The 54699-nt window shown below is 64.8% G+C and carries 62 protein-coding genes and 1 other RNA gene (1 of these 63 only partly in view); 34 read left to right on the plus strand and 29 right to left on the minus strand.

Annotation, left to right across the window (positions count from 1 at the left end; genetic code table 11):
• A protein-coding gene (locus ACIA8C_RS36085; RefSeq protein ID WP_397142690.1) for a diguanylate cyclase domain-containing protein crosses the window boundary here: on the minus strand, positions 1 to 930 show its 5' portion. The gene continues 633 nt to the left of window position 1, outside the view; only the first 930 of its 1563 coding nucleotides appear in the window; it begins with the start codon at positions 928 to 930; its stop codon lies beyond the left edge, outside the window.
• Between the two features lie 8 nt (positions 931 to 938).
• The gene (locus tag ACIA8C_RS36090) at positions 939 to 1496 is read right to left on the minus strand and encodes a hypothetical protein (RefSeq protein ID WP_397142692.1); all 558 of its coding nucleotides are present in this window, start codon (positions 1494 to 1496) and stop codon (positions 939 to 941) included.
• Positions 1497 to 1970: 474 nt separating this feature from the next.
• On the opposite strand from ACIA8C_RS36090, the gene ACIA8C_RS36095 reads away from it, so the two are divergent.
• The gene (locus ACIA8C_RS36095) at positions 1971 to 2654 is read left to right on the plus strand and encodes a hypothetical protein (RefSeq protein ID WP_397142694.1); all 684 of its coding nucleotides are present in this window, start codon (positions 1971 to 1973) and stop codon (positions 2652 to 2654) included.
• A 67-nt stretch (positions 2655 to 2721) separates the two neighbouring features.
• On the opposite strand, the gene ACIA8C_RS36100 is transcribed toward ACIA8C_RS36095, so the two are convergent.
• The gene (locus ACIA8C_RS36100; RefSeq protein WP_397142696.1) at positions 2722 to 3090 is read right to left on the minus strand and encodes a helix-turn-helix domain-containing protein; all 369 of its coding nucleotides are present in this window, start codon (positions 3088 to 3090) and stop codon (positions 2722 to 2724) included.
• 497 nt (positions 3091 to 3587) lie between these two features.
• On the opposite strand from ACIA8C_RS36100, the gene galK reads away from it, so the two are divergent.
• From galK to ACIA8C_RS36115, 3 genes are all read left to right on the plus strand, one after another.
• Positions 3588 to 4715, plus strand: coding sequence for a galactokinase (galK, locus tag ACIA8C_RS36105; protein WP_397142933.1), 1128 nt, complete (start codon positions 3588 to 3590; stop codon positions 4713 to 4715).
• Between the two features lie 228 nt (positions 4716 to 4943).
• Complete coding sequence (locus ACIA8C_RS36110; RefSeq protein ID WP_397142935.1) at positions 4944 to 6674, plus strand: sodium:solute symporter family protein; 1731 nt, start codon at positions 4944 to 4946, stop codon at positions 6672 to 6674.
• Positions 6675 to 6683: 9 nt separating this feature from the next.
• Entirely contained in the window at positions 6684 to 6938 is a 255-nt protein-coding gene (locus tag ACIA8C_RS36115; RefSeq protein ID WP_397142698.1) for a hypothetical protein, read from the plus strand.
• A 95-nt stretch (positions 6939 to 7033) separates the two neighbouring features.
• On the opposite strand, the gene ACIA8C_RS36120 is transcribed toward ACIA8C_RS36115, so the two are convergent.
• Positions 7034 to 7192 (minus strand): hypothetical protein, encoded by a 159-nt coding sequence (locus tag ACIA8C_RS36120; protein WP_397142947.1) that lies wholly within the window; start codon positions 7190 to 7192, stop codon positions 7034 to 7036.
• On the opposite strand from ACIA8C_RS36120, the gene ACIA8C_RS36125 reads away from it, so the two are divergent.
• The gene (locus tag ACIA8C_RS36125; RefSeq protein WP_397142700.1) at positions 7152 to 7643 is read left to right on the plus strand and encodes an FBP domain-containing protein; all 492 of its coding nucleotides are present in this window, start codon (positions 7152 to 7154) and stop codon (positions 7641 to 7643) included. The two genes, ACIA8C_RS36120 and ACIA8C_RS36125, sit on opposite strands and share 41 nt — an antisense overlap.
• A 234-nt stretch (positions 7644 to 7877) precedes the next feature.
• Here ACIA8C_RS36125 and ACIA8C_RS36130 read toward each other — a convergent pair whose 3' ends face one another.
• The 6 genes from ACIA8C_RS36130 to ACIA8C_RS36155 all read right to left on the minus strand — a co-directional run bounded on the left by ACIA8C_RS36130 (position 7878) and on the right by ACIA8C_RS36155 (position 15396).
• On the minus strand, positions 7878 to 9359 hold the full coding sequence (locus ACIA8C_RS36130) for a PepSY-associated TM helix domain-containing protein (protein ID WP_397142702.1): 1482 nt from the start codon (positions 9357 to 9359) through the stop codon (positions 7878 to 7880).
• 247 nt (positions 9360 to 9606) lie between these two features.
• Positions 9607 to 10170, minus strand: coding sequence for a hypothetical protein (locus ACIA8C_RS36135; protein WP_397142704.1), 564 nt, complete (start codon positions 10168 to 10170; stop codon positions 9607 to 9609).
• A 180-nt stretch (positions 10171 to 10350) separates the two neighbouring features.
• Positions 10351 to 12009 (minus strand): acyl-CoA synthetase, encoded by a 1659-nt coding sequence (locus tag ACIA8C_RS36140; protein ID WP_397142706.1) that lies wholly within the window; start codon positions 12007 to 12009, stop codon positions 10351 to 10353.
• 169 nt (positions 12010 to 12178) lie between these two features.
• Complete coding sequence (locus ACIA8C_RS36145) at positions 12179 to 13804, minus strand: acyl-CoA synthetase (protein WP_397142937.1); 1626 nt, start codon at positions 13802 to 13804, stop codon at positions 12179 to 12181.
• Positions 13805 to 14159: 355 nt separating this feature from the next.
• Entirely contained in the window at positions 14160 to 14663 is a 504-nt protein-coding gene (locus tag ACIA8C_RS36150; protein ID WP_397142708.1) for an ArsR/SmtB family transcription factor, read from the minus strand.
• A gap of 100 nt (positions 14664 to 14763) precedes the next feature.
• Positions 14764 to 15396 (minus strand): hypothetical protein, encoded by a 633-nt coding sequence (locus ACIA8C_RS36155; protein WP_397142710.1) that lies wholly within the window; start codon positions 15394 to 15396, stop codon positions 14764 to 14766.
• A 629-nt stretch (positions 15397 to 16025) separates the two neighbouring features.
• Between ACIA8C_RS36155 and ACIA8C_RS36160 the strand changes: the two genes are divergently transcribed.
• Genes ACIA8C_RS36160 through ACIA8C_RS36170 form a run of 3 tightly spaced genes read left to right on the plus strand, consistent with a single transcriptional unit; the run spans position 16026 to position 17406 of the window.
• Positions 16026 to 16205 carry a CopG family transcriptional regulator gene (locus ACIA8C_RS36160; RefSeq protein WP_397142712.1) on the plus strand — a complete coding sequence of 60 codons (180 nt, stop codon included), beginning with the start codon at positions 16026 to 16028 and terminating at the stop codon, positions 16203 to 16205.
• Complete coding sequence (locus tag ACIA8C_RS36165) at positions 16205 to 16543, plus strand: VOC family protein (RefSeq protein ID WP_397142714.1); 339 nt, start codon at positions 16205 to 16207, stop codon at positions 16541 to 16543. Before ACIA8C_RS36160 ends, ACIA8C_RS36165 begins: the two co-directional genes overlap by 1 nt.
• 17 nt (positions 16544 to 16560) lie before the next feature.
• The gene (locus ACIA8C_RS36170; RefSeq protein WP_397142716.1) at positions 16561 to 17406 is read left to right on the plus strand and encodes a class I SAM-dependent methyltransferase; all 846 of its coding nucleotides are present in this window, start codon (positions 16561 to 16563) and stop codon (positions 17404 to 17406) included.
• Positions 17407 to 18203: 797 nt separating this feature from the next.
• On the opposite strand, the gene ACIA8C_RS36175 is transcribed toward ACIA8C_RS36170, so the two are convergent.
• The 3 genes from ACIA8C_RS36175 to ACIA8C_RS36185 all read right to left on the minus strand — a co-directional run bounded on the left by ACIA8C_RS36175 (position 18204) and on the right by ACIA8C_RS36185 (position 20920).
• Positions 18204 to 18377 (minus strand): hypothetical protein, encoded by a 174-nt coding sequence (locus ACIA8C_RS36175; protein ID WP_397142718.1) that lies wholly within the window; start codon positions 18375 to 18377, stop codon positions 18204 to 18206.
• Between the two features lie 931 nt (positions 18378 to 19308).
• Positions 19309 to 20121: a glycosyltransferase family 2 protein gene (locus tag ACIA8C_RS36180; RefSeq protein ID WP_397142720.1), complete on the minus strand. Its 813-nt coding sequence runs from the start codon at positions 20119 to 20121 to the stop codon at positions 19309 to 19311.
• Between the two features lies 1 nt (position 20122).
• Positions 20123 to 20920, minus strand: a complete 798-nt coding sequence (locus ACIA8C_RS36185; protein WP_397142722.1) for a GntR family transcriptional regulator — start codon at positions 20918 to 20920, stop codon at positions 20123 to 20125.
• A 130-nt stretch (positions 20921 to 21050) separates the two neighbouring features.
• Here ACIA8C_RS36185 and ACIA8C_RS36190 point away from each other — a divergent pair, with 130 nt between their 5' ends.
• From ACIA8C_RS36190 to ACIA8C_RS36260, 15 genes are read left to right on the plus strand one after another with little or no spacing between them, the layout of a single operon-like run.
• A complete protein-coding gene (locus ACIA8C_RS36190; RefSeq protein WP_397142724.1) occupies positions 21051 to 21506 on the plus strand; it encodes a hypothetical protein in 456 nt (151 codons plus the stop codon).
• On the plus strand, positions 21506 to 22297 hold the full coding sequence (locus ACIA8C_RS36195) for a DUF2637 domain-containing protein (RefSeq protein WP_397142726.1): 792 nt from the start codon (positions 21506 to 21508) through the stop codon (positions 22295 to 22297). The genes ACIA8C_RS36190 and ACIA8C_RS36195 overlap by 1 nt, the downstream gene beginning before the upstream one ends.
• 10 nt (positions 22298 to 22307) lie before the next feature.
• On the plus strand, positions 22308 to 22619 hold the full coding sequence (locus ACIA8C_RS36200; RefSeq protein ID WP_397142728.1) for a hypothetical protein: 312 nt from the start codon (positions 22308 to 22310) through the stop codon (positions 22617 to 22619).
• Positions 22619 to 22906 carry a hypothetical protein gene (locus tag ACIA8C_RS36205; protein ID WP_397142730.1) on the plus strand — a complete coding sequence of 96 codons (288 nt, stop codon included), beginning with the start codon at positions 22619 to 22621 and terminating at the stop codon, positions 22904 to 22906. Before ACIA8C_RS36200 ends, ACIA8C_RS36205 begins: the two co-directional genes overlap by 1 nt.
• Positions 22906 to 23124: a hypothetical protein gene (locus ACIA8C_RS36210; protein ID WP_397142732.1), complete on the plus strand. Its 219-nt coding sequence runs from the start codon at positions 22906 to 22908 to the stop codon at positions 23122 to 23124. Before ACIA8C_RS36205 ends, ACIA8C_RS36210 begins: the two co-directional genes overlap by 1 nt.
• Entirely contained in the window at positions 23124 to 23537 is a 414-nt protein-coding gene (locus ACIA8C_RS36215; RefSeq protein WP_397142734.1) for a hypothetical protein, read from the plus strand. The genes ACIA8C_RS36210 and ACIA8C_RS36215 overlap by 1 nt, the downstream gene beginning before the upstream one ends.
• Entirely contained in the window at positions 23537 to 24841 is a 1305-nt protein-coding gene (locus tag ACIA8C_RS36220; RefSeq protein WP_397142939.1) for an FtsK/SpoIIIE domain-containing protein, read from the plus strand. Before ACIA8C_RS36215 ends, ACIA8C_RS36220 begins: the two co-directional genes overlap by 1 nt.
• On the plus strand, positions 24838 to 25071 hold the full coding sequence (locus ACIA8C_RS36225) for a hypothetical protein (protein WP_397142736.1): 234 nt from the start codon (positions 24838 to 24840) through the stop codon (positions 25069 to 25071). Before ACIA8C_RS36220 ends, ACIA8C_RS36225 begins: the two co-directional genes overlap by 4 nt.
• A gap of 21 nt (positions 25072 to 25092) precedes the next feature.
• Positions 25093 to 25404 (plus strand): hypothetical protein, encoded by a 312-nt coding sequence (locus tag ACIA8C_RS36230; RefSeq protein WP_397142738.1) that lies wholly within the window; start codon positions 25093 to 25095, stop codon positions 25402 to 25404.
• Positions 25401 to 25556 carry a hypothetical protein gene (locus ACIA8C_RS36235; RefSeq protein WP_397142740.1) on the plus strand — a complete coding sequence of 52 codons (156 nt, stop codon included), beginning with the start codon at positions 25401 to 25403 and terminating at the stop codon, positions 25554 to 25556. The genes ACIA8C_RS36230 and ACIA8C_RS36235 overlap by 4 nt, the downstream gene beginning before the upstream one ends.
• On the plus strand, positions 25553 to 25792 hold the full coding sequence (locus ACIA8C_RS36240) for a hypothetical protein (RefSeq protein WP_397142742.1): 240 nt from the start codon (positions 25553 to 25555) through the stop codon (positions 25790 to 25792). Before ACIA8C_RS36235 ends, ACIA8C_RS36240 begins: the two co-directional genes overlap by 4 nt.
• Positions 25792 to 26418 carry a hypothetical protein gene (locus tag ACIA8C_RS36245; protein WP_397142744.1) on the plus strand — a complete coding sequence of 209 codons (627 nt, stop codon included), beginning with the start codon at positions 25792 to 25794 and terminating at the stop codon, positions 26416 to 26418. The genes ACIA8C_RS36240 and ACIA8C_RS36245 overlap by 1 nt, the downstream gene beginning before the upstream one ends.
• Positions 26418 to 28109: a replication initiator gene (locus ACIA8C_RS36250; RefSeq protein ID WP_397142746.1), complete on the plus strand. Its 1692-nt coding sequence runs from the start codon at positions 26418 to 26420 to the stop codon at positions 28107 to 28109. Before ACIA8C_RS36245 ends, ACIA8C_RS36250 begins: the two co-directional genes overlap by 1 nt.
• Before the next feature lie 14 nt (positions 28110 to 28123).
• Entirely contained in the window at positions 28124 to 28309 is a 186-nt protein-coding gene (locus ACIA8C_RS36255; protein WP_397142748.1) for a helix-turn-helix transcriptional regulator, read from the plus strand.
• Positions 28309 to 29574 (plus strand): tyrosine-type recombinase/integrase, encoded by a 1266-nt coding sequence (locus tag ACIA8C_RS36260; RefSeq protein ID WP_397142941.1) that lies wholly within the window; start codon positions 28309 to 28311, stop codon positions 29572 to 29574. The genes ACIA8C_RS36255 and ACIA8C_RS36260 overlap by 1 nt, the downstream gene beginning before the upstream one ends.
• Before the next feature lie 93 nt (positions 29575 to 29667).
• On the opposite strand, the gene ACIA8C_RS36265 is transcribed toward ACIA8C_RS36260, so the two are convergent.
• A complete protein-coding gene (locus tag ACIA8C_RS36265; RefSeq protein ID WP_397142750.1) occupies positions 29668 to 30897 on the minus strand; it encodes an acyl-CoA dehydrogenase family protein in 1230 nt (409 codons plus the stop codon).
• Between the two features lie 33 nt (positions 30898 to 30930).
• The gene (locus tag ACIA8C_RS36270) at positions 30931 to 32325 is read right to left on the minus strand and encodes an acyl-CoA dehydrogenase family protein (protein ID WP_397142752.1); all 1395 of its coding nucleotides are present in this window, start codon (positions 32323 to 32325) and stop codon (positions 30931 to 30933) included.
• A 130-nt stretch (positions 32326 to 32455) separates the two neighbouring features.
• Here ACIA8C_RS36270 and ACIA8C_RS36275 point away from each other — a divergent pair, with 130 nt between their 5' ends.
• On the plus strand, positions 32456 to 33949 hold the full coding sequence (locus ACIA8C_RS36275; RefSeq protein WP_397142754.1) for a hypothetical protein: 1494 nt from the start codon (positions 32456 to 32458) through the stop codon (positions 33947 to 33949).
• 89 nt (positions 33950 to 34038) lie between these two features.
• On the opposite strand, the gene ACIA8C_RS36280 is transcribed toward ACIA8C_RS36275, so the two are convergent.
• Positions 34039 to 34800 (minus strand): alpha/beta fold hydrolase, encoded by a 762-nt coding sequence (locus ACIA8C_RS36280; protein WP_397142756.1) that lies wholly within the window; start codon positions 34798 to 34800, stop codon positions 34039 to 34041.
• Between the two features lie 59 nt (positions 34801 to 34859).
• Here ACIA8C_RS36280 and ACIA8C_RS36285 point away from each other — a divergent pair, with 59 nt between their 5' ends.
• A complete protein-coding gene (locus ACIA8C_RS36285; RefSeq protein ID WP_397142758.1) occupies positions 34860 to 35228 on the plus strand; it encodes a MerR family transcriptional regulator in 369 nt (122 codons plus the stop codon).
• 132 nt (positions 35229 to 35360) lie between these two features.
• Here the strand turns inward: ACIA8C_RS36285 and ftsX are convergent, their stop codons facing one another.
• The 10 genes from ftsX to ACIA8C_RS36335 all read right to left on the minus strand — a co-directional run bounded on the left by ftsX (position 35361) and on the right by ACIA8C_RS36335 (position 43210).
• Positions 35361 to 36266, minus strand: coding sequence for a permease-like cell division protein FtsX (gene ftsX, locus ACIA8C_RS36290; RefSeq protein WP_396992791.1), 906 nt, complete (start codon positions 36264 to 36266; stop codon positions 35361 to 35363).
• On the minus strand, positions 36266 to 36955 hold the full coding sequence (ftsE, locus tag ACIA8C_RS36295; protein ID WP_396992792.1) for a cell division ATP-binding protein FtsE: 690 nt from the start codon (positions 36953 to 36955) through the stop codon (positions 36266 to 36268). The genes ftsX and ftsE overlap by 1 nt, the downstream gene beginning before the upstream one ends.
• A gap of 285 nt (positions 36956 to 37240) precedes the next feature.
• Entirely contained in the window at positions 37241 to 37738 is a 498-nt protein-coding gene (locus ACIA8C_RS36300) for a DUF2247 family protein (RefSeq protein ID WP_397142760.1), read from the minus strand.
• Positions 37735 to 39069, minus strand: a complete 1335-nt coding sequence (locus ACIA8C_RS36305) for a hypothetical protein (protein ID WP_397142762.1) — start codon at positions 39067 to 39069, stop codon at positions 37735 to 37737. Before ACIA8C_RS36305 ends, ACIA8C_RS36300 begins: the two co-directional genes overlap by 4 nt.
• 14 nt (positions 39070 to 39083) lie before the next feature.
• Positions 39084 to 39383 carry a WXG100 family type VII secretion target gene (locus ACIA8C_RS36310; RefSeq protein WP_397142764.1) on the minus strand — a complete coding sequence of 100 codons (300 nt, stop codon included), beginning with the start codon at positions 39381 to 39383 and terminating at the stop codon, positions 39084 to 39086.
• A complete protein-coding gene (locus ACIA8C_RS36315) occupies positions 39380 to 39703 on the minus strand; it encodes a WXG100 family type VII secretion target (RefSeq protein WP_397142766.1) in 324 nt (107 codons plus the stop codon). The genes ACIA8C_RS36310 and ACIA8C_RS36315 overlap by 4 nt, the downstream gene beginning before the upstream one ends.
• Before the next feature lie 295 nt (positions 39704 to 39998).
• Positions 39999 to 40196 (minus strand): hypothetical protein, encoded by a 198-nt coding sequence (locus ACIA8C_RS36320; protein WP_397142768.1) that lies wholly within the window; start codon positions 40194 to 40196, stop codon positions 39999 to 40001.
• 13 nt (positions 40197 to 40209) lie between these two features.
• Positions 40210 to 41055: a mechanosensitive ion channel family protein gene (locus ACIA8C_RS36325; protein WP_396992906.1), complete on the minus strand. Its 846-nt coding sequence runs from the start codon at positions 41053 to 41055 to the stop codon at positions 40210 to 40212.
• A gap of 116 nt (positions 41056 to 41171) precedes the next feature.
• On the minus strand, positions 41172 to 42284 hold the full coding sequence (prfB, locus tag ACIA8C_RS36330; protein ID WP_396992907.1) for a peptide chain release factor 2: 1113 nt from the start codon (positions 42282 to 42284) through the stop codon (positions 41172 to 41174).
• 77 nt (positions 42285 to 42361) lie between these two features.
• Entirely contained in the window at positions 42362 to 43210 is an 849-nt protein-coding gene (locus tag ACIA8C_RS36335; protein WP_397142770.1) for a helix-turn-helix domain-containing protein, read from the minus strand.
• Positions 43211 to 43351: 141 nt separating this feature from the next.
• Here ACIA8C_RS36335 and ACIA8C_RS36340 point away from each other — a divergent pair, with 141 nt between their 5' ends.
• Positions 43352 to 43942 (plus strand): NADPH-dependent FMN reductase, encoded by a 591-nt coding sequence (locus ACIA8C_RS36340; protein WP_397142772.1) that lies wholly within the window; start codon positions 43352 to 43354, stop codon positions 43940 to 43942.
• Between the two features lie 193 nt (positions 43943 to 44135).
• Positions 44136 to 44921, plus strand: coding sequence for a histidinol-phosphatase (gene hisN, locus ACIA8C_RS36345; RefSeq protein WP_397142774.1), 786 nt, complete (start codon positions 44136 to 44138; stop codon positions 44919 to 44921).
• Positions 44922 to 45026: 105 nt separating this feature from the next.
• Here the strand turns inward: hisN and ACIA8C_RS36350 are convergent, their stop codons facing one another.
• From ACIA8C_RS36350 to ACIA8C_RS36360, 3 genes are all read right to left on the minus strand, one after another.
• On the minus strand, positions 45027 to 45650 hold the full coding sequence (locus ACIA8C_RS36350; RefSeq protein WP_397142776.1) for a histidine phosphatase family protein: 624 nt from the start codon (positions 45648 to 45650) through the stop codon (positions 45027 to 45029).
• On the minus strand, positions 45650 to 46168 hold the full coding sequence (locus ACIA8C_RS36355; RefSeq protein WP_397142778.1) for a GNAT family N-acetyltransferase: 519 nt from the start codon (positions 46166 to 46168) through the stop codon (positions 45650 to 45652). Before ACIA8C_RS36355 ends, ACIA8C_RS36350 begins: the two co-directional genes overlap by 1 nt.
• A gap of 64 nt (positions 46169 to 46232) precedes the next feature.
• Positions 46233 to 47204: an SMP-30/gluconolactonase/LRE family protein gene (locus tag ACIA8C_RS36360; RefSeq protein ID WP_397142780.1), complete on the minus strand. Its 972-nt coding sequence runs from the start codon at positions 47202 to 47204 to the stop codon at positions 46233 to 46235.
• A 187-nt stretch (positions 47205 to 47391) separates the two neighbouring features.
• On the opposite strand from ACIA8C_RS36360, the gene recQ reads away from it, so the two are divergent.
• From recQ to ssrA, 7 genes are all read left to right on the plus strand, one after another.
• Positions 47392 to 49278, plus strand: coding sequence for a DNA helicase RecQ (gene recQ / locus ACIA8C_RS36365; RefSeq protein WP_397142782.1), 1887 nt, complete (start codon positions 47392 to 47394; stop codon positions 49276 to 49278).
• 232 nt (positions 49279 to 49510) lie between these two features.
• A complete protein-coding gene (gene phoA, locus ACIA8C_RS36370; RefSeq protein WP_397142784.1) occupies positions 49511 to 51001 on the plus strand; it encodes an alkaline phosphatase in 1491 nt (496 codons plus the stop codon).
• A 100-nt stretch (positions 51002 to 51101) separates the two neighbouring features.
• On the plus strand, positions 51102 to 52169 hold the full coding sequence (locus ACIA8C_RS36375) for a metallophosphoesterase (RefSeq protein ID WP_397142786.1): 1068 nt from the start codon (positions 51102 to 51104) through the stop codon (positions 52167 to 52169).
• Between the two features lie 67 nt (positions 52170 to 52236).
• A complete protein-coding gene (locus ACIA8C_RS36380) occupies positions 52237 to 52473 on the plus strand; it encodes a hypothetical protein (RefSeq protein WP_397142788.1) in 237 nt (78 codons plus the stop codon).
• Positions 52474 to 52538: 65 nt separating this feature from the next.
• The gene (smpB, locus tag ACIA8C_RS36385) at positions 52539 to 53012 is read left to right on the plus strand and encodes an SsrA-binding protein SmpB (RefSeq protein ID WP_357380491.1); all 474 of its coding nucleotides are present in this window, start codon (positions 52539 to 52541) and stop codon (positions 53010 to 53012) included.
• An 11-nt stretch (positions 53013 to 53023) separates the two neighbouring features.
• Positions 53024 to 53872 (plus strand): EamA family transporter, encoded by an 849-nt coding sequence (locus ACIA8C_RS36390; protein WP_397142790.1) that lies wholly within the window; start codon positions 53024 to 53026, stop codon positions 53870 to 53872.
• A 79-nt stretch (positions 53873 to 53951) separates the two neighbouring features.
• Positions 53952 to 54323: a transfer-messenger RNA gene (gene ssrA, locus ACIA8C_RS36395) on the plus strand.
• Positions 54324 to 54699: the final 376 nt, after the last annotated feature.

A 54699-nucleotide genomic window follows, 5' to 3' on the forward strand; every position in this document is an offset into this window, starting at 1 on the left:
ACTACGCACGATGGCGCGCTCGCTGCGAACGAGTACGCCGATGAGCAGCAACGCGAACAATGACGAGACCACCACGCGGTTCAGCGTGTCCAGCGAGGACCCGACCACCGGCACGAGCGACGCCACGATCAATACGACCGCGATGAAGCTGGCGCGCTGACGGGAGTGGTGCGAATGGATATGCCGCGGTGCGCCCAGACTGGTCATCGTCGGGTGCAGTGCCGCGACGCCGGCGATCGCATACGCCGCGAGCAGTGGCGCCAGCTGTATATCGCGGCTGATCGTCGCGGTGCCCGCCGCGGTCAGGTTGTCGGCGAGATCGCCGATCAGTGCCGCGATCAGCGCGAGATGCACCAGGTCCAGCGAGGTTTCCGAGCGGGTCGAGGTGGCCACCGAATGCGCGACCAGCGTCAGCAACATCGCGTCGAGCACCGGATAGGTGGCGGCCACCGTCAAGTTCAGCACGGTGTCGTGCGACTGGAGGATCGGCGAGATGAGGAAGGTCCACGACGCGAGGATCGCGCCAAGCCCGATCAGCCCCGAGTCCAGCAGTAACTCATAATTGCCACGCACCCGCCGCGGGCGCAGCCAGATCAGGGCGGCGAGGCCGACCGTCAGATAGCCGAGCAGCGTGAACGCGTCATTCAGGCTGTTGTCGGCATCGCGCAACGCGGCTCCCGTCGCGGACAACACGGCCGAGCACGACAGCAGATACCAGGGCAGCGGATTGGCGGGCCGATGTGCCCACAGGCCGAAGCCGATCATGGCCAGCGTGCCCGCCACGATGGCCGTCATCGTGAGATACGACAGCAGGGCGGAATCGGCCGTCAGGTGCAGCGCGATGATGACCCCGCTGACCCCGAGAAGCAGTGCGTACCATCGTGTTCGGAGCAGGTATCGCCGCTCCGACTGCCGCTCCGCGACTGCCATCAGCCCCCCTAGTTCGCTCCATCCCCGGTGAACCAAGCCCCGTAGAAGATTAGTGTATCCTCCATCGAGACCTCGAGGTTCGCTGCGCCGAGCATTGTCAACACGCGTTCGGTGAACCAGGACCGAGTGTTGTTGTACGAGCAGATGTCCCAACCGACCGCGGCTCGGTCGGCAACCAGAACCTGGACAACTGATTCGATCATGGCACGAAATGCGGGTCCTTGTCGTGCACTTGGCGCAACAAGAGTGATCCCGACATAATAGATTGCGTCGCGCGCCGCGTGGTCCGGGAAGCGGGCGGTGAGGTATTCCGGGTTGATCCACGAGATGGTGTCAAGGTGTTTGGTCAGTGTGGTCAGCCCGATCGGTTCCCCGGCATCGTTGCGCACCACATGTTTGTCCACCCTGGGATCGACCATTTCCGCGCGGAATTCGTCAGGATCCAGCACCTGCTTGACGAGCGTTTTGGTGCGTAGCGGGCCGAACGCCTCCTCATAAAGGCGATGAAATATTTCGATCTGGTCGTCCGGGATCTTGGCTTCGATGGTTAGGTGCAGGTTGCTCACTGGCGCAACTCCAGGGGATGGTGTGGTACGCGGCCAGCCCCAGTGCGCAGATCAGAGCGTTGTCGGAGCGAGTTTCGGTCGTGCACAGGCGGACCGGACCGAAAGTTTTCGGTCGGTTGAGGTCATGTCTTCAAGGCTTGACAGGATCGCATGCGCACCCGGCCTATGCGTTCCAGGGTGGCGCGCGGCGGGATGACCGACGACAGTCGGATCAACTCGGTGTCATCCACTCCCAGTCACGCAATGCGCGTCGAAGGCCCACGTTGGTGTCGGTGCCCGAATGGATGCGGTTGCCGACGAGGCTGGTTTCGGTCTTCGCCGTGGATGCCACTCGCTACACGCCAACTGCAGATACCCCACTGTCGTCCCGCCAGAAGTCTTGCGGGACGACACTTTCACGTACACGAAGCCACATTTTACGCGAGCTTGGCCATGAACGACGCCCCCGTCGTCTTCATCCCTAGAATCACCCAGATGACGTACGAACCGGCAGTGTGGGCCGCCGTCGCGATGGGGGCGGTGATGGCCTATCGGATGCGCTGGTGGCAGGGCTTCCCTGAATCACGGCTGTTCACAATGGCGTTCGGAGCGATCAGTTCCGCTTACATCCTGGCCATATCGCCGGTTGTCGAAGGACTCAACCAGATCTCGATCAACGTCACTGGCAACGCGATCGCGCTGCTCGCCTCCGTCCTGCTGGCGACGCTGTCCTTCAGCTCTCTTGCCTCGGTCGCGCTCGAGATCCTCACTGGCTCTCGACATTCCGGCCGCTTTGTCGGTACGGCATGGGCGTTGGGGGCGGCCGTGCTGATCGCATGCTGGTTCACGGGTGCGGCGCGCCACTCCAAGACATTGAATTCTTTTGCTGCTGTGGATGTGTCCGCGCAAGTTTTCGCCATCACGTACGTGGTTCTTTCGATCGTCACCGGGATAGCGACCTTGGCTGCCACCTGGCAGGTACTTCAGCGAAAAGGATTGCGCCCCAAGCTCCGTCGCGCCGCTGGCGGATTGTTTGTGACGGCAGTCTGCTTGATCGGGCTCGGCGCAACACTACTGCTCAACACGCTAGTGCTGGACTTGTCGTCGGGAAGCGCTCAGATCCTCGAACAGATTTGGTGGGTGCCTATTACTATCGCTCTCGCGGTCGCGGGGTTGTGATCGAAGCGTGGTGGATGAGGTCCGCGATGGTTGAGGGCGCCTACCAGAATTGCCTGGGTGTACCGAATTACTCCAGACCGATCATTCGGCCATAGATTCTTGCCGCTCGACCGGATGATTCCTCGTTGCCGTCGAGAACCTCGGGTGGAGCGGCAAGACTGCCGAAAAGTGCGGTCTCGTCGAGGGATCGTTTCGCCTCGTTGATGATGCCGACGGCTGTCGTGTCGAGAGCCCATGCGATTGACTCGAGGCGGCCAACGTCCGGCAAGGTCTCGCCCTTCTCGATTCGGTCGTAGGTGGCGCGAGCCAGCTCGGCTTTCGTGTAGACCTGCTCTCTCGTCATCTCCCGTTTGCGACGGCGATCCCGGATGACTCGCGCCACGGCGGCATTGAGCCTGTCGCGCGCGGCGGCGTTCAGCGGATCCTCTGTCGCCATCGGACCAGCGTATCCGTGGGGTATCCAAGCGGGGAAATCCCCGGAAAGTTTTCTGGCGCAGGGCGGCGAGGTACTGGGAAGATCGGGGCTTGTGGTACTCAGAAGTGAGTAATAAGGTCTCCTTCGGGGGCATCGATCCGAGCAGACCGATGGCACTTCGGTTCCGTTCGGTCGGATAAGCACGACCTGACGTATCGGCCGCTTGTGCGCGCAGTGGGGTCGAACAGTTGGCCAAGTGTTATGCCCAGCATCTTGCGCTGGCGATCAGCCGCAATGCGTCTGCGAGGTGCACCGATCTCAACAATATGGAGGGGAGAGATCGGTGCACCGCCCAGACACACTGTCATCAACGTGTTAGGGGGTGTCGAGGTCCGGTCGTGTAAGGAAGGCAGACGCGAATCGCGCACCTCCGACAGCTGGAAGCAGTGTTCCCGTGGCGTGTCTCGTAACGTGTGGCAGGGGCCAGTGGACACGACAGACCGGGAGAACAAGTGCGGATGTGGGTTGCGCCGGGACGGGTCAACATCATCGGTGAGCACACCGATTACAACGACGGTTTCGTCTTGCCCATCGCCTTGCCGCTGGTGGTCGAATGCCAGGCCAGGGTGCGTACCGACGCTCAGGTGCGGGTGGTCTCGCGGCAACGACCGGACGAGGTCGTGCTCGTCGCGGTGGCTGATCTCGTGGCACAGCGTGATCGGGTGCCGGGGTGGTCTCGGTACCCGCTCGGCGTCGTCGCCGAATACGTGCGGCGTGGGCTGGCGATCGGCGGCGTCGACCTCGAGTTGGACGGGGCGGTACCGATCGGCGCGGGCCTGTCGTCCTCGGCGGCGTTGTCCTGTGCGGTGGCGATCGCGCTGCGGGACCTGTTCGCGCCTGCCGTCACCGATCGTGAGCTGATCGAGATCGCGCGCGCCGCGGAGAACGACTATGTCGGGGCGCCGACCGGTTTGCTAGATCAGTCGGCGTCGATTCTGTGCACGGCGGGACACGCGCTGTTCCTCGACATCCGGCGCTTCGTCGAGATCGGCCGTGCTGGTGAGACGAATAGTGTTGCGCACGAACAGATTCCGTTCGACCTCGCGCGATTCGAGCTGGAGCTGTTGGTGATCGACACCGGCCAGCCGCACGAGCATGTCGACGGCGGTTACGCCGAGCGCCGTGCCCAATGTGAGGCTGCCGCCACGGAACTCGGCGTGCCCGCGCTACGCGACGTCGAGTCGGTAGCCGCGCTCGACCGGATCGCCAACGAGGTGTTGCGCAGACGGGCGCGCCATGTGGTGACCGAGAACGCCCGAGTGCTGACTGTTGCCCAAAGATTGCGAGAGGGGACGGATCCGCGGGCGATCGGGCCGATTCTCACCGAGGGACACGCCTCGCTGCGTGACGATTTCGAGGTGTCGACACCCGCGCTTGACGCCGCCGTCGACGCCGCGCTGGCCGCCGGGGCGCACGGCGCGCGGATGGTCGGCGGCGGATTCGGCGGCAGTGTGCTCGCGCTGGTCGATCGGGACAGCACCGATGCCGTGGTGGCCGCGGTGCGGAATCGGTTCGCCGACGCGGGCTTTGCCGAGCCGCGCACCTTCGTCGTCGGCCCGGCGGCCGGGGCGCACCGCGCCGATTGAGCGACCGCCCAGGTTTTTGTGCACGATTGTGGCCCGCGAGTGAGGCACAATCACGCAGAGTAGGTGTCGGCCGAGACACCATTCGGTCGGCGACGAGTGAGTCGCGCGCCATGCAGTACCACCCGTAGACGCACGATCTCGCACCACGAAAGATCTCGCTCGACGCCCGGTTTCACCGCCAGGAGGGACGCTGTGCCGCTTGCCGATTCACCTGTTCTGACGTCCGCGCTGCTCGCCGCCGAACCGCGGTCGACGGCATCGACCTATTTAGACGCCTCATCGACCCTGCGGCTGGACGCGGCTCCCGTCGACTTCGCCCTGGTCGCCCTGTATTTCGTGTTCGTGCTCGGCATCGGCCTGCTGGCCAGACAGCGCGTCTCGTCCAGCATCGACTTCTTCCTGTCCGGGCGTTCGCTGCCCGCCTGGGTCACCGGTCTCGCGTTCATCTCCGCGAACCTCGGCGCCGTCGAGATCATGGGTATGTCGGCCAACGGCGCCCAGTTCGGCTTCCCGACCTTCCACTACTTCTGGATCGGCGCGATCCCGGCCATGCTGTTTCTCGGCGTGGTGATGATGCCGTTCTACTACGGCTCCAAGGTCCGTAGCGTGCCCGAGTTCATGCGCAGGCGCTTCGGCACCGGCGCGCACCTGGTCAACGCGCTCAGCTTCGCCATCGCCCAGGTGCTGATCGCGGGTGTCAACCTGTATCTGCTCGGCACCATCCTGAACGTGCTGCTCGGCTGGTCGCTGTGGCTGTCGGTGATCATCGCGGCGGTGATCGTGCTCTCCTACATCACCCTCGGCGGGCTGTCGGCCGCCATCTACAACGAGGTGCTGCAGTTCTTTGTCATCGTGGCCGCGCTGCTGCCGCTCACGCTGGTCGGCCTGCACAAGGTGGGCGGCTGGGATGGCCTGCGGGACAAGGTGACCGCCTCGCCGGGCGGCGGGGCGCAACTGGACTCCTGGCCGGGTAATGAGCTGAGCGGATTCAGCAACAACATCCTCTCGGTGATCGGCATCGTGTTCGGCCTCGGGTTCGTGCTCTCGTTCGGATACTGGACCACCAACTTCGTCGAGGTGCAGCGCGCGCTGGCGACGCACTCCATCTCGGCGGCGCGGCGCACCCCGATCCTCGGCGCCTATCCGAAGATGTTCATCCCGCTGATCGTGGTGATCCCCGGCATGATCAGCGCGGTGCTCGTCCCGCAGATGAGCGAGTACAAGGCGGCGAAGGTGGCGAATCCGGACTTCACCGGCGACACCACCTACAACCAGGCGTTGCTGTATCTGATGAAGGACGTGCTGCCGAACGGGCTGCTCGGAGTCGGCATCGCCGGCCTGCTCGCGGCGTTCATGGCGGGCATGGCGGCCAATATCTCCGCGTTCAACACGGTGTTCAGCTATGACCTGTGGCAGCAGTACGTGCGCAAGGATCGCCCGGACGGGTATTACCTGACCGTCGGTCGCTTGGCCACGGTCGGCGCGACGGTGACGGCGATCTTCACCGCCTTCATCGCGTCGAACTTCAGCAACATGATGGATTATCTGCAGACCCTGTTCAGCTTCTTCAACGCGCCACTATTCGCGACGTTCATCCTCGGCATGTTCTGGAAACGGATGACGCCGACGGCGGGCTGGATGGGTCTGGTCTGCGGAACCGGTTCCGCCGTGGTGATTTTCATCCTGCATCAGACGAAGGTGTTCCACCTGTCCGGCCAGGGTTCGAGTTTCGTGGCCGCGGGCACCGCGTTCGTGGTCGACATCGTGGTCAGCGTGCTCGTCACGCAGGTGACCACGCCGAAACCCGTCGCCGAACTCGTCGGCCTGGTCTATTCGGAAACCCCGAAGGAGGTGCGCACCGATCCGGATCAGGGCTCCCTGCCCTGGTATCAGCGCCCGGTGCTGCTGGCGGGCATCGCCCTTGTCCTCGTCATCGCCCTCAACATCCTCGTCGGATAAGGAGCCGCAATGCTTTTCGACATCCGCACCATCGTCGGCGCCCTACTCGGCTGCTACGGGGTGGTCCTTGTGATCACCGGCCTGGTCAGCAATTCCGCCGCCGACCAGGCCAAAACCGGCAATATCAACATCAACCTGTGGGCGGGGCTCGGCATGGGGGTCGTCGCCCTGCTCTTCATCGCCTGGGTGATCCTGCGCCCGATCGCGGTGCCGGACAAGTCCCCGGCCGCGGAGCTCCCGGACGAGCCGTCGGAAACTCCCTGACCCGTGCGAAACCCCGCCAGGGCCGCCCTGGCGGGGTTTCGTGTTTCCAGGCTTCCCTGTGTCATCCGGACGACCGATCGGTCTGGTGATTCTGTTCACAGGTAGCTGACCAGCAGGTATTTCTCGGTGAAATGCGTTTGTTCGATGCCGGTCGCGGCCCGTAACGTCACTTCGGTTTTGTTCACCGACAAACCAGAACGGAGTGAAATCGCCATGAAACCAGTAACTGAACGAGACATCAGGTCGTCGTTCATCAACTGTTCCAAGACCGAGGCCAAAAAACTACCGGTGCCAAAGGATCTCGACGACCGCCCATGGGACGATCTCGACTTTCTCGGCTGGAGCGACCCGTCGCTGCCGGGCCGGTGCTATCTGGTCGTCCCGAAGGACGACGACGAGCTCGCCGGGGTCGCGCTGCGCTACGAAACCGGTGGATCGGGCCGAGCCCAGATGTGCTCGATCTGCCTGACCACGCACACCGGCACCGGCGTGTCCCTGCTGACGGCGGCCAAGGCAGGTCCGTCCGGACGCAAGGGCAACACGGTCGGCACCTACATGTGCACCGACCTCGCCTGCTCGCTGTACGCGCGGGGCAAAAAGACACCGGCACTTGGCAATCGGTACCGGGAGAATTTGAATCCGGAGCAGAAGGTCGAGCGGATGCTCGCCAATATGCAGGCGTTCATCGCCAGGCTGTACACCTAGATCCAGCCGCTAGCCGACAGTGACCGTTAGCTGATCACGTCCGCACTATTCGATATGGAGGTAGATGCCATGCGCCGACACTTGACACTCGGCTCGCCGAACCCCCACCCCGAGTTCCGCGACAGCACAAGCACACTCGGGGTGCGCGAGGTTCCTCTCCGGTCGAGACGGCCTGGCCGCCGCTGCCCGCAGCGCTGACCAGACCGCCTCATCCGGAGAGGAACCGCCTACCGATTAGGCGCTTCGCAGCCTTGTCCTGAGACCGATCAACACGTCGATGGCGAGGAAGGCGAGCAGGCTCAACCCGACCAGCGGGACGAACCAGCCGACCACCAGCGCCGCGGCGACCACCGGCACCGCCAACCACGGCGAGGTCCGGCGCAGCGCGCCCCGCTTTGGCGCGCGGCCAAGTGCGGGCCGTCCGGTTCGGCGCGTCGGCCGCCTGCGCCACCACATCAGATAGCCGCGCACCAGCACCGTGATCAGCCCGATCATGACGGCGAGCAGCAGCAACTGGTTGAGCAGACCGAACAGCAGACCCATGTGGAATTGGATTCCCCAGTTGGTGAGCTTGGCCATCAACGGCCAGTCGGCGTAGGCGAGCCGGTCGGTGACCGCGCCGGTGGTGCCGTCGACCGCGACCGCGTCGACCGTGTAGCTGCCCGACATCCGGCGCTCTTTCACCGCGAACGCCTGATCCGACGCGGACGGGAAGGTGATCTCCGCGGCCTGGGTCACGCCATTGGCGCGCGCGGTCTCGAAGACGCGGTCTACCTGAGCGACTCGGAAGATCGGGTCGACCGGGGCGGGCGTCATCTCATGGCCCTCATGGTGCGCGCCGCCCGAAGTGTGTTCGGGTGCGGCAATTCCCGGCAGCGCCGTGGTGACTGCCGGTGTGGTCCAACTCAATTGCTGACGCAGATCGGTGATGTTCGCGCCCGCGTAGGTCGACCAGGTCATGCCGGTGGCGGACAGCAGCAGGATGATCGGGAGCACCCACATGCCGACGGAGCCGTGCCAGTTCACCGTGCGGCCGCGGCCGTGCTGCGAGCGGTCCGGGGCGAACAGCCAGCTTGCGGAGTTCCGATTACGGCGGGTGCGCACGCGACGGATCCAGACGACCAAACCGGCCAGCGCGATGACCCACAGCCAGGACGCGGCAAGCTCGCTGTAGAGGCGGCCGGGTTCGCCGAGGTGCAGGTCGCGATGCAGGCGATCGATCCAGGTGCGCAGGGGGAGTGCGCCGGAGCTGCCGTAGACGACGGCGTCGCCGACCGGCTCGGCCGTGTACGGGTTGACGAAGACCGCGCGACGTTCGGACTCGCCGAGTGACGGGTCGTTGAAGAGGATGCGGGTGGTGTCCTCGGCGCCGGGAGCGGGCGCGACCGCGGCCAAGGTGAGGTTCGGCTGGGTCGCGACGGCGGCGTTGATCTGCTCGGATAGGGGTTTCGGTGCGTCGCCCGCCTCGACCGTCAGCAGGTCGCGCGACACGATCGATTCGAGGGTGGGTGAGATGGCGTAGAGGGCGCCGGTGACGGCGGCGATGAGAATGAAGGGGGCGACGAATATGCCCGCGTAGAAATGCAGGCGCATCGCCAACGCGTACAGCCCATTTCGAGCTGTCGGTTTGTTACCTACGTTGGTCGGCTGCGGTTCCGGTGCCGACGGGGGTAATTCGGCGTCGGAGATGATGGTTTCTGTTGTGCTCACGGTCATTTCGTTTCTGCGGCTCGGGAACCCACGGGCGCGTTGTTCCCGAATGAGCGGTCGGAATATGTGCTTCGGCCTTGGCGCGCGTTGGCGGCATCGCTGGGGCGGCCGCACAGGTCGAGGAATTGCGTACGGCGACAACGAAGTCGGCGCAACGGCGCGGACGACGAGACGGCGATGTCGACGCGTCGGCAATACCGGTGACGCAATGCGCACACCGGAACAAGCGCTTCATATAAGCGCTAGAGCGAAGTCAGTTGGCGACGGCGAACGGTGGCCCGCGAGTCCGCAGCGATGCCGCGGCGAGGACACGCAGAATCACGCGGTCCCGGTGGGCGGTCCGCAGTGCCGCCGGATCGGCGAGAACAGGTGCGGGCCGATGCGGTCGCAATACTCGGAAGAGCACCGCGGTACCGGTCCGATAAGCGGCTTCGGTACCACGGATAACCAGGGCGGCGACAACGGCCGCGAGCACATGTGCGCTGAGCATCGCCGGCGTCAGTTGCGCATCGCCGTGATGTAGGTGCCCGGAACTGAACCCCATGGTCAGATGCCCGAGCAGCTGCCCGGCGACGAGCGCGGTGACGAGTCCGGCGGACGTGTCCCGCAGCGGGGCGAGCCCGGCCACCAGCGCGCCGACCACCGCGGCCGCGGCCACCAGCAGCGCGAGCGTCGTACTGTCCGGCGACATCCCGCCGGACGCCCAGCCGTGTGCCGCAACGGAAATGGTCCCCGAGATCGCGCCGGCCGAACCACCGCGCACCCGCGCGACGGCGCCGCGGTGCTCCGCGACAGATCGGCCGAACTCGATACTCACGCGCTGATAGTAGCCGACGAATTGCGCGCGAATTCCCCAGTGACAAACGCCAGGAGAACGGCAGAAGATCGAATCCGCACGCCGATCACGCGTGCATCACAGCCGCACGCCCCCTGATCTCCCGCACCGAAAATCGCATGCGATTCCTGGTGCGGTAGATCAAGAGGCGTGCGCGGGTGGTCAGCTCGCTTCGATCTCCATCTCGATGAGCGGCTTGCGGAGCAGCTTGCCGGTGGCGTTGCGGGGGAGTTCGTCGAGGAAGATCACCTCGCGCGGCACCTTGTAGCGGGCCAGGTTCGCCTTGACGAAATCCTTGATCTCCTGCGAGTCACGCTTGGAATCCGGGCCAGGGACGACGAAGGCCCGCAGCCGCTTGCCGAATTCGCGATCGTCGACGCCGACCACAGCGGCCTCGAAGATGTCCTCGCGCCCGGCGATCAGGTTCTCCACTTCCAGCGGGAAGACGTTCTCGCCGCCGGAGACGATCATGTCGTCGTCGCGGCCGTCGATGTAGAGCAGCCCGTCGGCATCGAAATGCCCGACGTCGCCGCTGTTCATCATGCCGTCCACGATCTCCTTGGTGCGGCCGTCGGTGTATCCGCTGAACGCGAAACCGTTGTCGACGAAGATGGTTCCGGTGACACCGGGCCGGGTGATCGGCTTGCGGTTCTCGTCGAGCAACACGATCCGGATCCCGACCGGTGCCTTGCCCGCGGTGGTCGGCGCCTTGCGCAGGTCCTCCGGGGTGGCGACCGTCATGACGGCACATTCGGTGGAGCCGTACAGGTTGTAGAGGGTGTCGCCGAAGTAGTCGAGGGTGCGGGTGACCACGTCGGGCGCGATGGCCGAGCCCGCCGCGAAGATCACCTTGATGGTGCTCGGGTCGTATTTGGCCAGCACCGCGTCGTCGAGGTCGAGGATGCGCTGCAGCATGGTCGGCACCACCACCAGCGAATCGGCGCGGTACTTCACGATGTTCGCCAGCGTCTGCTCCGGGTCGAAGCGGCGCTGCTGGAAGATCACCCGGTTGCCGAGGGCCACCCCGATGGTGAACTGGGAAAGGCCGGTGCCGTGGAAGATCGGCGCCGCCATCACCATGGTGCCGTTGTGTGGCAGCGGCACCCGGTCCACGAACTGGGCCGAGGCGAACGGGCTCACCTTGTCGCGCGGCGCGCCCTTGGGGGTGCCGGTGGTGCCGCTGGTCAGGATGATCATGCCGCCCGCCTTCGCGGGCGCGGGCAGCGCGGCGGTGGACTGGCCCGCGGACAGCGACTCGATGGTCGCGATCGACGGATCGACGTTGTCCGCCGCGTCGACCCAGGTGAGCACCCGGGGAATCTCGGCGGGAATGGCGCTCATCAGGTCGACGAACTCGCTGTCGTGCAGCACCGCCTTCACCTTCTCGCGCGCGGCGACGTCGGCGAACTGCGGCTTGGCGAACCCGGTGTTCATCAGCACCGCGCGCACCCCGAGCTTGCCTGCCGCGAGCAGGCTCAGCACCATGCCGCGGTGGTCGCGGGCCAGCACCGCCACCACGTCACCGGGCTTGATGCCGTGCGCCGCGAGGCCGCGGGCGAACGCGCTCGACTGCTCGTTCAGCTGGCCGAAGGTCAGCTCGCCGCGCTCGTCGACGATGGCGCCCGCCTCCGGCCTGGTCTGGGCGGCATGCATGGCGACGCCGGCGAACGGGCCGAACTTGGCCACGTTGAACGCGGAACGCGCGGCATGATCGAGCCGGAGCGGATTGAACAGCCGCCGCTTGACCATGACGTTCACGCCCAGGGCGAGATCGCTCGCTTTGCGGGCAGTGCCACTCAACGCGGGGAGGGAGACAACCATTCGACAACAACCTTCCGGCGGCCCCACCCGGTGTGAGCCAAGGGTGGTGCGGACCGCAACTTCGGGATCCAGTGCTATCGCTAACAATAGCAAGCATCTGTAACCCGATGTGTCACGTATCTCAACAGTAGCTACCGATGGGTAACCAGTTGGGGTCGCCGCGCCGGGATCAGGTGGTGACCTCGTACTCCACCAGCACCCGGCGCAGCAGCTTGCCGGTCGGGTTGCGCGGCAGGTCGTCGAGGAAGACCACCTCGCGCGGCACCTTGTAGCGGGCCAGGTTGTTCTTCACGTAGGCCTTGATCTCCTCGCTGTCGGGCGTGTGGCCCGGCTCGGGAACGACGAAGGCGCGCAACCGCTTACCGAATTCGGCGTCGTCCACGCCGACGACCGCCGCGTCGAAGATGTCCGCGCGCTCCAGCAGCAGATTCTCCACCTCCTGCGGGAAGACGTTCTCGCCGCCGGAAACGATCATGTCGTCGTCGCGGCCGTCCACCATCAGGAGGCCGTGCTCGTCGAAGTGACCGACATCACCGCTGGACATGTAGCCGTCGATGACCTGCTTGTGGCGACCGTCGGTGTAGCCCTCGAACGGCGTGCCGCTGCGAATGAAGATGCGCGCGGTCGTGTTGATCGCGCTGACCTGCTTGTCGTTGTCGTCGTAGAGCCGCACCTCGCAGGTGATCGGCGCGCGTCCGACGGTGCCGGGGGCCATCGCGAGCTCCTCCGGATTGGCGATGGCGGCGACCGAGCACTCGGTGGAGCCGTAAAGGTTGTAGAGGACCGGGCCGAACACCTGGGTGGCCTTGATGGTGAGCTCCGGCGACAGCGCCGAGCCCGCGAGCAGGATGACCTTCAGCGAGGAGATGTCGTACTTGGCCCGGATCGCCGGATCCAGTTCGGTCATCCGGTGCAGCATGGTCGGCACCGCGACCAGCAGCTCCGCCTTGTGGTCGGCGACCATCTTCAGCGTTGCCTCGGCGTCGAATCGCCTGCGCATCACCACTTTGTTGCTCATGGCCATGCCGACGAGCCAGCTGCCGAACCCGGTGCTGTGGAAGATCGGCGACACGATCACCTGGGTGCCCTTGAACGGGAACGGGACTCGGTCGAGGAACTGCGCGGTGGCCAGCGGCGACACCTTGACGCGGGTGGCGCCCTTCGGCAGGCCGGTGGTGCCGCTGGTCAGGATGATGAAGCCGCCGGGCTTGCTCGGCTTGGGCAGCTCGGCGCTGGAGTTGCCGGTGATCAGATCGTCGAGAGTTTTTGCGCCCTCGGGTAATTCGGTGCCCTGGTCGACCCAGGTGAGGAAGCGCGGTAGGTCGGCGGGCAGCGCGTCGAGCAGGCCGAGGAACTCGCTGTCGTGCAGCATCGCCTTGACCTTCTCGCGCTGGCACACCTCGGCGAACTGCGGCTTGGCGAACCCGGTGTTCATCAGCGCGACGCGCACGCCGAGCTTGCTCGCGGCGACCATCGCCAGGATGAGGCCGCGGTGATCGCGAGCGAGCACGCCGACGACGGTGCCCTCGGTGATCCCGGCGGCCTGCAAACCCCGCGCGATCGCGGTGGACTGCTTGTCGATCTGTCCGTAGGTCAGTTCACCGCGCTCATCGGCCAAGCCGATGGCTTCAGGATTGATGCGCGCGTTGTGCCGGATCAGCGTGGCCTGTGGGCCGAATATCTGCGATTCCTTCAGCGTCCGAAGGGTTTCCAGCGGTTTGCGCGGATCGGAAACACCGCGGGACCTGAGCACTCCGAGCGCCTTGACGTTCTCGAGCGCGTGCGCCACCTTCATGTCGAACACCTCCACCAGCAAACTCGCGTCGGTACTCGACCTAGCGATATCGAACGGCGTAACTGAGGTCATAACCGTAGCAGCGGCGTGTCGGGTGTCACACAGCTACGTCGCGAGCATGGGCCCTCGGCGTTTCGTGCCGACCGCACCGGTGGCTATTTGACAGCGCACCAACGAGCGCGTTCGATACCGGTAGGGGGTAGTCGAACAAAGAATGGAGCTGAGTCAACGATGATCATCAAGCTTGTTCGATCGACTTCGGTACCGGCGGACTGCTCGTGCGGTCCGTCCTGTCAGTGCGGGTGCCAGTCCGGCGGCCCGTGCAGCTGCGGTAGCGATAACTGCTGACCCGTGGTCAGCGTCGTGCGCTGGCCAACGCGATGAGTAGTGGCACCAACCGGGCCGCGGGCACCTCGAAGCGCCCGCGGCCCGCCGTGTGCAGCCAGCCGACCGCCGCCAGCTGTCGCAGATGGTGATAGACCTGCCCGGAGGTGCCGACGCCCTCCAGTCCGACGAGTTCGGCCGCGGTCCTTCGGCCACCGATGATCTCCCGCAGTAGTCGTAGTCGCACCGGATTACCGAGCGCGGCAAGGCATTCCGCGGTCTCGGCCCAATCGTCCTCGATCAGATCGCCGGTGGTGAACGTCGCCTGCCAGCCGTAGTGCTCGTCGGTCGGTAGCCGCACCGAACCGGCGAACAGGACGCCGCCGTTCGGCTCGTCGGCCGCGACGAACTCCTCATGCAGGCGGACCGCCGCCCACCGGTCGTCGGTGGTCGCCGCCACGTGCCCGTTCGCGTGCTCGCCGGTCAATCCGTCGAGCCGCCGTTCGAGTTCCGCAACCCGCTCTTCCAGACTCACGTCACCGAAACTACGGAATTACGTAATTCCAGACAAGAGGGGATTCGGTGACGGTTCGGGCCCCACGACGCACGTCGCGGGGCCCGAATAGTCGAGTCGATCAGTTGTAAACGGCGCCGAACGAGGGCACCGAGATCGTGCCGAGCTGGTACTGGTACCCGTCCGGATTCGCATCGCTCACCGGAACCGACCAGCGGTGCCACAGGCTGCCGTACACCGCGGCCACGATCATGCCGCCGCCGGTGTTAAGGGGCCTCGTGCGGATCGTGGTGTCCACGGGAACGTCCTGGTGTTCGTAGAGCAGCTCGGTCCCGCTCTGCCCGGTGGACAGGTTGATCCACAGCACTTCCAGCTTCGCGCCACTCTGGTTCGGCGCGATCGTGCCCGGCCCGCCGAAGAATCCGAAGCGGAAGCCGTCGAGCCCGAGCGCGATGCCGGACCCGTACACGCCCGGCCCGTCACCCCGTCCGATATCCGACTGCGCCGGGATTTGGAACGGTTGCGCGGGCAGTGCCACCTGCCCGGCCTTGATCATCTGCCCGGAGGCCAGCAGCCGATCCACCGCCTGTTCGGCCGCCGGGTTGCCCGCGGCCGCGGCCCGTAGCTGCCGCGCGGCACCGGCCAAGTCCACGGCAGCCGGTGCGGCACCGGCATTACCAGCAAAAACACTCGCTACCACCGCTGTGGCGGCAAAAACGGTAGCGAGGCGACGCGTCACGCTCAGTCGTTCCATATCCAGTTGCTCCTCGAGGTCTCTGGTACAGCTCGAAAGAAATAAACGCAGGCCGTTACGTTGCCAGCGTTTTCCTGCCCGGTCCACTATCCGCCTGAACGTGTCCCGTTCGGGCTAAGGGGATCTCGGCGGGGCGCGTGTCTCGCACGGAAGATCAACAGTGACCGCCGACCCGCGCCGGACGCGCCGAAAAGTGAAACGGCCGCGTTCGCACGGGTTTGCGAATCGATCCGAAAGTTGTTGGTGGGCCCAGGTATTGTGATCCCACTTCCTCCCGAGGGGCGATGGACACGGTCCAAACATCGCGCCCAGGGAGGAGGTGGTGGGGAATGGCGAAACATCGCCGGAGGAAGAGCAAGGCCCCGGTCGATTACGGCATCATCTTGACAACTGCTGTCGTAATCGCCGGGGCGCTCATCCTGGTCCGCCGAGTTTGGCAGGCTAGATAACCCGCCAGGTAGGGCCGCTGTTAACGGCAGCGGTCCTACCGCTCGGCATCACTCTCGTGATGAGCCGATCTTACCAAGCCTTCCCGCCTGTGTGCAGGTAGTTCGAGGCGTCCTGCGGTGATGTCTTCCTCGTGAAAACCGGTCGTGGCGCCTAGCTGTATAGGATGCTAGCATTCTAGCGTGGGCGATGAGGAGATCAAGCAGTTCAACGTGTATCTGCCGATCGGGCTGATCAAGCGGGTCAAACACCACTCCATCGAGTCCGGGCTCTCGCTGTCGGCGTTGGTCGCCGCGGCGCTGCGCGCCTACCTCGACGACGCCGACAGGCAACAACGGAACCCGACCGAGAAGGAATCCTGATGACTACCAATGGCATTGAGGCCGTGTTCCTGGAGACACACAACTGGGGCAAGGCGGCGAAGTTCTTCCAGGCGCTCGGCTACGAACTGGAGTTCTCGACCGACCACAACTCCGGTCAGCTCCGAAACGGCGACGGCCCTTACGTATTCATCGCCGAGGTCCCCGAGGATCGGAAACCCGGAATGCAACTCGTGCTGAAAGCCACCGACGAGGACGCACTTGCCGCGAATCCTGTCATCGAGGTGGTCACCCCATTCGAGGAAACCCATTACGGGACAAGGGAAATGACCGTTCGTGATCCCGACGGGCGGATCTGGACCCTGCAGGCCGAGAAGTAATCGCAAGGAGAACTCCGATGGCAGAGGTGCCGGACAACACGGCAGTACGAACCGCCCTGTGGCGAGCGATGCACGTCCGGGTCGACCCGCCGCCGCACGTGCTGGAAGACGAGATCGGCCTGCGACTCGTCGCCCCCGACGCGGACTGGCGCAGCCGCCCGGACATGGATCCCATTGGCACCAGCGGGTTTCGGGCATCGATGGTGGCCCGCGCGCGGTTCATCGAAGACCTGGTTGCCGAACAGGCCGGCCACGGTGTCACCCAATACGTCTTGCTGGGCGCGGGTCTGGACACCTTCGCTCAGCGCAGGCCGGAGATCGCCTCGCGTCTAACGATTTTCGAGATAGACCAGCCTGACACCCAGGCCTGGAAACGGCAGCGCCTGACCGAGCTCGGCCTCGGCGTGCCGGACTGGTTGCGGCTGGTGCCGGTCGATTTCGAGGCGAGCCAGTCCTGGTGGAGGCAACTGATCGCGGCAGGGTTCGATCCGACTCGTCCCGCGGTCGTCACCTCCACCGGCGTAAGCATGTACCTCACTAAGGAAACCACCGCGGCGACCCTGCGCCAGCTATCCGCGCTCGCTCCGGGATCGACCCTGGCAATGACCTTCCTGCTACCGACCGACCTACTCGCCGGCACCGACCGCTCCGGACTCGAAGCATCCGAGAAAGGCGCACGAGCTGCCGGAACCCCGTTCATCAGCTTCTACACCCCACCGGAAATTCAGGACCTAGCCCAGGTATCCGGTTTCAAAGCCACCCAACACGTTTCGGGCACCGCCCTCGCCGAACGCTACTTCACCGACCGAACCGACGGTCTCCGCCCATCGACCGGAGAAGACTTCCTGGTCGCCACCACCTGACACAGAAAACCGGCGCCGGTCCACCGTGGACCGACACCGGTTTCGCTGTGCGACTTACTACTTCAGCTCGGCACTGGTCTTGCCGAGCACCCGGCGAGCCACGATCAACTGCTGGATCTGCTGGGTGCCTTCGAAGATGTCCAGAATCTTCCGGCCGGAGTCTGGCAACTTGGGGAAAGAGTGCAAAAATGCCCTCTGAGCTGGCCGAAGGGTTCTTAGTGGTTCTCGCCGATTCCGACTGCTCCCGAGCCTCCCACGGCCTGTAGACGGCCTGGCTTCGCACTCCGGCGCAATGGGCGGGAGTTCAGAGTTATTTCTTGCACAGCCGACACGGTTCGAGGCCGAGGCTCCGTGCTTCGGCCTCGGGCATTGGCTTCTGCCCCTTGCTGGTTGTCGGCTTGCCGTTCAAGGCGGAGCAGTGAAAATCTGTGTGGTACTTCGTTCGATACGTTCCGTTGCGCACATAGACCGTGTCCATGAGGGCACGTCCTTTCGTCCTCCGATAGCTTGTCTGTCACCTATCCTCCGCTTCCGCATGTCCTGGTGACTTCCTTTCCCCTGCTTCCTCATACTGGCCATCCCTGAGCGGAGGGAGGTCGTGTCAAGGGCGTTGTTTCCCTTGACTCGGCCGAGTGAGGTCAGACAATTGGGCCATGAGGAGGCGGGAACCCAAGGCGACCCAGTGTTTTTTCAGGTGACGGGAACTGAGATGCCCGCAGCGGGAGAGGGTTTCGTTATGGGCATCGGCGGTGTTCCGGGACTGGGAACCGTCGTCATTGACGGTCCCGTAGTTCGGCTCAGCTGTAGTCGTCGTCGGCGGCTTCGAGTTCGGCCCAGAAGGTGATCAGGCATTCTCCGCAGACGGGTTCGAGGGTTCCGTCGTGGCGGGCGGCGAAGGCGGGCAGGCAGGCGATGGCGGGGTTCGGGCAGAAGGCGCAGTGGTAGGTGCGGGCGGTGGCGATGGTGGACATGATCGGGTTCCTCTCCGGTGGGGCTGGTCTGGCGGAGGGCGTCTCGATCACGGGTCCGGTGGGTGTCCAGGGTGGGCTTGTCCCATCACGTCAGTGACGCGTAGCGCCCTGGATTCCTGCCGGAGTTGTGATAGCTCTCAGTGCGTCAGATCAGCGCGACCGGAGAGGAACCAGGCCGCCGCGGACTACGAGCGGTGACCCGTTTCGGATGTCCGATTCTCGTGACGTGACCACAGCCAGTCACCCCGTACGGTGGTCGGCCGATTCGTGATCGACTGCGGAGGTAGGCCGGGTACGGCTGACGTCGCGACCACACTTACTCGGATATGCCCAAAGCGACCAAGAGTGTCGTGGAGTGGCAGTTGTGAACGCGAGCGCGGTTACCGACGTGCCGACGCGCCCGCCTGCCGTAGCTTGCGGAGGCCGGCGGTCGCGCGGCGCGGCGCGGCGGTAGCCGCGCTGGCGGCGCGTAGCGCCGCTCTTGATCCTCAATGGCGGAATTCGGCAGCAACCGTCGTAGGTGAGGCGCGTACGGCGGTCAGGCACGGCAAAACTCGTGCAGCCCGATCAGGCATCGCCTGCGGCTTTCGTCCGGCGTGGAAATGGCTGCGGTCCAACGGTTCCGGTCGTTGGGCTGGCGTAGGGTGGACGCACCTCCGGTCGAGGGGCGGTATGGAATCGGTCCAGCCATGCCGTGCCGAGGGAGGAGGTGGTGGGGATGGCGAAACATCGCCGGGAAAAGAGCAAGACCCCGGTCGACTTCAGCAGGATCTTGGTAGGAGCTGCTGTAGTCGCCGGGGTGCTCATCTTGGTCCGCCGAGTGCGGGCTAGGTAGCCCACCAGGTGGGGCCGTCGTGCGAGGCGGCCCTACCGCTCAGCATCACTCGCGTGACACTCCGATCATACTCGATATCAAATGGTGCGAACCGATCTAGTTGTTGGTGATCGCCTTCAGCGAAGGCGCGATGGTGATTGCATGGCTGTCGTCATTGGGCACGGCAGGCCCGAGGCGTAACCCGGAATTTCGTACGGCAACAGCACGTTGAAGTGCCATCCTGCGTCCGTGATCGCTCCAGGTGCGGTGATGGGTCGACCGAACAGTTTGGTCTGGGTGCTGGCGATATAGCCAGGTATGCCGCTCATCAAAGTGGCCGTCAGCCATACCGGACAGGCCAGCAAACATGATCAGGTCGTCATCGGTTGGAAGACCTCCCCACCCGCCGACAAGTCGAACCGATGCCGTCCGCATCATCAGTCCAGCACAGTGCAGCGGCCAACTGCCCTGGTGCGCGAATGCCCAATCGTTGACCGCGCCCGCGGTTACTCGCCCAAAGGGCAGATCAGGATACGGCGGAAACGATTTCCGAGATCCGTCGGGCAAGAGATCATCAGCCTGGCCGAGTGCCCAATGGATTGTGCGATCCGAAAATGCCGGAATCAACGTTGTAAACGCATCCGGTAGCAGCAGGTCGTCAGCATCCAAAACCTGGACTAACTCACCTTCCGCCCGATTGAGGCCGAGGTTGCGGGTACCGGCAATGCCAAGTTTCGCGCCGTTAGCTGCGTACTTGATTCGAGGGCTTTCCGATACGATTGCAGCGATTTCGGACGACGGCCCGTCTTCTTGCAGAATCCACTCAAGCTCCCAATCCTGCGGCAGACGGAGGGCTTCGATACTCGCCAGCGTCTCGCGAAGGAAGCCAGAGCCTGGCTGATGGACGGCGGTCAGAATCGAGATGAGCACGCTACTTCACCCACTTCGCGAGGTGGGTCGTGTAGACGAGCTGGGTTCGATCGCCCGGAAGGATGACGTCCGCGACTTCTACTACTCGACCAGTGGTATCGATCGAATACTTACGAAGCTCGAACACAGCAGTGCCTTCCAGGGACAGCCCCAGTTCTTCAGCTTCGCGAGCGGTCGGAGGGCGCGCTTCTATTTCCTCGGTGATAGTTGCGACTTCGATTCCAATGGTGCACAGCTGGTGTTGCGTTCCGCCTGGCCAAGGTTCGTTTGTTTCGTCAAGCAAGTCCGGGTTACCTTCCGCCAGTTCATAGATGAGATACGAGCGGGAAAGATTGAAGGGTGCATCATCGGTGCGCGAGTGAGTGCGGTAATCGCGTTGAAGAAGCTTCGTACCGACTGGCACAGCGAAAGCATCGGCTAAATCATCGGTCGCGTTGATCACTTCGTAGCGGGCGCTGAAAACTAGGTCCGGCATCGACAAACCGGTGTCGTGTTCGGTTGCACCGGTAGACCGACGAACTGAGTCGGGTTCGCGGACGCGGTTCTTCTCCCACTGGTAACGCTCGTCGGTACGACGAACTTTGACGCGCGGGACGCGGACGTACGTTCCTACGCCGTGCTTCGCCTCGATGAGACCTTCCGCGCGTAGCACCGCCAACGCCTGACGGACGGTCGGAGTGCTGACCTTGTACTGCTCCATCAACGCCGCTTCACCTGGAACGCGATCGCCAGGATGTAGCTCCCCGGCCTCGATCCGCTGTCGAAGCGCGTCAGCGATGAGCTCGTACTTTGCGGGCATCGTCTTCCTTCCGTGGGGCTGAGGACTCCATCTTATGTCCTCTGTAGGTCTTGACACCCATCAATTCTAGTTCTAACGTTCTCTATAGAACAGTCCTACAGAGGACATGAAAACAAGAGGAGTTGACGTCATGGCTTTGAAAGATGTGTGGTTCACGCCGGAGTTTCGTGAGGCGTTCCCCAGGGGCTTGTTCCTGCTGGGAGAGATCTCGCCGGTGACCGAGTTCAACAACGATCGCAACGCACCGAAGATCCAGAAGCAGGAGCTCGACGCTGACGGCAACGGCACCGGTAAGCGGTTGTGGAAGGGCACGGTGACCGACCCTGATGCAGCGAACGCGCGCAACGCCAGTTACGACGTGATTTTCGCTTCGCCCGTGCAGCCGGTGCCTGCGGTGGCCGAGATCGTGCCGGGGATGACTCCGATCGAGCTGGAGGGCTTGCAGATCAAGCCAAAGGTCGTGGGTACCGGTGAGTTCAAGAGCATCGGCTGGACGATCCGGGCGTCGGGCATCAAGGGCGATACCTCCGGTGCGAAGCAGACGCCGAACGATCCGGGTGCAACTCGGGCTCCTAAGGCGGCGTGATGAGGACGGCGGATCAGTCGACGGGCATGGTTTGGGCGCGCTGGTCCGCCGTGGTCATCATCGTGATTATCGGGGCGGCCGCGTTCGTGCTCAGCTTCGCTGCGTTGCGTGATCTGGCGATTCTTGCCAACACTCCGAAGCGGTGGGCGTGGCTGTTCCCGGTGATCGTGGACGGCACCATCATCCAAGCAACCATCTCCGCGCTGGTGCTGGCGAAATCGCCGGAACGGCGTTGGTTCCTGTGGGTGCTCGGCACTGGTGCCATGGTCTCGATCGCGGGCAACAGCTTGCATGCGGTCGCGGCCGGCCGAATCCTGCCGTGGTGGGCCTCGGCCCTGGTCGCGGCGATCGCCCCGATCTCGCTGCTCATCGACACGCATGGGCTGGCGGTGTTGTTCCGTGCCGCACAACAAGATTCGATTCCTGAGCCTGTCTCACTGCCGGAACCGATCGCTAAACCGGTGAGCGCTCCGGTCTCGGTAGAGGCTCCTACTCGTCCTGCTCCTCGTCGTCGTGCGGTGTCCGCGCGTCGTGATCCGGCCACCGTGGCTCGGGCTGTCGCGATGCGCGCCGAGGGCAAGACCTACACCGAAATCGGTAAGGCCCTTGGTGTTTCGCCCCGCACGGCAGCGAACTACGCGCCTTCTTCCGCACCTGCCAGCACAGCGGCCAAACCTCGTCCGCTGACCCCGGTGGCTCCGGCTGCCTCGCCGGTATCGGTGCAATCCATTCATTCCTCGCGACCAGTGCAGCAGCTGCTGCCGATCGCTGTCCCTGTTGGGGGTAACTGACATGTCTTTCATGAGCGTATCCACGAGTTCGTCACGGACGGATGGTGTGAAGGTCGGGTATCGCCCGACATGCCTGTACGACGGCGTCGACGGCGGATCGATTCCGGCTTCGGTCGATATCAATCTGACCGGGTCGGGCGACGCCTGGCTGAACCTGTCCATCACTGATGCTCGATCGGTCCTGGCGAGCCTGCCGGTGGTGTTGGCCGAACACGCTGCGGCCAACGGTGATCCGGAGATGGCTGCCGCGTTGGTGATGATGGCGCGGCTTCTGCGCTCGCTCAACAACGCGGCCGCGGTTGATGTGAAGGCGGCGGCGTGATGTCCACGACTACTCAACGCGTTGTCCACCCGCCGTTTCTGGTGGCTGTGCTCGGTGCGCCTGCGGTCGCGATCATGGCGACAGCGGTCTTGCTGACCTCCGACCGTTCACCGGCCCCGGTGGCCTATCACACCAGCACCCCTACCGATGGGTGCGTGATGTTCTGCGAGGACGTTCCCAAGGCATCGTTCCGGGACGCCAACTGCGCTGATGGGCCGCCGCTGATCGGCTTCACGTTGTGGGAATGCGAGCCCACCGGTACCCCTAAGTCGAAGGGGAAGCGGTGATGAATACTCCGATCCTTGGTGAGCTGCGGAACGTGAAATACGTTGCGGCATCACCATTTCAACCGGTCGAGTCCGCGGCTCGGATGTCGTTCCTAGTCGGTGGAACCGAAATCCGGCTCAGCCTCGATGATGCCCGCCTGCTGGCCGAGGCGACACCGAACGTGCTCGCTGAACATTCGGTGTCACTGTCGTTCGCGCCGTTGCGGGGGCTGCTGTGATGCCGGGCAACGAGATGGTCCAAGCCGAAAACTACTGGGTCTCGCGTGACCCTGCGTGCCGGGTGTCGTTCCGGATCTTCGGAACCGGGGTCGAGGGCTACGGCTCCACTGCTGCCCGTTACGTGCCCAGGGGCGAGTACCAGTACACGACCGAGGGTCAGTACGAGGGGCTGGTGTGGCTGACCCTGGGCGGGCATCACACCGCCGGTCGAATGCCGTTGCTCGTGATGAGCGTGGACGCGGCTGAAGAACTCGTGCAGCTGCTGGCGGCTGCGGTGCGTGACGGCCGGATCGCCGAAGGTGCAGCGCTGGAACCGATTCCGTATCGCGACATCACGTGCGACCCGTGCGGCTGCTCGGAATGCGATGACGCGTTGGTGGCGCTTCTCGAGGCTGAGGCGGGTAAGCGGTGATGGCACTGATTGAACTCGTCGTGGCTGGTGGTGGTGCAGTGATCGGTGCGGGTGCGTTGATGTGGATGCGGTCCCTCGGTGCTGGTGTGCGCCCGCAAACCGTCGCTGATCTCGCTGCGGTCGCTCCGCGTGAATTACGGACCGCTGTCACGATTCTGGCTGATCCGCTGCAAACCAACATGATGCTGGCCGCCCTGGACTTGGGATCGGCGGAGTCCGGGTTCCCGCACATCGAATCCTGGGACTACGACGCGCACGGCCTGCATGCCGACGTGCTGATGCTGGGCGGGCAGAAGCTCAAGGACTGGAACAACGACGACGTTCTGGCCCAATTCGCCACCTACCTCGGAGTGGCTGAGGTGACAGTGTCCTCGCCCGCGTCGAGCTGGATTCGTCTCCAGGTGAGGGTGTTCGACACTCTCGCGGTCCCGGCAACGGCGCCGGTGACGGTCCCCAATGATGTGGACCTGGAGGCGATCCCAGTGGGTGTCCTGGAATCGGGGGACACCTGGTGGCTGGCGGTGCTGTATCGGCATCTGCTGATCGCTGGTGGCACCAACGCCGGTAAGGGCGGGCTGGTGTGGGCGATCATCGCCGGACTGGCTCCCGCGATCAAGGCCGGACTGGTCGAACTGTGGGTGGCTGATCCCAAGGGCGGCATGGAGTTCTGGCGGGGCCGCAAGCTCATGACCCGCTGCGAATTCACCGACGAGGGCATCGTCTCGATGATGGGCGACGCGGAAGCGCTGATGCTCGAGCGCGCCAACCACTGCCGCGAAGCCGGTATCGAAAAGCACGTCCCGACCGTGAAAGAGCCGCTGATCGTGGTCATTGTCGATGAGGCGGCATCGATGACCTCCTACGCCGAAAAGCCCTTGATCGAGAAGTTCGAACGCCACTACGGCAAGCTGCTCACCCAGGGCCGCGCTCCGGGGTTCTGCGTGATCACCTGCGTGCAGGACCCCTCCAAGGAAACCCTGCCCATGCGGCAGCTGATCCCGGTCCGTATCGCGTTGCGCCTGGATGAGAAAACCCAGATCGGGATGGTGCACGGTGCCTCGGCTCGTGATCGTGGCGCTCGCTGCGATGAAATCCCTTACAACACACCAGGTGTCGCCTACGTCCGCGAAGACAGCACCCCCAACATCGTGCGGGCACGCTCCTACCACGTGACCCGCGAGGACATCGCCTACCTGGTCGAGCATTACGCACCCGACCACGGTATCGACCTGGCCCCTCAAGGCGATTACAGCGACTTCGACCCCGATGACCTTGGCGACGACGAGGGCGGGGTGGCGGCATGACCAGCATGGGAGATATCCCGGCCCGCCCGGTGGTGAGCGTGCGTGTGTGTGGCCCGGCTACCTATGTCAACGAGCTGCTGGCGCTGCTGAACGAACTCGGGTTCGACCTGGAAACCAGCGGCACCTACCCGGCCCGGCACAGCACCCGCGACGTGCGCGTTTATGCCTCGATCACTCCGCGGCTGCTGCGCCCTCTGCGGTGGCTGCCTCCCGGCTCAGAAAGGCGGTGAACAGCCATGAAACGAGGGTTCGTGACCGAAACCCACGTCGTCGTCTACTGCGACATGTGCGGCGACGTCTACACCGAAAACACTGGCGAATCAATCTGTTTCGACTCCACCCAACAGGCCGTGGACTACATCCAAGCCCGATCGGCCGGTGTCGGCTGGATCTATGACGGTGACCGGATCTGGTGTGACGGCTGCATCGCCGCCGATCACTGCGACCGCATGGGGCACCAGTACCCCGACACCTGGCAGACCCGCAAACGCCTGCTCGGTATCTCCACCCGTCTGCGCACCTGCATGGTGTGCGGCATCCCTGAAATCGAGGCCCTGTCATGACCATTCACTTCGCTGACGACAACGACGGATTCGATTCCGACGAGATCGATGCCGCGATCCGGCTGCGCTCGGTGCGCCTGCTGGTAGAGGGCGGCGGGGCTACCGGATGGTACGACGACACCGGTTTCGATGATCAGGCCTGGGCGGCGTGAGCGGTCGTAAGCAGGTGCAGTGGGGCGTGCTGATCGGACTGGCGGTACGCCCGCTGCCCAAGGCCCGCAACGTCAACGACGCGAGTCTCTACGCCTGCAACCTCGAGATAGTCAAGAATCTCAAAGCCGTTGTGGTGTACCGGGATTCGGACACCGCGAACTGGCGTACATGGAGCGATGAAACCCCGGTGCCGACTCAGCTGGCACTGGATCTGTACGAAAAGGAGGCCCAGTGATGGCCACGAAAACCACTGACACACACAAAGAACCGGCTGAGGTCATCCTCGAAGCCCTGTTGATGCTGCTGTGGCACATCGTCAAACTCGCCGTGGTGGCGGCTTGGTGGGCGGTGCTGTTTCCCATGGTCTCGGTTCCGGTCGCCGGTGCTGTCGCGGCCGGCCTTTTCCTCGGGTCGTCGTGGGCGGTCGTGGTGGTCGGGGTGTCCATCGCGGGGATGGTGCTCTGGCGTGCGAAGCATCCGGAGACCTTCGAGCGGTGGCTCACCGGACGCGCACGTGCCCGATTCCTGCGCTGGTGGCGCTACCGGCTGCGCTGGGACAAGCGACTAGAAGCCTGCAAACTCACCGTGACCGCTGAAACGTCGACGTTCGTTCCGCGGCTCCTCCTGGCCGAGATCGGTGACGGCATGGACTGGGTGAGGGTGAAGATGCTCGATGGTCAATGCCCCGCCGACTACGAAAACCGCGTCGAGCGCCTGGCCCACACCTTCGAGGCCCTGGAATGCCGCGCCACTGTCGTCGGCCCCGGCGTGATCGAGCTGGGATTCCGCTACACCGATGCCCTCGCCGAACCCGTCGCCATGCCCCGTATCGACCCTGGCTTCCGGAAGGACGTTGCCTGATGAACGTCTCCACCGACCTACCCAAGATGGGGGGAACGGCGGCTCAACGCCGTGCCCTACCCAACCTCTACGAGGTCGCTCAAGCTGCTGCCGAGCAATACCAGGTGTGTAAACGGCCGATCGCGATGCGGGTCGAAGACCCCAAGACCGGAACCGTCACCTACGAAGGGTCCCCGTGCAAGTCCACGATCGAATCGGTGTGCCCTGCGTGCGCGAAATCGCACTGGCTGCTGCGGTTCGCTCAGTGTCGCGAAGGCTGGCACGTCGGCACCGAACCAGTCGACCCCGCCAGTGACCCGACCGACAGACAAGTCGAATTGCTCACTGACAGAGCCGATCTCGTGGCTCAATATCGGACCGCTGTTGCCGACGCGGCCGAGGACCTCGCTGCCCATCTGCGTGCGGTGGTAGCGGGGCTGGATGAGGATCTGCGCGAAACCGGTCTACGTGGGCGTCTCCCGGGTCTGGACGCCACTACCAAGGGTCGGCGTCGGCGCTCCACTCGTCGCCGTCAGGACGTCCCGGACCTGCCTCGCCGCAAGGTCACCAAGACCACGGTGGGCAAGGTCTTCGCCGGTAAGCACCAACCCTCGATGTTCGTCACCCTCACCATGGATTCCTACGGACGGATCAACCGTGACGGCGCCGGGGTCGATGAGAAAGGCAACCCGGTCTCCGACGGTTCACCGGTGAACATCGACGGCTACGACTACGTTCGTGCCGCGCGTGACATCGTGTTCTTCTCCAAGCTGGTCGACCGGTGGATTCAGAACCTGCGCCGGGCGGTCGGTCGCGACGTGCAGTACTTCGCCACCGTGGAACCGCAGAAACGGGGTGCCCCGCACCTGCACATCCTGATCCGGGGTGCGATCTCGCGCGAGATCCTGAAGTTGGTTACCGCGGCGACCTACCACCAGGTGTGGTGGCCGTATTTCAACGCCGAGAACCGCGTCTACGGCGGAGATTTCCAGCCGGTCTGGGATCACAAACGCGCGACCTTCATCGACCCCGACACCAAGCAGTCACTCAAATACTGGGACGACGCGCTCGACACCCTCGACCAGATAGACGACCTCGAGCCTGCGCATGTGGTGCGCTTCGGTGCCCAGATGGACCGCAAAAGCATCAAGGGCGTGATCCCGGAAAAGGCCGGCCGAACCATCGGCTACGTCACCAAATACCTGACCAAGTCCATCAGCGAAATCGTTGAAGCCCAGTCAGATCGGGCCGCAGAGCATTACGACCGCCTCCACGCCCAGCTTCAGACGGTGCCGTGCTCGCCTCGCTGCGCGGTGTGGCTGGAATACGGCATCGTCCCCCAGGGCGCCAGCGACAAAACCGTACCGGGCCGTTGCCGGGGCAAAGCACACCGCCGCGACACCCTCGGCCTGCCCGGTCGCCGCGTCCTGGTCTCCCGGCGTTGGTCGGGCAAGACCCTCATCGACCACAAACAAGACCGAGTCGAGTTTGTTCGGCAACTGCTCGCCGACGCCGGAATCGAGCAAGCCGACACCTCACACCTGAAGGTCACCCCGGTCGAGGCGGGCGACAAGTCCCGGCCCCTGCGTGAACACCTGATCCTGGGTGCGATCGCCAAACGCACCACCTGGCGGGCGCAACTGATGCGAGCGCAACTTGCCGCCGATCCACCAGGTGCGCAAGAAACTTCGGCAACTCAGCAAGCGGCATAGGGGAGGACTCGATCATGGAACTACCAAGCGATCGGCTATGGACGGTGGAGGAAGCCTCGTACTTCCTCAACGTGCCCGTCAAGACGCTCTACCAGTGGAAATGGCTCGGGGAAGGCCCGCCAGTGCGCAAGGTCGGCCGCCATTTGCGCTACAACCCTGCCCGGCTGCGGGCCTGGGCCGACATGGACGAGGCAGCCTGATGGGACACGTAGACGATCGCTGGTGGCGACCCCAGCGCGACGAGAACGACAAAGTCGTGGTCAATGGGCGCGGCAAACCGGTCATGGAAAAGACCGAGCTGTACGGGCGTGGGCTTCGCTATCGGGTCCGCTACATCGACCCGGATGGCATCGAACGGTCGAAGTCGTTCCCGGACCGGGAGAAGAAGCGCGCCGATGACTTCTTGATCGAGGTCGAATCCGACAAGCGCGAAGGTAAGTACATCGACCCACGCGCTGCGACCAAACCCTTTCGGCAGCAAGCGGAAAGCTGGTACAAGGCACAGTCGACCGACCCGGCGACGAGGGAGACGTTGCGGAGCCGCCTGGAGTCCCGTATCTATCCGACGTTCGGCAAGTTGCCGCTGGGGCGAATCGGACCGGCGACTATCCGCGATTGGGTGAGCGAGCTCGAGGAGCGCAAGTACTCCGACAACTACATGTACGTGCTGTTCGGAATCGTCTCCGGCGTGCTGGATTCTGCGGTGGACGACAAGCTGATCCGGGAGAACCCGTGCCAGGCGAAGACGGTCCGCCGACCAGTCGCCCGTAGTCCGAAAGTCGTTGTGTGGCCGGATGATCGGATATCGGCAGTGCGGCAGGGCTTGAAGGAATTGAAGCCGCGATTCGCGATCGTCGTTCCGATCGGTGCCGGGCTCGGACCGCGTCAAGGTGAGATTTTGGGCTTCTCGCCCGATGACATCGACCGCGAGGCCATGACGGTGCATATCCAGCGTCAAGTGAAGTTCGTCAAGGGCGTCTTGATGTTCGCGTTACCCAAGCGGGAGAAGACCCGATACGTCCCGCTGTCGCAAAAGGTATTGGATGACATCGACCGCCATATAGAGCTGTATCCGCCTCAACCGGTGACGTTGCCGTGGGCGAGCCCGGATGGCGATCCGATCACCGTGTCCTTGTTGATCACTGACGAGAAGGGCCACACGATGAGCGGGGACCTGTTCAACAAGGTGGTCTGGAAGCCCGCGTTCGGCGCAGCAAAGCTCGAGTACCGGCCGCGGGCTGACGGCATGCATTCCGGCCTCCGGCACCTGTACGCATCGAAACTGCTTGCGCGTGGTGTGTCGGTCAAGGAGCTAGCGGACTTCCTCGGTCACGAGGACCCAGGGTTTACGTTGCGGGTGTATACGCACCTGATCTCGTCCAGCAACGAGCGTGCCCGTCAGGCCGTGGACGACGCGTCGAGCGCATGGACTCTACCGACCGATGACGGCCTGGTGACGGCCTGAGATCGAGAAATCCGGGTGCAGAACTACCGTGCAAACAGAAATCCGGTGCGAGCCACGAACCAGACTCGCACCGGATTTCTGTTGTCTAGCAGGCTATTTCAGCTCGGCGCTGGTCTTGCCGAGTACCCGGCGAGCCACGATGAGCTGCTGGATCTGCTGGGTGCCTTCGAAGATGTCCAGAATCTTCGAGTCGCGGCCCCACTTCTCCAGCAGGGTGCGCTGCGAGTAGCCGATGGCGCCGGCCAGTTCGACGGCCTTGAGGGAGACGTCGGTGCCGGTGCGGCCTGCCTTGGCCTTGGACATCGAGGCCTCGAGCGAGTTCGGCTTCTTGTTGTCGGCCATCCACGCGGCACGCAGCGACAGCAGGTAGGCGGCCTCGTAATCGGCTTCCATGCGCAGGAATTCGGCGGCCGCGGCGTGCTGGTTGTTCGGCGGGGTGTCGTAGGAGATCTCGACACCGGCGTCGGTCAGGACGGCACGCAGCTCCTCGAGGGCGGCACGGGCGACGCCGACCGCCATCGCGGCAACGAGCGGACGGGTGTTGTCGAAGGTCTGCATGACCCCGGCAAAACCCTTCTCCACGTTGACTTCCGGGCTACCGAGGATGTTGTCCTTCGGAATCCGGCAGTCCTGCAGCAGCAGCACGGCGGTGTCAGAGGCCTTGATGCCGAGCTTGTGCTCGAGCCGGGCCACCGAAAGCCCTGGGGCATCACGCGGCACGACGAACGACTTGATCGCCGCGCGGCCGAGGCTCCTGTCCACTGATGCCCACACCACGATGTGGGTGGACCGCTGGCCCGCGGTCACGAAGATCTTCTCGCCGTTGAGCACCCACTCGTCGCCGTCCAGCACGGCGGTGGTGGTGACGGCGGCGGAGTCGGAGCCGAAGGACGGCTCGGTGATCGCCATCGAGGCCCACACCTTGCCGAAACGCTTCAGCTGCTCGTCGGTGGCGACGGCCGCGATGGCCGCGTTGCCAAGACCCTGGTAGGGGATCGACAGCATCAGGCCGACGTCACCCCAGGAGGTCTCCAGGGCGTTCAGCAGCGCGGACATATTGCCGCCGTTGCTGTTTCCGAGCAGCTCGGTGGCGTGCGCGTCCGACTCGCTGTCGTCCTCGCGGCCGCCCGCGGCGCCGCCGATCTTCTGGGTGCCGGAGTCGGCGAGGCCTTCCACCATGGCGGCCATGGTGTCCAGCTCGACCGGGTACTCGTGCTCGGCGAGGTCGTACTTGCGCGAGATCGGCCGGAAGATCTCGGTCGCGACCTGGTGGGCCTGGTTGGCGCTGGCCCGCAGCTTCTTGGGGAGTTCGAGATTGATCATGGGAAGTCTCCTGGAAGGTAAGGAACGAGCCGGTTAGATGAGCACGACGCCTTCGGCGACGCCGATGCCCCGCAGGTCGCGGTACCAGCGCTCGACCGGGTGTTCCTTTGTGAAGCCGTGGCCGCCGAGCAGCTGCACGCCGTCCAGACCGATCTGCATTCCCTTGTCCGTGGCCAGCTTTCGGGCCAGCGACGCCTCACGGGCGAAGGACAGACCCTGTTCCGCGCGCGAGGCACCCCGCAGGGTGACCAGCCGCAGGCCGTCGAGCTCGATCGCGATGTTGGCGACCATGAAGGCGACCGCCTGGCGGTGCGAAATCGGCTCACCGAACGCTTCCCGCTCGTTCACGTACGGAATCACGTAGTCCAGCACGGCCTGTCCGGTGCCGACCGCGAGCGAGGCCCAGCCGAGGCGGGCCAGCCGAACGGCGTCGGCGTAGTCCTCGGCGCGCTGCTTGGCGTCACCGTCGCCGAGGATGGCTTCGGTGCCGACCGCGACATTGTCGAGCAGCAGGCGACCGAGACCGGCGGCGCGCAGACCCATGCTCGGGTCGGCCTCGACGACCAGGCCCGGGGTGTCCGACGGAACGATGAAAAGCGCAGGGCGACCGTCGAGTTCGGCGGCGATCAGGAACAGCTCGGCATCCGCGGCGGCGGGTACCAGGCTCTTCAGCCCGGAGATCCGGTAGCCGCTCGGCGAGCGAACGGCCTTGGTCTGCAACGCGAACGGGTCGAACAGCGCGCGCGGCTCGCTGATCACCACGGAGGCCTGCGGCACGTTCTCGCCGGTGAAGGCGGGCAGGTAGGTCTTCTGCTGGGCGTCGGTGCCCCACTGGGACAGCGCGACCGCGACACCGCTCGGCGCGAGGATCGGCAGCGCCAGGCCCATGTCACCGTGCGCAAGCGCCTCGGCCACAAGGGAATTGGTGACCGCGCCACGCTCCGATGCGGCGCCCTCGAGCTCCTCGGGGACGTTGATCAGCGTGATGCCGAGCTGGGCGGCGCGCTCGAGCAGGTCGCGTGGGGCCTTCGCGGCGGCATCGGCGTCGTAGGCGGCCGGGCGCAGGATCTCCTCGGAGAACTCCCGCACCGTCTCGACGATCATCTGCTGCTCGTCGCTGGGGGTGAGGTCGAAGAAGTCCTTCGTCTTCGCCTCGTTCGGCGCGAGCCGCTTGGGCTGGCCGTTACCGGTGACCTTGGCGAAGGCACGGGTGGCGGCGCCGAGCGTGCGGAAACCGGTCTTGGTGCCTTCGTAGGTGACTCGCTCGATCGGCTTGCGCAGGTTGTACTTCTCGGCGAGCTCCGACCCGGTAATGGTCGTCATCACCCGCATGGCCGCGCCCATCCAGTCCCGCTTGGGGTGGCTGAGGCCGACTGCGGACGTGTCTGGACTTCGCTTCGTTGCGCTGTCTCGAGTGCTCATCATCACCTGTTTTCTCGGGTGGGTGGGGTGAGGTCTTGGCCCCGGCTATCTTACTCCTGAGTAAGACTATCTTACTCCAGAGTAAGAACCGCGTCGAGGTGCAGCATACGCCGCTTATCTGTGCCAGGCTGAGCGGGTGCCCATCGTCGCGGTGCTGTTTGCCGCTGTCCTGTTCGCCGGTGCCCCGCGGTATGGGTACCACCGGGACGAGTTGTACTTTTTGGCGGCTGGCCGCCACCTCTCGTGGGGGTACCCGGATCAGCCACCGCTAACGCCGCTCATTGCCAAGGCGATGGCCGCGATCGATCCCGATTCGTTATTCATACTGCGCTTGCCCGCGGTGCTCGCGGCCACCCTGGTCGTGGTGTGTGCCGGGTTGATGGCGCGGGAGTTCGGTGGCGGGCGGGGCGCCCAGGCGTTGGCTGCCGCCACGGTGGCGAGTGCGGCCGTGGTCATGGGGACCGGGCACGTGTTGAGCACCGCCGTGTTCGATCTGGCCGCGTGGTCGGTGGTGTCACTGATGGTGCTGAAGCTGATCCGCGGTGCACCCGACGAGGCCGACCGGCTGGCGGAGTCCGGGTCGATACGCCCAAAAGCGTGGTGGCTCAGCGGTCCACGGTGGTGGCTGGTGATCGGTGTGGTGATCGGTGCCGGGCTGCAGAACAAACTGCTGCTGATCTTCCCGGTGCTCGCGTTGCTGGTGTCAATGCTGGTGTTCGGGCCACGAAAGCTGTTTGCCACCAAGTTCTTTCCGATGGCGATCGGCATCGCGGTGCTGCTCTGGCTGCCGTATCTGGTGTGGCAGGCGCGCAACGGGTGGCCGCAGTGGGAGATGAGCCAGGCGATCGCGGGCGGTTCCTCCGGGACGTCGGATTCGCCGATCATGTTCGTGCTCTTGCAGTTCGGGCTGATCGGACCGCTGTTGGTGCCGTTGTGGGCGTTCGGCTTGTGGCGACTGGCTCGGGACAGCCGGTATCGCGCCTTCGCGGTCGCGTACGGCGTGCTTTTCGTGCTGTTCGTGGCGACCGGCGGGAAGGCGTACTACCTGGGCGGGATGTATCCGATCCTGCTCGCGGCGGGGGCGGTTCCCTTCGCCGCATGGCTGGGGCAGCGACGAATGCGTTGGGCAGCAGTGAGTTTCGTGGTCACGGTGAACATGATCTCGTCGGCGGTCCTGTTCCTGCCGGTCCTGCCGATTTCGATGCTGAAGGACTCACCGGTCCTCGCGATCAACTATGACGCGGGCGAAACGATCGGCTGGCCCGAGTTCACCCGCGAAGTCGGGGAGGCACGTGCGCGACTCGGCGGCGACGTCGCCATCCTCACCGCCAACTACGGCGAGGCCGGTGCCATCGAACGGTTCGGCGCACCCTACAACCTGCCGAAACCCCACTCCGGTCACAACTCCTACTGGTGGTGGGGGCCACCGAGCGACACCGCCACCGAGGTGCTCGCGGTCGGCATCGATCGAGACGAATTGGTGCGCGCCTTTACCGATGTCGAACCCGCGGGCCGCATCGACAACACCCGCGGCATCGACAACGACGAACAGGGCGCACCCCTGTTCATCTGCCGAAACCTCCGCGCCCCCTGGTCCGAGCTGTGGCCACACGCCAAACACCTGGGCTGACCTCCAGACACCGGACTGAGGCGGCATCGGGCGTCGAACGGGACATGACGCCGCACCCACTCGCCGCCATCTCCCGTTCGGTGACTGAACTACAGGCGGTGATGAGTGAGGAAGTGTTCGACGGTTTTGCGCCACTGATCGGGCTGTTCGGCCATGAGCACATGCCCCGCCGCGATCTCGGCGTATTCCGCGCCAGGGATGGCCTCGGCAAGAAAGCGTGAATTCGCCGGATCGATCAATAGGTCCTCGGTGGCATTGACGACCAGCGACGGCACGGTGATGCGCCCCAAATCGCCAGTCGTGTCGACGATTTCGACCAGGCCGGCCTGCTGGCGCGTGCCACCCGGAATGGTTGTCGCGCCGACCCGCACGAGTTCGTCGACCTGGTCGGCGGGCAGGTCGTTGAAGAATGCGGCGCTGAAGGCCTGCGCGAGGGCGAAACGGGCGAACGTGCTGGTGTCACCCCGGTCGAGCAGGTCCTGCCAGATCTGGACGGCGAGGCGAGCGCGGTTGTCTGCCTTGGCAAATCCCGCGGCGAGGATCAGTCCGCGCACCCGGTCCGGATGGCGCACCGCGGCCCGCACGGCCACCGCGCTGCCGAGGGAGTAACCCACGATGGTGAACGTCTCGACCCCGGCATCGACCGCGGCTGCGACGAGCGCGTCGGCGAGACCATCGAGGGTGAGCGGGATATCGCTGTCCGGATAGTCGGAGGCGACCACGGTATGCGTCGCGGCGAGTGCGGGGATCAGCGCGCCGAAGTTGGTCTCGATGGTGCCGCTCGCCCCGTGTGCGAGGACGAGGCCGGGTCCGGTGCCGTGCACCGTGGTCCGCAGGGGAATTGCTGTCATGCCAGCCAAGTTAGGAATTCACATGAGTGTGAAGGCAAGTCGAGGGTGAGCGAGGTCATATGTTGATCGGAGAACTGGCGCGCCGCACCTCGGTGAGCACCCGCCTGCTCAGGTACTACGAGGAACAGGGCCTGCTGCAACCGCAGCGCGACGCGCTCGGCTACCGATCATACGCCGAGGACGCGCCGGAACAGGTGGGCCACATCAGGGACATGTTGGCCGCGGGTCTGTCGACCGAGGACATCCGCAGCTTGATGCCTTGCGCGATCGACCACGTCAACAAGCGGATTCAAGCCTGCGACATGTCGCTGGACGTTGTCGAAAGCCGCCACAGCGACCTGGACGACAAGATCGCCGCACTCGAGCGACAGCGGGAGCTGCTCGCCGTGAAGCGCGCTTCGCTCAGGGACGCAATGCCAGCGAGCTGACCGGTCTTGCCGGACATTCTTCGGTGCCACGAGCCTGAATCTCGCTCCGCGACACGGAAAGTGTCCACTCAGGCCGATAACCAACGAGAGCCGGCCCAGAACTCTGGACCGGCTCTCCCTAGTGGCTCAACGCTATTCGCGCACGTAATACCGCAACGTTCCATACGCGGTCAGCGCGGCGAACACGATGCCGACCGGCGCGATCACCAACGCGACCATCGCGATGTCGTCACCGGTGATGCGCGGAAACACCTTGCTGGCGAACAGATCTCCGAGCGCCCGATCGATCACCAACGGCCGCGCGAGCAGCAGCCCGCCCACCGCGACGAGCGAACCGGCCAGCGCCGCGACCACCGCCTCCAACAGGAACGGCAACTGGGTGTACCAGCGGGTCGCGCCGACCAACCGCATGATGCCGACCTCGGTGCGCCGGGTGAACGCGGCGATCTGCACCATGTTCGCGATCAGCAGCAGCGCGGCAAGCGCCTGCAGCACGGCTAGCCCGAACGCGGCATTGCGGAGCCCGTCGAACAGGCTGACCAGCCGGTCCACGATGTCCTTGTCGTTGCGCACCATGCCGACGCCCGGTCGCTGATAGAACTTCTCGTAGATCTGCGGATACAGTTCCGCGTTCTTCATCTTCACCCGCAGCGACGCGGGCAGCGGTGTCTCGCTGACGTACTTGGCCAGCTCGGGCTGGTCCTTGAACGTCTTCTCCTTGGCCTCGCGGACAGCGTCGTCGCGGCTGAGGTACTGGACCGACTCGACGTCCTTGGTCGCCTTCAGGTCCGCCATCAGTGTCTTGCATGGATCGCGGGAGCAGTCCGGGTCGTTGGCGGAGACGTCCTCGGTGAGATACAGCCGCACCTCCAGCCGATCCAGGAAGTACTGCTCGGTCTTGTCGGCGATCCGCACCGCGAGCAGGCCGCCACCGAGCATGGTGAGCGAGACCGCGACGGTCAGGATCATCGCGATGGTCATCGTGACATTGCGCCGCAGACCGGCGAAGACCTCGCTGAACAGAAAACTCGCGCGCATCAGCGATCCACCCCGTAGACACCGGTCGCCTCGTCGCGCACCAGGCGGCCGCGATCGAGTTCGATCACTCGCCTGCGCATGGCGTCGACGATGTGGTTGTCATGGGTGGCCATCAGCACCGTGGTGCCGATCCGGTTGATCCGCTCCAGCAGCATCATGATGTCGCCGCTGGTGTCCGGATCCAGATTGCCGGTCGGTTCGTCGGCGAGCAGCACCAGCGGCCGGTTGACGAAGGCGCGGGCGATCGCCACCCGCTGCTGTTCGCCACCGGAAAGCTCGGACGGTAGTCGATCGGATTTGCCGCCGAGACCGACCATGTCGAGCACCTCGGGGACGGTGCGGTCGATGAACTGGCGCCGCTTGCCGATCACCTCCAGCGCGAACGCGACATTATCGTGCACCGACTTCTGCTGCAACAGCCGGAAATCCTGGAACACGCACCCCATCCGCTGGCGCAGCTTCGGCACCTTACGGCCGGGCAGCCGGTCCACTCGAAAGTCGGCAACCTGTATCTGCCCCGCGGTGGGGCTCTCCTCTTTCAACAGCAGACGCATGAAGGTGGACTTGCCCGAGCCGGACGGTCCGATGATGAAGACGAACTCGCCCTTGTCGACATCGACGGTGATGTTGTCCAGCGCGGGTCGCGTCGAGGTCTTATACGACTTGGTGACGTTCCGCATGGTGATCACGGGGAGCCAGTGTAGCCAGCAACGCTGGGTACACCGCGTTGCCGATCACCGAGGCCCGGCGAGTCCGCCGAGCTCAGCGTGGCGCGACCGCCGGATTAACCGCTGCGGGAACGGTGTTGAGGCTGGGCTCGGAGCCGGGTGTGAAAGGTTGCGTGAATTGGTGAGCCTGCGCGCTCCAGACGCAGTGCGCGACTCTATGGGCGGTACCCTGCTCCGCGAGATAGATGAGATGTAGCAGGACGAATTTTCCGCCTGCGGGGGCATGCCTAAGCGTTGACGGAGGGATTACTCCGGACTGCGAGCAACGTGGTACTGCTCCCAGCATCCCGTCAAATATTCGCGCAGTCGCTGTTCAAGTCCTGCAATACCAGGGGTTGAATCCGCAGGTGGAGGCATGAACGGTATGAATGGCTCCATTGCGGTCGGATAGTCGAAATCCGCGTACAGCATCTCAATCGTCTTGAATGGGTCATCGTCGAATGCCGATGGATTCTCGCAAACCCAAGCAACCGTGAGATATACCCATACTCCTATTTCGTCGGATACTAGGCCGTCGATCAAGTCGCGAACTTTATACAGTTCATCGGAAAGGAGCAAGGACAGCGACTCAACGGTCTGCATGGGCTCGATCTCGTTCACGATATTTCCCATTGCAAGCTGGACCACGCCTTTATCGGATATCCAATCGTTCCGGAATCCGTAGTGGAGTTCACGCGGGGTCAGTCTCGCTCTCGCTTCTATGAACGAGGCTGGAATCTCGAACTGTATCAACTTATCGCTCATGGCGTGATCGGCTTTCCATTGATTGTCCCGTTCTTCACGAACATCTGGTGTGTCACTTTTCCGTCCTGAAGGATCCACTCAAATCTTCCCGTCACGCCATTGAGCTCACCGGGCATCTGGACGAGTGTTCGCGCAGTCCCATCACCACCTACTATATCGAACACGATACCCTTGGTTCCAATGTCCTCGGCGGCGAAGGTGGCTGAACGGTGGTACTTGTCAGACTTCAGGCCGGATCCAGTTCGCTCGGCTTCCCGGATGATTTCATCGGCCTGCTGCCGAGTCACCCCCTGTCCCGTGGCTTCGCTCGACTGAATGGTAGCGTTTCTTTCGGCTGCTACAACCTTGCTGTCGAGCGTCTTGACCGCGAGTGAATCGATTTTGTTAAGATCGCCGGCGGCGGCGGCGAGTTCATCCTCTGCCTTGGCGGCCTTCTCGAAGATTCGTGCCAGTTTGCTTTCTTGGATGACCTTGGCAATTGCCTTGGCGCATCTCTCTATCTCCACGGCCCACTTGGCGGCCGTGGCAGCTCCCAACAAGAACCCGACGCCAGCGGAAACAATGTCTACCAATATGTTGACGACAATGGACTCTTCGATAAACTCGATCAGCTCATCCAAGAGATCCTTCATCTTTTTGCGGATCTTCTCGAGTTCATCCCTGTGGTTGTTGCAGTCGGCTTCGAGGGAGTAGGTGGACAGAGCGAGATTTCTGGCAACAGTGCTGAGTGAATCCAGGCTTTCGCGGATGTCTGGGATTTCAGGGGAGTTGATGTCGTTGATGTGCGCCATGGCCGAGCCGATGATGAGCTGCGCGTCGGTGACGGCCGCACAATTGGAAAAGGCGTGCCATGCCTCAGCGGCGGCCTTGAGCCTGTCAGTATGCCCATCCGGAACGGGAATGCCGATCTGTTCCAGAAGATTCGGAATGCACGTTTCCAGGCCCTGTCCGCTGCCTCCAGCCGCTGGCGGGTACTGCCAATTGGACGAGGTCGGTACCACGGGATCGGCCGGTCGTTCCGGCGCGGCATTCCAGTTGGGGTTGACCTGGGCGTTGAAGTTGGCAACGTAGTGGTTGTAACCGGCCAGTTGGAGAAGTCCAGCGTAATAGCGCATGGACTGGCCGAGTCTGTGGGCAGTATCGGTCGCGCTGATTGCGCGTGCGTCGTACCCTTTTGCCCACGCCAAGGCACTGTCGGTCGCTCCAGCCATCGAGCCTGTCGCCGCCAGCGACCCGGTCAGGGTCTTACAAGCCTTGTCGAGTTCGTCGGCCAGGTCGGACAGTTTCTTGGCACTGTCGTAGTAGACGATCGGGTCAACGACCAATGCCATTCGATCAGCCCCGCTCAGCCCCGCTTGAACATGGTGACGTTGGCCGCGATGGCCGCTGTGTACTGAGTGTGAGCGTTGCGAGCGGCGGTACTCATATCGACGACGCCTTGATTGACTTCCTGCGCGGCCGTCGTCCATTGGCTGTGGGCGGCGCGATGTGCGTCGGCGGTGGCGCCACTCCACGATCCAGCGTGGACCTGCGCCACCTTCTGATCGAGGGTATCTAGGTGTTCGGCGATGAATCCGGCAAGCCCGGCCAAGCGGGACACGATTTTGTCGAGCTGGTCGAGGTCGACACTGAAGGCGTCGTTCACGGAAGGTCCAGGCTGGAGTATTCGCTGGCGAATTGGTTGTCATGCGCGGTGATGGTCTGCGCGGTAACTCCGAGAGATGACGCCATGCTCGACAGTGCTTCGATGATCTTCTCGCCGCCGTCGTGGACTTCGTTCCAACCGGTCGCGTAACTATCGGATGCCGAGCCTGTCCATTCACTGGAGGTCAGTGTGGCGACCTCCAGTGCGGCCGATCTCAGCGCTGACCGCAGGATGTCGGCCAGGTCGTAGGCGTACTTGCCCAACGCCGTCACCTCGTCTGGAATGACCGATAGCTCTGAGCCGCCCCTGCCCCCACTCATGGGCCGACGGTACCACAGGGGTTGTAGCCGGAACGATCGTCGATTATGGGGCGCATGGAGTTCGGTGCAAGCCGTATCGGCAAGACGTGCGCAAGACCGTCAGTCAGCGCGTCAACGTGAGTCCCGCCACGCTGGCGATGCTTCGGCGTCGGAAGCTCGACGCGGCGCCGGGGCAGACGCTGGCGTTCGTGTGAATCGGAACCGCAACCCGATCAGCCCCGAGGACTTTGGGAAGTCTGGGGAAGATCACCGAGGCCCGGCGAGTCCGCCGAGCTCAGCGTGGCGTTTGTCTGGCTCAGCGTGGCGCGAGCGCCGGATTCACCGCTGCGGGAACGGTGTTCAGGTTGGGCTCGGAGCCGGGTGTGAAAGGTTGATCGGGCTTGACGAACAGGTAAAGCACGAACGTGGCGACCCAGGTTGCGATCAGGATCGCGGTGGATCGACGTGGTCTCGATTCCTTGAGCAGTGCGGTGGGTCGCACCGCTTCCTTCAAGAGCGAGATGGTTCTACGTGGTCTCACTGATACCCTCCCGGCGCAACGCTGCGGCTACTCGCACCCGCAGTTCGCGTCCGACTTCGAACTGTTTGCCCGGCAAGGTGCGGGCAACCATTCGGATGTTCATCTGGTCAACGGTCAGATCCTCGACGCCCATCACGGTGGGCTCGTCGAGTAGCAGTGGTTTGAGTCGAGGATCTTCGTACGCCTTTGTACCGACCTCGTGCAGGATCTCGTTGACCCTGGTGATATCCGCACTCGCGGACACCGGAACGTCGATCGCGGCGCGTGCCCAATCCTTCGACAGATTCGTCACTTTCACGATCTGGCCGTTGGGCACGGTGATCACTTCACCGTCGGAATTGCGCAGTGTGGTGATCCGCAACGTGACGTCCTCGACCGTACCCTCTGCCATCTCCGCGGCTCCAGTCACCGCGATGCGAACTACGTCACCAAACCCGTATTGCCGTTCGGTGATCAGGAAGAACCCGGCCAGGATGTCCTGCACGATGCGCTGCGCGCCGAAACCGAGCGCGGCACCGAGTACCGCGGCGGGGGCGACCAGGCCGGTCACCTCGAAGCCGAGCCGGCGCAGCACCTCCATGCCGATCAGCACGTAGGCGATGGTCAGCACCACCCAGGTGACCACCTGGGCAAGCGCGTGCCGGTGCTTGGCCGCCTCGGTGCGCACCAGCGCGTCGCCGCCACGGAATTCGGCGTCGATCTTGCGGGTGATCCGATCCCGGAGAAACGTCGCGAACCGGCTGAACAGGATGGCGCCGAGAATCAACAACACGATCTCGAGCCCGTTGGAACGTAGCCAGTTCGTGGTTTCCGAGGTCGTTGCGAGTGACATGGTCAACACCTCGACTGAACTCCCAACTGGACGCACGCCAGACAGGTTACCGCCGTACGCCCTACGATTCCCCGCGAGCGCCCGCGTGCGGCGGCGATTGCACTACCCGCAACGATCTAGCTCGGTTCCCGCATGCGCCAGCGGATGCCCGACTCGATGAAGCCGTCGATATCGCCGTCGAGCACCGCCGACGGATTGTTGACCTCGTAGTTCGTCCGCAGATCCTTGACCATCTGGTACGGGTGCAGCACGTAGGAGCGCATCTGGTTGCCCCAGGACGCGCCCTCGTTGGTCTTGAGCGCGTCCATCTCGGCGCGTTCTTCCTGCCGTTTGCGTTCCAGCAGCTTGGCCTGCAGCACGCGCATGGCCGAAATCTTGTTCTGTAGCTGGGACTTCTCGTTCTGACAGGTGACGACGATGCCGGTGGGGATGTGTGTCAGGCGCACCGCCGAGTCGGTGGTGTTGACGCTCTGTCCGCCGGGGCCGGAGGAGCGGTACACGTCCACCCGGATGTCGCCCTCGGGGATCTCGATGTGATCGGTGGTCTCGACCACCGGCAGCACCTCGACCTCGGCGAACGAGGTCTGGCGGCGGCCTTGATTGTCGAACGGGCTGATCCGTACCAGGCGGTGCGTGCCCATCTCCACCGACAGCGTGCCGTAGGCATAGGGCGACTTCACCGCGAAGGTGGCGCTCTTGATGCCCGCTTCTTCGGCGTAGGAGGTGTCGTAGACCTCGACGGAGTACTTGTGCCGGTCGGCCCAGCGGATGTACATGCGCATCAGCATCTCGGCCCAGTCGGCGGCGTCCACGCCACCGGCGCCGGAGCGGATGTTGACCAGCGCGTCGCGCTTGTCGTATTCGCCGGACAGCAGCGTGCGGACCTCCAGGGCCTCCACGTCACCGTGCAGCGCGGCACGTTCGGCGTCGGCGTCGGCGAGCGCGGTCTCTCTCGACTCGCCCTCTTCGCCCTCGGCCAGTTCGTACAGCACCGGCAGATCGTCGAGTCGCTGCCGCAATTCCTCGACGCGACGCAGTTCGCCCTGCGCGTGCGAGAGCTCGCTGGTCACCTGCTGAGCGTGATCCTGGTCGTTCCACAAATCGGGATCTGCGGCTTGGTGCTCGAGCTCGTCGATGCGTCGGCGCAGCTCCTCGATGTCGAGGACCGATTCGACCGTCTTGAGGGTGGCGTCGAGTTCGGCGAGATCAGCGGAAACGTCAGGATGCACGATGGTCAAGCCTACTGGTATGGCGCAGCTACCAGAGAAGCAGTGCGGCTCGAATGGGTTGCGGCCTGCGCTCGGAGCTAGACCGCGCGCAGGGCGCCGGGGCGGCGGCCCGCGAGCTTGTCGAGTGCGGTGGCGGTGGATTCGTCGGCGGGGAGGTGGACGATCAGGCGCTGATCGTCGTCGGCGGAGAGATCGAGGATCTCATAGGCCAAGCGCAGCTGGCCCGCGTCGGGGTGGACGAATCGGGTGACGCCGGTGGCGGCCGGGAGGCTGGGGACGGTCTCGACGCGATCGGTGAATTCCGGGCCGACGGTGACGGTGAGTTCGTCGGCGAGCGCGGCGATGTGCGGATCCTTGCGGAAGGGACCGTGTTTGAGGGTGGCGACGGTCTGGTCGGCGAGGTGCTGCCAGTCCGGATAGACATCGCGGGCGCGCGGGTCGGCGAAGACGAAGCGGGCCAGGTTCGCCGGAGTGGTGTCGAGCAGGCCGAACGGTGCCATCAGACGCCGATAGCCGTCGGTGTGCGCGAGGACCTCGGTGAGCCGGTTCACGATCACCGCGGGCGCGGGTTCGAGGCGGTCGAGGATGGCGCGGACCGCGGGGCGCACTTCGCGCCGCGGCTGGGCGCCGCCCATGCAGTTGAAGCCCGCGTCGGCGGATTTGGTGAGGACGTGCAGGTGCACTCGTTCGCTCGTGCTGAGGCGGAGTGCGTCGGCGAGCGCGGAAAGAACCTGCGGTGAGGGACGGCGATCGCGGCCTTGCTCGAGTCGAGTGATGTATTCGACGCTTACGCCGGCGAGGGTGGCGAGTTCGGAGCGGCGCAGGCCGGGCGTGCGGCGGCGTGCTCCGGCGGCCAGGCCGACCTGGGCCGGAGTGACCGCCTCGCGGCGGGTCCGGAGGAATAGGCCCAGCTCGTTGTCACTCACCCATCGAAGGTAACAAGCGGCGGCGGCCGGAGGGTGTCCCTGTCACTACCACTCTTGCGGCGGTCTTCCTCGGAGTCGCGGCGGCCAGCAGATTGGGACCTGCGGCCGAGACCGGTCGCCGAATGTGTGGGAGGAATTGAGATGTCGGCATTGAAACTCGCGGTGATCATCGGCAGCGTTCGAGACGGACGCTTCGGGCCGGTGGTGGCCGAATGGTTCACCGAGCACGCCAGGGGGCACGGCGCGTTCGAGGTGGACGTCATCGACCTGGCGGAGGCGGACCTGCCGCTGGCGTTGCCCGCCGTGTCACCGGCGATGGATCCGAATCCCGAGCGGCCGGCGGGCATGGTCGATCTCACCGCGCGGCTCGCGGCGGCGGACGCGTTCGTGATCGTCACGCCCGACTACAACCGCAGCATTCCGGCCGCGCTGAAGGCCGCCATCGACTGGCACTACACCCAATGGGATGCCAAGGCAATAGGTTTCGTCGGGTATAGCGGCGCGAGTGGCGGGTTGCTCGCCATCGAACATTTGCGGCAGATCTTCAATGAGCTCAATGCGCATACCGTCCGTAACTACGTGTCGTTTCCGCGCTACTACCTGCTCTTCAACGCTGAAGGTCGGCTTCAGGAGCCGGACGAGCCCGCTGCGGCGGCGCTGGCGATGCTCGACCAGTTGCAGTGGTGGGCCGATGCTTTGGCCGCGGCGCGCTTGGTTGCAGCGGTGGGATGAGGTGATGTGCTGATGCCGGAAGGTAGTCCGGCGGCATCGGGATCCGGCGTCGCGGTCTGGCGATCAGACGGTGTCGCCCTCCGCCATCCAGATATTCCGGCCTGCGCACCGCTGTACCCGCGGGAGATCGGTGGGGTCGGGCGCAGTCGTGCCGCGCGGATCGGGTGCTGGGGTGACCGGATAGGGTGCGCGAGTGGCTGTGGACTCTTCTGACCTCGAACTCGCGCTGCGGTTGGCCGATGCCGCCGACGGCATCACTCGGGCCCGGTTCGGTGCGCTCGATCTGAAGGTGGACGCGAAGCCGGACTTGACGCCCGTGTCGGATGCCGATCTCGCGGTGGAGAAGGCGATCCGGCAGGTGCTTTCCGAACAGCGACCGGACGATTCGGTGCTCGGCGAGGAGTTCGGCGGGGACGCCGAGTTCACCGGGCGACAGTGGGTTATCGATCCGATCGACGGCACCAAGAATTTCGTGCGCGGCGTGCCGATTTGGGCCACGTTGATCGCGCTCCTGGTGGACGGCGTGCCGGTGGTCGGCGTGGTGAGTGCGCCCGCATTGTCTCGGCGCTGGTGGGCGGCGGCAGGGTCGGGCGCCTGGAGCAGCTTCGATGCCGAAGCGCCGACATCGATTTCGGTGTCTGCCGTTGGCGAGCTGAGCTCGGCGAGCCTGGGTTTCTCCAGTCTGTCCGGGTGGCGTGCGCGTGGGTTGCGGGAGAAGTTCCTCGCGCTCACCGACGACGTGTGGCGCGTGCGTGGCTACGGCGATTTCTTTACCTATTGCCTGCTCGCGGAGGGTGCGCTCGATATCGCGACCGAACCCGAAGTCTCCCTGTGGGATCTGGCCGCGCTCGACATTCTGGTTCGTGAGGCGGGCGGGCGGTTCACATCGCTCGCGGGCCAGCCGGGGCCGCATGGCGGCGACGCGGTGGCGACGAACGGTCTGCTGCATGACGAGACGTTGAGTCGTTTGCAGCCCTGAGTCGCTGACGGGCGTCGGCGCGGAGTTCGAGTTCGGTTTGGGTCGTAGCGCGCTAAGGCTGTGCCTGCCGGGTCACGCACTCGGTGTGGTCGAGGCACAGCCTGCTCAGATGTGCAGGTCCGGCGGAAAGCCGGTCCACCGTAGGTCCGGTGGGAGGTGGCCGGTGTCGTTGAAGAGCAGCACGGAGTCGGGTCTGCCTGGTGCGTAACGGATTACGGTGAGCGCGGCGTTGGCGGGACTGAATCCCATCCAGCGCCACTTCGGCGCGTCGAGTGCGGCCCGCACCAGCCAGCCGATGAGGAAGGCGTGCGTTACGACGAGCTCGTGGCGCGGTACGTCGCCCTCGACCGGGCCGGTGAACTGCTCGACGGCCGCCCGCGCCAGCCGAGGTCCGTGGTCGCGCTGCTCGGCGGGGAACTGGGCGAGGAAGCCGAGCAGGGCGTCCGCGGACTCCGCCGGTAGTTCGTCCATCCGCGGCAGGTAAGGCAGGTAGTCGCCCGCGGATGCCGCGGCGCGCAACGGCACCCCGTCCAAGCGGTCGACGATCAGCTGCGCCGTCTGCGCCACCCTGGGCAGCGGACCGTGGTGGACCTGTGCGAGCGGGCTGTGCCGCAGCCGCTCACCGAGCAGCCAGGCCTGGCTGCGACCTCGTTCGCTCAGCGTGCTCTCGTCCGGTGTCGCCTCGCCGTGCCTGGCGAGGTAGAGGTACCTGGTGGCCGTTCCGGTCATCAGGCCAGCATCTTCTCCATCAGTACGACGTTGAGCTTGCCGTGCAGGTGGAACCGGGGCGGGAGTGGTGCCTCGCGAAGCGCGGTGAAACCCCGTGCGGTGTAGTACTTCCGGAGCACCGAGTTGTTGGCGGAGAAGTCGAGGCGTTGCCGAGTGATGCCGTTGGCGAGGGTGTAATCGGCGCAGAACTGGATGATCCGATCGCCGAGGTCACCTCCCCGCCATTCCGGGGCGACCATCAGCCCGTGGATGTAACCCGCCTCGGCATCGTCGGTTCCCCAGAATTCCGGGTCGTGCCAGATCACGCGCACCACGCCGATCAGTGCGCGGGTTTCGTCGCGCCAGACGAACCATTCGCCACGCGCCGCCTCCTCGGCGACCGTCGCGGCGGGATACTCGCCCGGCACCCACGCCTTGATGTCTTTGTCGACCATCCACTGCGCGAGCCGGTCGCGCAGCTTGGCGATGTCCTCGGCATCGTCCGCCGTGGCCACGATCATCGGAGCCGCTTCCGGCATGTTCGGTTCCTTTCCACGAACGCCCGCCGATCCGTCTTCGGAATCCGGGCAAGCTCCTTCGTTTCTACCGGGTTGGCGTGGCCGGCGTGAGGTCGATGTCCGCCGGCGGCCGTAGTCGGCGCAGCGTTCCGTCCATGCTGGTGATGTACAGAGCCCAGCTGTCGCCGTCGCGGGCGATGCGGACCGAGGTGGTCCCGTCCGGTGGGTTACGCATCGGGCCGGTCTTGATCAGGCCGGTGATGATCGCGCAGGACGCGCCGGTCGAGATATTCACCTTGTTGATCGAGCCGAACGCGTGGTCGGCGACGTACAGGGTGTCCGCGCGGGTGGCTTCCATGTCGTCCGGTACCGAGATCAGGTTCGGGATCCCGGCGACGACAACCTGATTCGCCGGGGCATCCAAGGGGATGCGGAAGATCCGCATGGTCAAATTGTCGGCGTAGATGGATTTTCCGTCAGGAGCCAACGCGATGCCGTTGGACAGCGGCAGATCGGACCAGGTGCGGGTGTACTCGTCGGTGGACGGTCGGTAGCGGGCGATCCCGGTCGGGGTGCCGGTGGTGCCGATGGTGGTGAACAGGAGATCACCGTCGGGTAGCAGCAGTAGTCCGTTGGGGCCGTTCAGGCCGGTTAGCAGGGTCGTCACCGCGCCGGTCGTCTTCTCGTACCGCTGCAGCGTGCCGGAAGTCTCCGTCACCCCGTCGCCGGTCAAGAAGTAGACGAATGGGCCCGCGACCCGCACACCAGCCGGATGGTCCAGTCCCGTCAACAGCTTCTCGAATCGACCCGCGCTGTCCACATGCGCAAGAAACCCGTCGACGATGCCGGTGACATAGAACCCGCCGTTCCCGTCGGCGTCGAGATTCTCCAGATTGCCCACCCCCTCCACCAGGGTGGTCGCCTCCCAGCCGGCCGCACACATCGCGGGCAAGGCGTCCGCCGCGGTCGCCGTGGGTGCCACGGCGACGATGCCCGCCGCGACCGCCACGGTGAGCAGCGCCGCTCGAATTCGATCACTCCCCATCCCTATTGCCATGTGCGCCAACCTAACAGCAGCTCGAAACATGGACAGCGCGGTGAATGTCGGCCGATCGGCAGGAGTCACAGGTCAGGGCTTCCGGGTCGCTCAGCCGGTGATTGTTTATCCACATGTGGACCAGTCGAGACCCGAGCTGGGAAATCCGGGCGACGTACCGGTAGCGCCGCGAGCGCGCGCTCGTAGGATGGGCCGGGTGACTCCCACCGATGCATTCGCGGCCACGGCGACCGACACCGATCCCGGTGCGAGCGCCGGATCCGGTGCGGCGCAAGAGGTTCTACGTCGAGTCTTCGGTTACGACAGCTTCCGTGGTGATCAGCGCGAGATCGTGGAGCACGTGGTCGAGGGTGGCGACGCGCTGGTGCTCATGCCGACCGGCGGCGGAAAGTCACTGTGCTACCAGGTCCCCGCGCTGGTGCGGCCAGGGGTCGGCGTGGTGATTTCGCCGCTGATCGCCTTGATGCAGAACCAGGTGGACGCGCTCAGCGCGCTCGGCGTGCGCGCGGGTTTCCTGAATTCGACCCAGTTCCCGGACGAGCGCCGCGCCGTGGAGGCGCAGTTCGTGGCGGGGGAGTTGGACCTGCTGTACCTGGCGCCGGAGCGGCTGCGGCTGGAGTCGACGGCGCAGCTGTTCGATCGCGGCAAGGTGGGGCTGTTCGCCATCGATGAGGCGCACTGCGTCTCGCAGTGGGGCCACGATTTCCGGCCCGACTATCTGGCGCTGTCCATGCTGCACGAGCGCTGGCCCGATGTGCCGCGCATCGCGCTGACCGCGACCGCGACCGCCAAGACCAGCGACGAGATCGTGCAGCGCCTCGACCTCGGCGCGGCTCGTCGCTTCGTCGCCAGCTTCGACCGGCCGAATATCCAGTACCGGATCGAGCCGAAGAACAAGCCCGATCGCCAGTTGCTGGAATTCATCCGCACCGAGCACGCGGGCGACGCGGGCATCGTCTACTGCCTGTCCCGCAATTCGGTGGAGAAGACCGCGGCGTTCCTCACCGAGAACGGCGTCAGCGCGGTGCCGTATCACGCGGGTCTGGACAACCGCACCCGCGCGGAGAACCAGACCAGGTTCCTCCGCGAGGACGGTCTGGTGGTGGTCGCGACCATCGCCTTCGGCATGGGCATCGACAAGCCGGACGTGCGCTTCGTCGCCCACCTGGACCTGCCGAAGTCCGTGGAGGGCTACTACCAGGAGACCGGCCGGGCGGGCCGCGACGGGCAACCCTCCACCGCGTGGATGGTGTACGGCCTCAACGACGTTGTGCAGCAACGCAAGATGATCGATTCCTCGGAGGGCGACGCCGCCCATCGCAGGCAACTACAGCTGCACCTGGACGCCATGCTCGGGTTGTGCGAGACGGTGAGCTGTCGGCGGGTGCAGTTGCTCAACTACTTCGGTCAGCACGACCAGCAGTCGTGCGGCAACTGCGACACCTGCCTCACCCCGGCCGAATCCTGGGACGGCACCGTTCCCGCGCAGAAGCTGCTGTCCACGGTGCTGCGGCTCAAACGCGAACGGGGCCAGAGCTTCGGTGCCGGCCACATCGTCGACATCCTGCTCGGCAAGAAGAATCCGAAGGTGCTGCAGCACGATCATCACGAGCTGAAGGTCTTCGGGATCGGCACCGATCTGCGCGATATCGAATGGCGCGGCGTGGTGCGTCAATTGCTCGCGGGCGGGCTGCTCGCGGTGCACGGCGACTACGGCGTGCTGACGCTCACCGACGCGAGCAACGAGGTGCTGTTCGAAGGACGTCAGGTGCTGTTGCGCCGCGAACGCGAACGACCGACCAAACCGGCGCGTGTGGCCAAGTCGGGCAAAGCACCGGCCGCCGACATGGCACCGGCGGACGCGCCCGTGTTCGAGCGGCTGCGCGAATGGCGGGCCGCGACCTCCAAAGAACAGGGCGTGCCCGCGTACGTCGTCTTCCATGACGCCACGTTGCGCGAGATCGTCGCGCGCAAGCCGACCAGCCTGGCCGAACTCGGCAAGGTCACCGGTGTCGGCGAGAACAAGCTCGCCAAGTACGGCGAACAAGTGTTGGAGGTCCTGGCCGGAGAGTGACATTCTGCACCTTCTGGTCAAACGCCCAGAAAGCTGCATGGTCACCCTCTTCCGGGTGAAAGTCGCTGTGCGACAGCGATATGCGCTTGTCGCACGGTTAGTCGACTCATGCGGACATGCTAATGGGAAATCGTCCGGTAACCGCCCTGTTGCCCGCTATGCCCTTTTTGTTCAGAAGCGATCGCAAGGCTCCCACCAACCGACGTATCTACGAACAATGGAGTTTTCGCTCATGCCCCCTGTCTCGTCGCGTTCCATGCCCCGCCGGTTCCGTGCGGGCGCCATCCTTGGCGCCGCCATCCTCGTCGGGACCCTGGCCGCCTGCGGTTCGTCCGATTCCACGAAGCAGGGCAACGGCGATCTCCTCACCCCCAACGCCAAGGGCACCGTCACCGAGAACGGTGGCGCGCGCCGCATCACCGGCGACCGGACCGACGCCCTGCGCGCCTCGCTCAACGGCAGCCAGGCCAAGAACGTCATTCTGCTGATCGGTGACGGCATGGGCGACTCCGAAATCACCGTGGCGCGCAACGTCGCCGAGGGGGCAGGCGGCTATTTCAAGGGGATCGACGCGCTGCCGCTCACCGGCTCGTACACCCACTACTCGCTGGACAAGAACACCGGCAAGCCGGACTACGTCACCGATTCCGCGGCCAGCGGCAGCGCGTGGTCGACCGGAACCAAGACCTACAACGGCGCCATCGGCGTCGACGTCAAGGGCGCCCCGCAGACCAACCTGCTGGAGATCGCCAAGGCCAACGGCAAGGCCACCGGCAACGTGACCACCGCCGAAATCCAGGACGCCACCCCGGCCGTGCTCGCCGCGCACGTCACCGACCGCAAGTGTTACGGCCCGGAGGAGACGGCGCTGAAGTGCCCGACCAACGCGCTGGAGAAGGGCGGCCTCGGCTCCATCAGCGAGCAACTGCTCAACACGCGCGCCGATGTCACCCTCGGCGGCGGCTCGAAGAGCTTCGATCAGAAGGCGGCCGGCGGCCAGTGGCAGGGTCAGACCCTGCGTGACCAGGCCAAGGCGCGCGGCTACAACCTCGTCGCCGACAAGACCGGTCTCGACGCGGTCGCCAAGGCGGACCAGGACGCGCCGGTGCTCGGCCTGTTCAGCTCCGGCAACATGCCGGTTCGCTGGACCGGGGACAACGCGGTGCAGAACGGCCTCAACCTGCCTGCCCAGACCTGCAAGCCCAACCCTGAGCGGGCCGCAGCCCAGCCCGACCTGGCGACCATGACCCGCAAGGCGATCGACCTGCTCGAGCCGCGCAAGGATGGCTTCTTCCTGCAGGTCGAGGGCGCCTCGATCGACAAGCAGGACCACAACGCCAACCCGTGTGGCCAGGTCGGTGAGACCGTCGACCTCGACGAGGCCGTGCAGGCCGCGCTCGAATTCGCCAAGAACGACGGCAACACCCTGGTGATCGTCACCGCCGACCACGCGCACAGCAGTCAGATCGTGCCGCTGGAAACCAAGTCGCTCTCGCTGACCAGCAAGGTGGTCACCAAGGACGGCGCTGAGATGGGCGTCTCCTACGGCAACGCCGAAGCCGGCGGTTCGCAGGAGCACACCGGCACCCAGCTGCGCGTCGCCGCCTACGGCCCGCACGCCGCCAACGTGGTCGGTCTGACCGATCAGACGGACCTGTTCTTCACCATGTCCGACGCGCTCGGCCTGGACCGGAACAAGAAGCCGGTCGCCCCCGCGAAGTAGTTCTCCCCAGTTGATCCGGTGCCCCACCCGGCATCGCCATCGCTCGCCCCATGGGCGAAGATGGTCGCCGGGTGGGGCACCGGACTGCGGAGGACATCGCATGCCTGACAACAGTTTTGGTCGCAGGGGCTTTCTGGCAGGTGCGGCGGGCGTCGCGTCGCTGGTCGGCCTCTCGCCCGCGCAGGCGGTGCCGATCGCGTCCGGTGTCACCAAGTTTCCCTTCCCGACCGGACGCCGCCTTCGCGTGCTGGTGACCGGCGACGCGGGCACCGGAACACGCACCCAGTGGGCGGTCGCCAATGCGATGCGCGAGTTCCAGCGCGGCGAACCCGTCGACCTCGCGCTCGGCCTCGGTGACAACATCTACGAGCTCGGCCCGAACAGCGGCACCGACCGCCAATTCGCCGACAAGTTCGAAAACCCCAATGCCGGACTGGATTTCCCGTGGTTGATGGTGCTCGGCAACCACGACACCAGTTCCGTACTGCCCGGTGACGGCGGCTGGCTGGTGCGCGGCAACCATGAGGTCGAGTACCACGCGAACTCGCCGCGCTGGTGGATGCCGAGCCGGTACTACTCGGTGCGGGTGCCGGAGCAGAACCCCGTTGTCGAGTTCTTCGTCCTCGATCTCAATCCGCTCGCCGCCTACATTCCGCCGATCCTTTCGCCGTACTGGGCGGTCGACGGGCCGTTCATGAATGAGCAGCGCGCGTGGCTCGACCGGTCGATCGCCGGATCCGACCCCACCTGGAAGATCGCCTGCACCCATCACCCGTACCTCAACAACGGCCCGCACGGCGACGCGGGCCGCTACGAGAACCTGCCTATCGAACCGATCAACGGCATCCACGTGAAGCGCTTCATCGAGGAACACGTCGCGGGCGCCTGCCAGTTCCTGCTGTCCGGGCACGACCATTCGCTCCAGGTGCTCGAGCCGACCGTCGAATCCAAAGGCACTCGTCAGATCGTGTCCGGCGCCGCCGCCAAGACCGTTTCCGCCGAACCCGCGATCACCCCACGTGGCCGCCACCCCGCGCTGTTCGAGAACTATCACGAGCTCGGTTTCATGGTGTTGGATCTCACCCCGACCGCCGTCGACCTGCGCGTGTTCACCGTCGACGTTTCGACCGGGGCAGCAACCCAGGCCTTCGCCCGACGTCTCGTCTGAATACCAACTCTGTTGCGGCACGCGGGAATTGCGGCGTGTCGCGGCCGTGCGGGCTACCGTGCTCGCTATGGCTACCGGTGACGGCCCGGACGACGGGGGCGACGCGTCGGGCAATTCCCCCAGCTCCGAGGTTCCGGACGCGCCGCCGAACACCCGCAGGGGGATCGACCCGACCGTGGAGGGTGTATGGCTGCGGCATCGCCCGCCCCCGCGACCCGGCAGACCCCGATTTTCCACGGTATTGCTGGTCGCCGCCTTCATCGCGCTGCTCACCCTCTGGGTCACCCTGCGCCCCGGTGGCTAGTACCGCGGGTGCCGCGCCACGACCTGGGAATAATCCGGTTGCCGCGTCACTTAAGGTTGATCGTTATGAAGGAACAGGGGCGCAAGGTCATCGCGACCAACCGCCGGGCGCGGCACAACTACACGATCCTGGACGTCTACGAGGCCGGGATCGCGCTGGTTGGCACCGAGGTCAAGAGCCTGCGTGAGGGCAAGGCCTCGCTGGTCGACGCGTTCGCGACGGTCGACAACGGCGAGGTGTGGCTGCGTGGGCTGCACATCCCGGAGTTCAGCCACGGCACCTGGACCAATCATTCGCCGCGCCGGATCCGGAAGCTGTTGCTGCACAAGCGCGAGATCGACCGCCTGGTCGGCAAGTCGCGGGAGGGCAATCAGACGCTGGTGCCGCTGTCCATGTACTTCTCCGACGGCAAGGTCAAGGTCGAACTGGCCCTCGCCAAGGGCAAGCAGGACTACGACAAGCGTCAGGATCTGGCGAAGCGTGACGCCGAGCGCGAGGTCACTCGTGAGCTAGGGCGGCGGATCAAAGGCATGCGCTGACTGCCATCCTATTGGCGCTGGTAGCCGCCCTCGGCTACGGCGTGAGCGACTTCTACGGCGGTGTCGCGGCCCGAAAGGTGACCGCGCTGCGGGTCGTCATCTACTCCTACCCGCTTTCGGTACTACTCGTGCTGCTGCTCCTGCCGTTCGTCGACGGGACTCCCGACGCCGCATCGATAGGGTGGGGTCTTGCGGCCGGCCTTGCCGGCGGTGTCGCGGTCTGGTGGTTCTATGCCGCACTCGCCAGCGGCCCGATGGCCGTCGTCTCACCGCTGACGGCGGTGCTGGTTGCGGGCGTCCCCGTCTTGGTCGGGCTGGTGATCGGGGAGCGACCCGGGCTGCTCGCCTTCATCGGTATCGCGTTCGCGTTGGTCGCCGTGCTGCTGGTCAGCCGGGAATCGCCGGACGCTGTCACCGAGGAGATCACCGGTGGGCGCGAATTGCGATTCACCAAGAAGGTCGCCCTGTTGACCATCGGATCCGGACTCGCATTCGGCTTCATGTTCGTCTTCCTGCACCAGACCGCGTCGTCGTCCGGGCTGTGGCCGTTGCTCGCCCAGCGTGGGGCGGCCACCGCGGTGGTGTGGGTGACCGCGTTGTCGGCCAGACAGTTCAAGCGCTTGCGCGGCGAGCCGCTGCGGCTGGCCTGCTACATCGGCGCGCTCGACGTGGTCGCCAACATCGCGCTTTTGCACGCCTTCCACGGCTCACTGCTCTCCCTCGTCAGCGTGATCGGCTCGCTGTATCCGGCGGCCACTGTCCTGCTCGCGATGGTGCTGCTCGGCGAACGCGTCGGTCGTCAGCAACAGGTCGGCATGGTGCTCGCCCTCGTCGCGGTCGGGCTAATCGCCGCAGCGTGAGGACACCCGCCGAATAATGGGAAGAACCGGGCTCTGGCCGGTGTTAACATGAACAGCCCGGCAAGGTGCCGGGACGTACGGGGCTGAACGGTTTCGACTTTGTACGTAGATTCAGGGGAAGCGTGTCGGTGCAGGCGAGAGACCACCGTAAGCGTCATCGCAACCAATTAAGCGCCGATTCCAATCAGCGCGACTTCGCTCTCGCTGCCTAAGTAGCAGAGCAAGTCTGTCAGTCCGGGTTCGTCCCTCGACCCGGGTACTGGCATCAGCTAGAGGGACTTACCGTCCTGGCCGGTCGCGGACCAGAACGGAACATCAAACAGCGACTGGGATCGTCATCTGAGCTTGTTCGCGAGACCCAGAGATCCAAGTAGAGACACAGCGAACTGCACACGGAGAAGCCCTGGAGACGCGGCAGAGGACCCGGGTTCGATTCCCGGCAGCTCCACCGCCAAGGCCCGGTCCACAGGGACCGGGCCTTTCGTTCTTGTTCGATCATGTCCATCCGCTGCCGCGCAACTGGTGCAATCAAAGTGGCCCACGCACTCTCTGGACATGTTTCCGAGCCGAAGCCGTGGCAGGGTGTCGCAATCCTCTTGTTGGCTGCCGAGACATATCAAGCACGTTCGTTCATCATCCAAAGGGTCGATTCCGGAACCGACGGCACTCGGTGCACGTCCTGGTCCCGTGTCCCCGCAATGCTGCAGGTCTGCCGCCCAGCGAAGCCACATTCGGAACACTCTTGTTGCCCTAATCCATGACAAGCTCGGCACTCCTCGGCCATGGCACGAAGTGTGCAGCGGTATCCGCGGGCGGCGGCGTTATTC

This window comes from Nocardia sp. NPDC051321 (genome assembly GCF_044455225.1).
Classification (GTDB): Bacteria; Actinomycetota; Actinomycetes; order Mycobacteriales; family Mycobacteriaceae; genus Nocardia.

What these genes read in the sequence shown, in the direction of transcription:
- ACIA8C_RS36280 (WP_397142756.1), bottom strand. Translation starts at nt 34,800, where the DNA reads ATGACAGCAATTCCCCTGCGGACCACGGTGCACGGCACCGGACCCGGC.
- ACIA8C_RS36220 (WP_397142939.1), top strand. Translation starts at nt 23,537, where the DNA reads ATGGCACTGATTGAACTCGTCGTGGCTGGTGGTGGTGCAGTGATCGGT.
- ACIA8C_RS36210 (WP_397142732.1), top strand. Translation starts at nt 22,906, where the DNA reads ATGAATACTCCGATCCTTGGTGAGCTGCGGAACGTGAAATACGTTGCG.
- ACIA8C_RS36265 (WP_397142750.1), bottom strand. Translation starts at nt 30,897, where the DNA reads ATGATCAATCTCGAACTCCCCAAGAAGCTGCGGGCCAGCGCCAACCAG.
- ACIA8C_RS36355 (WP_397142778.1), bottom strand. Translation starts at nt 46,168, where the DNA reads ATGCCGGAAGCGGCTCCGATGATCGTGGCCACGGCGGACGATGCCGAG.
- ACIA8C_RS36100 (WP_397142696.1), bottom strand. Translation starts at nt 3,090, where the DNA reads ATGGCGACAGAGGATCCGCTGAACGCCGCCGCGCGCGACAGGCTCAAT.
- ACIA8C_RS36190 (WP_397142724.1), top strand. Translation starts at nt 21,051, where the DNA reads ATGGCTTTGAAAGATGTGTGGTTCACGCCGGAGTTTCGTGAGGCGTTC.
- ACIA8C_RS36120 (WP_397142947.1), bottom strand. Translation starts at nt 7,192, where the DNA reads ATGAACGACGACCTGATGTCTCGTTCAGTTACTGGTTTCATGGCGATT.
- ACIA8C_RS36225 (WP_397142736.1), top strand. Translation starts at nt 24,838, where the DNA reads ATGACCAGCATGGGAGATATCCCGGCCCGCCCGGTGGTGAGCGTGCGT.
- ACIA8C_RS36260 (WP_397142941.1), top strand. Translation starts at nt 28,309, where the DNA reads ATGGGACACGTAGACGATCGCTGGTGGCGACCCCAGCGCGACGAGAAC.
- ACIA8C_RS36185 (WP_397142722.1), bottom strand. Translation starts at nt 20,920, where the DNA reads ATGCCCGCAAAGTACGAGCTCATCGCTGACGCGCTTCGACAGCGGATC.
- ACIA8C_RS36165 (WP_397142714.1), top strand. Translation starts at nt 16,205, where the DNA reads ATGACTACCAATGGCATTGAGGCCGTGTTCCTGGAGACACACAACTGG.
- ACIA8C_RS36325 (WP_396992906.1), bottom strand. Translation starts at nt 41,055, where the DNA reads ATGTCACTCGCAACGACCTCGGAAACCACGAACTGGCTACGTTCCAAC.
- ACIA8C_RS36255 (WP_397142748.1), top strand. Translation starts at nt 28,124, where the DNA reads ATGGAACTACCAAGCGATCGGCTATGGACGGTGGAGGAAGCCTCGTAC.
- ACIA8C_RS36285 (WP_397142758.1), top strand. Translation starts at nt 34,860, where the DNA reads ATGTTGATCGGAGAACTGGCGCGCCGCACCTCGGTGAGCACCCGCCTG.
- ACIA8C_RS36125 (WP_397142700.1), top strand. Translation starts at nt 7,152, where the DNA reads ATGAAACCAGTAACTGAACGAGACATCAGGTCGTCGTTCATCAACTGT.
- ACIA8C_RS36195 (WP_397142726.1), top strand. Translation starts at nt 21,506, where the DNA reads ATGAGGACGGCGGATCAGTCGACGGGCATGGTTTGGGCGCGCTGGTCC.
- ACIA8C_RS36315 (WP_397142766.1), bottom strand. Translation starts at nt 39,703, where the DNA reads ATGAGTGGGGGCAGGGGCGGCTCAGAGCTATCGGTCATTCCAGACGAG.
- phoA (WP_397142784.1), top strand. Translation starts at nt 49,511, where the DNA reads ATGCCCCCTGTCTCGTCGCGTTCCATGCCCCGCCGGTTCCGTGCGGGC.
- ACIA8C_RS36205 (WP_397142730.1), top strand. Translation starts at nt 22,619, where the DNA reads ATGTCCACGACTACTCAACGCGTTGTCCACCCGCCGTTTCTGGTGGCT.
- ACIA8C_RS36155 (WP_397142710.1), bottom strand. Translation starts at nt 15,396, where the DNA reads ATGGAACGACTGAGCGTGACGCGTCGCCTCGCTACCGTTTTTGCCGCC.
- ACIA8C_RS36300 (WP_397142760.1), bottom strand. Translation starts at nt 37,738, where the DNA reads ATGAGCGATAAGTTGATACAGTTCGAGATTCCAGCCTCGTTCATAGAA.
- ACIA8C_RS36375 (WP_397142786.1), top strand. Translation starts at nt 51,102, where the DNA reads ATGCCTGACAACAGTTTTGGTCGCAGGGGCTTTCTGGCAGGTGCGGCG.
- ACIA8C_RS36145 (WP_397142937.1), bottom strand. Translation starts at nt 13,804, where the DNA reads ATGAAGGTGGCGCACGCGCTCGAGAACGTCAAGGCGCTCGGAGTGCTC.
- ACIA8C_RS36095 (WP_397142694.1), top strand. Translation starts at nt 1,971, where the DNA reads ATGACGTACGAACCGGCAGTGTGGGCCGCCGTCGCGATGGGGGCGGTG.
- ACIA8C_RS36170 (WP_397142716.1), top strand. Translation starts at nt 16,561, where the DNA reads ATGGCAGAGGTGCCGGACAACACGGCAGTACGAACCGCCCTGTGGCGA.
- ACIA8C_RS36130 (WP_397142702.1), bottom strand. Translation starts at nt 9,359, where the DNA reads ATGACCGTGAGCACAACAGAAACCATCATCTCCGACGCCGAATTACCC.
- ACIA8C_RS36200 (WP_397142728.1), top strand. Translation starts at nt 22,308, where the DNA reads ATGAGCGTATCCACGAGTTCGTCACGGACGGATGGTGTGAAGGTCGGG.
- ACIA8C_RS36250 (WP_397142746.1), top strand. Translation starts at nt 26,418, where the DNA reads ATGAACGTCTCCACCGACCTACCCAAGATGGGGGGAACGGCGGCTCAA.
- ACIA8C_RS36360 (WP_397142780.1), bottom strand. Translation starts at nt 47,204, where the DNA reads ATGGCAATAGGGATGGGGAGTGATCGAATTCGAGCGGCGCTGCTCACC.
- ACIA8C_RS36305 (WP_397142762.1), bottom strand. Translation starts at nt 39,069, where the DNA reads ATGGCATTGGTCGTTGACCCGATCGTCTACTACGACAGTGCCAAGAAA.
- ACIA8C_RS36340 (WP_397142772.1), top strand. Translation starts at nt 43,352, where the DNA reads ATGTCGGCATTGAAACTCGCGGTGATCATCGGCAGCGTTCGAGACGGA.
- ACIA8C_RS36245 (WP_397142744.1), top strand. Translation starts at nt 25,792, where the DNA reads ATGGCCACGAAAACCACTGACACACACAAAGAACCGGCTGAGGTCATC.
- ACIA8C_RS36175 (WP_397142718.1), bottom strand. Translation starts at nt 18,377, where the DNA reads ATGTCCACCATCGCCACCGCCCGCACCTACCACTGCGCCTTCTGCCCG.
- ACIA8C_RS36115 (WP_397142698.1), top strand. Translation starts at nt 6,684, where the DNA reads ATGCTTTTCGACATCCGCACCATCGTCGGCGCCCTACTCGGCTGCTAC.
- ACIA8C_RS36350 (WP_397142776.1), bottom strand. Translation starts at nt 45,650, where the DNA reads ATGACCGGAACGGCCACCAGGTACCTCTACCTCGCCAGGCACGGCGAG.
- ftsX (WP_396992791.1), bottom strand. Translation starts at nt 36,266, where the DNA reads ATGCGCGCGAGTTTTCTGTTCAGCGAGGTCTTCGCCGGTCTGCGGCGC.
- smpB (WP_357380491.1), top strand. Translation starts at nt 52,539, where the DNA reads ATGAAGGAACAGGGGCGCAAGGTCATCGCGACCAACCGCCGGGCGCGG.
- galK (WP_397142933.1), top strand. Translation starts at nt 3,588, where the DNA reads ATGTGGGTTGCGCCGGGACGGGTCAACATCATCGGTGAGCACACCGAT.
- ACIA8C_RS36380 (WP_397142788.1), top strand. Translation starts at nt 52,237, where the DNA reads ATGGCTACCGGTGACGGCCCGGACGACGGGGGCGACGCGTCGGGCAAT.
- ACIA8C_RS36140 (WP_397142706.1), bottom strand. Translation starts at nt 12,009, where the DNA reads ATGGTTGTCTCCCTCCCCGCGTTGAGTGGCACTGCCCGCAAAGCGAGC.
- ACIA8C_RS36235 (WP_397142740.1), top strand. Translation starts at nt 25,401, where the DNA reads ATGACCATTCACTTCGCTGACGACAACGACGGATTCGATTCCGACGAG.
- recQ (WP_397142782.1), top strand. Translation starts at nt 47,392, where the DNA reads ATGGGCCGGGTGACTCCCACCGATGCATTCGCGGCCACGGCGACCGAC.
- ACIA8C_RS36215 (WP_397142734.1), top strand. Translation starts at nt 23,124, where the DNA reads ATGCCGGGCAACGAGATGGTCCAAGCCGAAAACTACTGGGTCTCGCGT.